Origin of the sequence: Peptoniphilus faecalis, assembly GCF_012976305.1 — a bacterium.
Lineage (GTDB): Bacteria > Bacillota > Clostridia > Tissierellales > Peptoniphilaceae > Peptoniphilus_A > Peptoniphilus_A faecalis.
In genome coordinates this window covers 1-57,671 of record NZ_JABDSR010000012.1, presented here as the reverse complement: position 1 = coordinate 57,671, position 57,671 = coordinate 1, and the positions used below count along the sequence as shown (strand labels likewise).

Annotated in this window: 48 protein-coding genes, 1 pseudogene and 1 riboswitch (1 of these 50 running past the window's edge); of the genes and pseudogenes, 35 read left to right on the top strand and 14 right to left on the bottom strand. The window is 30.6% G+C overall.

Translation table 11 applies throughout. The features are described from left to right. The 4 genes in view from HKO22_RS08685 to HKO22_RS08670 are tightly spaced (at most 8 nt apart) and all read right to left on the bottom strand, a layout consistent with a single transcriptional unit that may run on beyond the window. On the bottom strand, positions 1–1,091 hold the 5' portion of the coding sequence (locus tag HKO22_RS08685; RefSeq protein ID WP_062810432.1) for an AlbA family DNA-binding domain-containing protein. The gene continues 106 nt to the left of window position 1, outside the view; 1,091 of the gene's 1,197 nt are visible here — the first part of the coding sequence; it begins with the start codon at positions 1,089–1,091; its stop codon lies beyond the left edge, outside the window. Next, complete coding sequence (locus HKO22_RS08680; RefSeq protein WP_062810433.1) at positions 1,084–1,566, bottom strand: ligand-gated ion channel; 483 nt, start codon at positions 1,564–1,566, stop codon at positions 1,084–1,086. Before HKO22_RS08680 ends, HKO22_RS08685 begins: the two co-directional genes overlap by 8 nt. An 8-nt stretch (positions 1,567–1,574) precedes the next feature. Then, positions 1,575–2,123, bottom strand: a complete 549-nt coding sequence (locus HKO22_RS08675; protein ID WP_062810434.1) for an ImmA/IrrE family metallo-endopeptidase — start codon at positions 2,121–2,123, stop codon at positions 1,575–1,577. Positions 2,124–2,131: 8 nt separating this feature from the next. After that, positions 2,132–2,533, bottom strand: a complete 402-nt coding sequence (locus tag HKO22_RS08670) for a helix-turn-helix domain-containing protein (protein WP_000852883.1) — start codon at positions 2,531–2,533, stop codon at positions 2,132–2,134. A 188-nt stretch (positions 2,534–2,721) separates the two neighbouring features. Here HKO22_RS08670 and HKO22_RS08665 point away from each other — a divergent pair, with 188 nt between their 5' ends. The 17 genes and pseudogenes from HKO22_RS08665 (at position 2,722) to HKO22_RS08585 (ending at position 22,207) form a co-directional block, all read left to right on the top strand. Then, positions 2,722–3,243 carry a hypothetical protein gene (locus HKO22_RS08665; RefSeq protein WP_223246810.1) on the top strand — a complete coding sequence of 174 codons (522 nt, stop codon included), beginning with the start codon at positions 2,722–2,724 and terminating at the stop codon, positions 3,241–3,243. Between the two features lie 269 nt (positions 3,244–3,512). After that, complete coding sequence (locus HKO22_RS08660; protein WP_062810435.1) at positions 3,513–3,923, top strand: sigma-70 family RNA polymerase sigma factor; 411 nt, start codon at positions 3,513–3,515, stop codon at positions 3,921–3,923. A gap of 475 nt (positions 3,924–4,398) precedes the next feature. Beyond that, the gene (locus tag HKO22_RS08655; protein WP_062810436.1) at positions 4,399–4,620 is read left to right on the top strand and encodes a hypothetical protein; all 222 of its coding nucleotides are present in this window, start codon (positions 4,399–4,401) and stop codon (positions 4,618–4,620) included. A gap of 100 nt (positions 4,621–4,720) precedes the next feature. Beyond that, positions 4,721–6,391, top strand: coding sequence for a recombinase family protein (locus tag HKO22_RS08650; RefSeq protein ID WP_169970097.1), 1,671 nt, complete (start codon positions 4,721–4,723; stop codon positions 6,389–6,391). Then, positions 6,391–8,061 (top strand): recombinase family protein, encoded by a 1,671-nt coding sequence (locus tag HKO22_RS08645; protein ID WP_169970089.1) that lies wholly within the window; start codon positions 6,391–6,393, stop codon positions 8,059–8,061. Before HKO22_RS08650 ends, HKO22_RS08645 begins: the two co-directional genes overlap by 1 nt. Beyond that, positions 8,054–9,547, top strand: coding sequence for a recombinase family protein (locus HKO22_RS08640; protein ID WP_169970087.1), 1,494 nt, complete (start codon positions 8,054–8,056; stop codon positions 9,545–9,547). Before HKO22_RS08645 ends, HKO22_RS08640 begins: the two co-directional genes overlap by 8 nt. 76 nt (positions 9,548–9,623) lie before the next feature. Beyond that, positions 9,624–10,490: pseudogene (locus HKO22_RS08635) on the top strand (type I restriction-modification system subunit M); the annotation flags it as partial. Beyond that, a complete protein-coding gene (locus HKO22_RS08630) occupies positions 10,483–11,658 on the top strand; it encodes a restriction endonuclease subunit S (RefSeq protein ID WP_169970085.1) in 1,176 nt (391 codons plus the stop codon). The pseudogene HKO22_RS08635 and the gene HKO22_RS08630, both read left to right, overlap by 8 nt. After that, the gene (locus HKO22_RS08625) at positions 11,640–12,284 is read left to right on the top strand and encodes a restriction endonuclease subunit S (RefSeq protein ID WP_075660132.1); all 645 of its coding nucleotides are present in this window, start codon (positions 11,640–11,642) and stop codon (positions 12,282–12,284) included. The genes HKO22_RS08630 and HKO22_RS08625 overlap by 19 nt, the downstream gene beginning before the upstream one ends. A 33-nt stretch (positions 12,285–12,317) precedes the next feature. Beyond that, on the top strand, positions 12,318–13,355 hold the full coding sequence (locus tag HKO22_RS08620) for a type I restriction endonuclease (protein ID WP_235860816.1): 1,038 nt from the start codon (positions 12,318–12,320) through the stop codon (positions 13,353–13,355). Between the two features lie 433 nt (positions 13,356–13,788). Further along, complete coding sequence (gene tet(T) / locus HKO22_RS08615) at positions 13,789–15,744, top strand: tetracycline resistance ribosomal protection protein Tet(T) (RefSeq protein ID WP_075660133.1); 1,956 nt, start codon at positions 13,789–13,791, stop codon at positions 15,742–15,744. 222 nt (positions 15,745–15,966) lie between these two features. After that, on the top strand, positions 15,967–16,143 hold the full coding sequence (locus HKO22_RS11160; protein WP_196793341.1) for a DUF1697 domain-containing protein: 177 nt from the start codon (positions 15,967–15,969) through the stop codon (positions 16,141–16,143). Positions 16,144–16,561: 418 nt separating this feature from the next. Continuing rightward, entirely contained in the window at positions 16,562–17,497 is a 936-nt protein-coding gene (locus HKO22_RS08605; RefSeq protein WP_013669676.1) for a S66 peptidase family protein, read from the top strand. A gap of 644 nt (positions 17,498–18,141) precedes the next feature. Then, positions 18,142–18,453 (top strand): hypothetical protein, encoded by a 312-nt coding sequence (locus HKO22_RS08600; protein WP_202968690.1) that lies wholly within the window; start codon positions 18,142–18,144, stop codon positions 18,451–18,453. A gap of 11 nt (positions 18,454–18,464) precedes the next feature. Next, on the top strand, positions 18,465–19,025 hold the full coding sequence (gene fic, locus HKO22_RS08595) for a protein adenylyltransferase Fic (RefSeq protein ID WP_235932843.1): 561 nt from the start codon (positions 18,465–18,467) through the stop codon (positions 19,023–19,025). A gap of 95 nt (positions 19,026–19,120) precedes the next feature. After that, complete coding sequence (locus HKO22_RS08590; RefSeq protein WP_235860817.1) at positions 19,121–21,229, top strand: type I restriction endonuclease subunit R, EcoR124 family; 2,109 nt, start codon at positions 19,121–19,123, stop codon at positions 21,227–21,229. 54 nt (positions 21,230–21,283) lie between these two features. Continuing rightward, positions 21,284–22,207: a DUF4268 domain-containing protein gene (locus HKO22_RS08585; RefSeq protein WP_202968692.1), complete on the top strand. Its 924-nt coding sequence runs from the start codon at positions 21,284–21,286 to the stop codon at positions 22,205–22,207. 550 nt (positions 22,208–22,757) lie between these two features. Here the strand turns inward: HKO22_RS08585 and HKO22_RS11080 are convergent. Beyond that, positions 22,758–23,327 carry a helix-turn-helix domain-containing protein gene (locus HKO22_RS11080; RefSeq protein ID WP_083635563.1) on the bottom strand — a complete coding sequence of 190 codons (570 nt, stop codon included), beginning with the start codon at positions 23,325–23,327 and terminating at the stop codon, positions 22,758–22,760. 142 nt (positions 23,328–23,469) lie between these two features. Here HKO22_RS11080 and dsdA point away from each other — a divergent pair, with 142 nt between their 5' ends. Genes dsdA through HKO22_RS08565 form a run of 3 tightly spaced genes read left to right on the top strand, consistent with a single transcriptional unit; the run spans position 23,470 to position 27,273 of the window. Further along, positions 23,470–24,789 carry a D-serine ammonia-lyase gene (dsdA, locus tag HKO22_RS08575; protein ID WP_169970083.1) on the top strand — a complete coding sequence of 440 codons (1,320 nt, stop codon included), beginning with the start codon at positions 23,470–23,472 and terminating at the stop codon, positions 24,787–24,789. A gap of 12 nt (positions 24,790–24,801) precedes the next feature. Then, complete coding sequence (locus HKO22_RS08570) at positions 24,802–26,151, top strand: GntP family permease (RefSeq protein ID WP_169970081.1); 1,350 nt, start codon at positions 24,802–24,804, stop codon at positions 26,149–26,151. A 12-nt stretch (positions 26,152–26,163) separates the two neighbouring features. Beyond that, the gene (locus HKO22_RS08565; protein ID WP_075660138.1) at positions 26,164–27,273 is read left to right on the top strand and encodes an alanine racemase; all 1,110 of its coding nucleotides are present in this window, start codon (positions 26,164–26,166) and stop codon (positions 27,271–27,273) included. 439 nt (positions 27,274–27,712) lie between these two features. Here HKO22_RS08565 and HKO22_RS08560 read toward each other — a convergent pair whose 3' ends face one another. From HKO22_RS08560 to HKO22_RS08545, 4 genes are read right to left on the bottom strand one after another with little or no spacing between them, the layout of a single operon-like run. Next, on the bottom strand, positions 27,713–30,001 hold the full coding sequence (locus HKO22_RS08560) for an ATP-dependent DNA helicase (RefSeq protein WP_169970079.1): 2,289 nt from the start codon (positions 29,999–30,001) through the stop codon (positions 27,713–27,715). A gap of 34 nt (positions 30,002–30,035) precedes the next feature. Further along, positions 30,036–30,500, bottom strand: coding sequence for a tRNA (cytidine(34)-2'-O)-methyltransferase (locus tag HKO22_RS08555; RefSeq protein ID WP_075660140.1), 465 nt, complete (start codon positions 30,498–30,500; stop codon positions 30,036–30,038). Beyond that, on the bottom strand, positions 30,494–32,050 hold the full coding sequence (locus HKO22_RS08550; RefSeq protein WP_169970095.1) for an NAD(P)/FAD-dependent oxidoreductase: 1,557 nt from the start codon (positions 32,048–32,050) through the stop codon (positions 30,494–30,496). The genes HKO22_RS08555 and HKO22_RS08550 overlap by 7 nt, the downstream gene beginning before the upstream one ends. Then, positions 32,047–32,523, bottom strand: a complete 477-nt coding sequence (locus HKO22_RS08545; protein WP_169970077.1) for a dihydrofolate reductase — start codon at positions 32,521–32,523, stop codon at positions 32,047–32,049. Before HKO22_RS08545 ends, HKO22_RS08550 begins: the two co-directional genes overlap by 4 nt. Before the next feature lie 379 nt (positions 32,524–32,902). Between HKO22_RS08545 and HKO22_RS08540 the strand changes: the two genes are divergently transcribed. From HKO22_RS08540 to HKO22_RS08480, 13 genes are all read left to right on the top strand, one after another. Continuing rightward, positions 32,903–33,115, top strand: a complete 213-nt coding sequence (locus tag HKO22_RS08540) for a hypothetical protein (protein ID WP_169970075.1) — start codon at positions 32,903–32,905, stop codon at positions 33,113–33,115. 933 nt (positions 33,116–34,048) lie between these two features. Then, a complete protein-coding gene (locus HKO22_RS08535; protein WP_075660144.1) occupies positions 34,049–34,603 on the top strand; it encodes a DUF1836 domain-containing protein in 555 nt (184 codons plus the stop codon). Further along, positions 34,590–35,225, top strand: a complete 636-nt coding sequence (gene trhA, locus HKO22_RS08530; RefSeq protein WP_075660145.1) for a PAQR family membrane homeostasis protein TrhA — start codon at positions 34,590–34,592, stop codon at positions 35,223–35,225. The genes HKO22_RS08535 and trhA overlap by 14 nt, the downstream gene beginning before the upstream one ends. Positions 35,226–35,482: 257 nt before the next feature. Next, positions 35,483–35,624, top strand: a riboswitch (Lysine riboswitch). Between the two features lie 66 nt (positions 35,625–35,690). Next, on the top strand, positions 35,691–36,977 hold the full coding sequence (lysA, locus tag HKO22_RS08525; RefSeq protein ID WP_169970073.1) for a diaminopimelate decarboxylase: 1,287 nt from the start codon (positions 35,691–35,693) through the stop codon (positions 36,975–36,977). Positions 36,978–36,987: 10 nt separating this feature from the next. Then, positions 36,988–38,151: an aspartate kinase gene (locus HKO22_RS08520; RefSeq protein ID WP_075660147.1), complete on the top strand. Its 1,164-nt coding sequence runs from the start codon at positions 36,988–36,990 to the stop codon at positions 38,149–38,151. An 11-nt stretch (positions 38,152–38,162) separates the two neighbouring features. Continuing rightward, complete coding sequence (gene dapA / locus HKO22_RS08515; RefSeq protein ID WP_169970072.1) at positions 38,163–39,035, top strand: 4-hydroxy-tetrahydrodipicolinate synthase; 873 nt, start codon at positions 38,163–38,165, stop codon at positions 39,033–39,035. Then, positions 39,032–39,757, top strand: coding sequence for a 4-hydroxy-tetrahydrodipicolinate reductase (gene dapB, locus HKO22_RS08510; RefSeq protein WP_169970069.1), 726 nt, complete (start codon positions 39,032–39,034; stop codon positions 39,755–39,757). Before dapA ends, dapB begins: the two co-directional genes overlap by 4 nt. Positions 39,758–39,802: 45 nt before the next feature. Beyond that, entirely contained in the window at positions 39,803–40,759 is a 957-nt protein-coding gene (locus tag HKO22_RS08505; RefSeq protein WP_169970067.1) for a diaminopimelate dehydrogenase, read from the top strand. 484 nt (positions 40,760–41,243) lie between these two features. Then, positions 41,244–42,566, top strand: coding sequence for an aspartate kinase (locus HKO22_RS08500; protein WP_169970065.1), 1,323 nt, complete (start codon positions 41,244–41,246; stop codon positions 42,564–42,566). After that, positions 42,556–43,533, top strand: a complete 978-nt coding sequence (locus HKO22_RS08495; protein ID WP_169970063.1) for an aspartate-semialdehyde dehydrogenase — start codon at positions 42,556–42,558, stop codon at positions 43,531–43,533. Before HKO22_RS08500 ends, HKO22_RS08495 begins: the two co-directional genes overlap by 11 nt. 1 nt (position 43,534) lies before the next feature. Beyond that, on the top strand, positions 43,535–44,716 hold the full coding sequence (locus HKO22_RS08490; protein ID WP_169970054.1) for a homoserine dehydrogenase: 1,182 nt from the start codon (positions 43,535–43,537) through the stop codon (positions 44,714–44,716). Beyond that, entirely contained in the window at positions 44,713–47,007 is a 2,295-nt protein-coding gene (gene thrB, locus HKO22_RS08485) for a homoserine kinase (RefSeq protein ID WP_169970052.1), read from the top strand. Before HKO22_RS08490 ends, thrB begins: the two co-directional genes overlap by 4 nt. A 197-nt stretch (positions 47,008–47,204) precedes the next feature. Further along, positions 47,205–47,708, top strand: a complete 504-nt coding sequence (locus HKO22_RS08480) for an ECF transporter S component (RefSeq protein ID WP_169970050.1) — start codon at positions 47,205–47,207, stop codon at positions 47,706–47,708. A 227-nt stretch (positions 47,709–47,935) separates the two neighbouring features. Here HKO22_RS08480 and ggt read toward each other — a convergent pair whose 3' ends face one another. Both ggt and HKO22_RS08470 read right to left on the bottom strand, forming a co-directional pair. Next, entirely contained in the window at positions 47,936–49,651 is a 1,716-nt protein-coding gene (ggt, locus tag HKO22_RS08475) for a gamma-glutamyltransferase (RefSeq protein ID WP_169970048.1), read from the bottom strand. Next, positions 49,644–51,029, bottom strand: a complete 1,386-nt coding sequence (locus tag HKO22_RS08470; protein ID WP_169970046.1) for a sodium:solute symporter family protein — start codon at positions 51,027–51,029, stop codon at positions 49,644–49,646. Before HKO22_RS08470 ends, ggt begins: the two co-directional genes overlap by 8 nt. A gap of 259 nt (positions 51,030–51,288) precedes the next feature. Here HKO22_RS08470 and tnpA point away from each other — a divergent pair, with 259 nt between their 5' ends. After that, a complete protein-coding gene (gene tnpA / locus HKO22_RS08465) occupies positions 51,289–51,762 on the top strand; it encodes an IS200/IS605 family transposase (protein ID WP_169970044.1) in 474 nt (157 codons plus the stop codon). A gap of 124 nt (positions 51,763–51,886) precedes the next feature. Here the strand turns inward: tnpA and HKO22_RS08460 are convergent, their stop codons facing one another. Both HKO22_RS08460 and secA read right to left on the bottom strand, forming a co-directional pair. After that, positions 51,887–52,573, bottom strand: a complete 687-nt coding sequence (locus tag HKO22_RS08460) for a GntR family transcriptional regulator (protein ID WP_169970042.1) — start codon at positions 52,571–52,573, stop codon at positions 51,887–51,889. Positions 52,574–52,683: 110 nt separating this feature from the next. Next, positions 52,684–55,422: a preprotein translocase subunit SecA gene (secA, locus tag HKO22_RS08455; protein ID WP_169970040.1), complete on the bottom strand. Its 2,739-nt coding sequence runs from the start codon at positions 55,420–55,422 to the stop codon at positions 52,684–52,686. Between the two features lie 217 nt (positions 55,423–55,639). On the opposite strand from secA, the gene guaA reads away from it, so the two are divergent. Continuing rightward, positions 55,640–57,160 carry a glutamine-hydrolyzing GMP synthase gene (gene guaA, locus HKO22_RS08450; RefSeq protein WP_169970032.1) on the top strand — a complete coding sequence of 507 codons (1,521 nt, stop codon included), beginning with the start codon at positions 55,640–55,642 and terminating at the stop codon, positions 57,158–57,160. Between the two features lie 179 nt (positions 57,161–57,339). On the opposite strand, the gene HKO22_RS08445 is transcribed toward guaA, so the two are convergent. Next, positions 57,340–57,671 (bottom strand): helix-turn-helix domain-containing protein (locus tag HKO22_RS08445; RefSeq protein ID WP_211660231.1); only part of this gene is annotated, 332 nt, incomplete at its 5' end.

Sequence of the window (57,671 nt, the reverse complement as noted above, 5' to 3'; positions counted from 1 at the left end):
TACATAGATGATTGATAAGATGTATTTATATCCCACTTAACAAATTGAGACTTAATGATATTTTGCTTAATTGGTTCACTGATTTCTCCAAAACCTGAAGTTCTAGAGTAATAATTTTTAACATTTAATAAAGTAAAAGAAATATAGAATCCAGTTCCTAATTTCTGTTTGGATAGTTCTTTACAGTAATTATATATTTTTTTTGCAATAATTTTTTCAAAATTATCCCAACAGTAAATCATTTTAGGGTCCTCATCAGCATAATATTTCATTAAATAAATCTCTCCAATTTCTAAATTGCCATTAGAGAAAACTTGTATATATGTTGATAAGAAATCTTTATGATTTCTTCGAGTTTTGATTAAACCATTTGCATTATAATTTACTGAACCATGGTAGCCATCGGGATTGAAAATATCTAAATTATCATTATATTCACAAGCTTTTAGATTAATATATGTTCTTTCATCAAATGAAACTTCAGGTAGAATGTGGATTAATAATATAGGTGATGTTATTAACGTATCATCTATTTCACTATTTAAAATACTAGAAATTCTTTCGTTTCTGAAGCTTTCTAATTTTTGTTGTCTATTGCTCAGTGCATCAAAACTATTTTTCAAATCATTGTATCTCATTTGAATGGAAGTATTTCCATTTCTTATATAAAATTCATGGTTACTACCAGTGTTATATGCGTGTGGTTTTAATACACTTCTAGGTACATCTATGATAATACAATTGGTATCATCACTAACTTCAACAAGTTCAGTTTTTATACCATAGAGAGAGGGGATAATATTTACAGAAATTTTATTTCTTAAAGCTTGTTCCCACATTTCGAATGTATCTTTGTTCACACCTACATCAGATAGTTCTGAAGGGTTATGGTTATTATCTTCCTTTAATCCTAATATTATTTTGCCACCATTATAGTTAGCTAAGGCACATATTTCTTTAAATAATTTAGCAAGTTCTTTTTGATCTAGGCTTGTTAATTTACCATTTGCAAAATAGTAATCTTTATATTCTAATGTATCACTTTCGGATATTTTCTCAGATATAATTTCTTCCAAAAATTCTCTACTCATAATTTCCTCCAAGTATAAATTTCATTCTACCTTTAAACACTGGAATACTAATCAAGAATATAATTACATAATGTATAAAGGAATTTATCATCATACTTTTTGTTATTGGTAATTGATGATAAGTTTGACCTATTATTTTAAAAGCACTTAGTGTGCTTGTTATAAAATCAAGTGCCAACCATAAGGCAACTGCTGATCCTATGAAAGCAATTATATAGTTTAAAAGTTTACTGATTTTTGGTAGCTTTTGATTTATTAAAATTAGAAATATTCCATAAATTATTACTACTGTAATTGAAAGGGGAATAGCTAATTTGTTATCTAGTTTATCTTTTATGGATATATAAAATCCTAAACCTACAACTATAAAATCAATCAAAAATGCTGAGATTTTTACAGAGTAGGTAGAGATGAGATAGTAGAAAACTACTCCAGAAAGAATTAATAAAATATATCCTGCAATAAAAATTCCCATAGAGTCTCCTAATAATAATCATCATGTTCAGGGCGATAGTTTTTGAGAAAATCTCCCTGAGGTGTATTAACATTAATTGGTTTATTAAACTTGCCCATTTTTGCTAACTCAGAAATTTTTAGATTTAGTAAATTTATATCTACGCCTAATTTTCCAGCGATTTCATAATCACATACTTGATCATTGATATTATTTAGGACATCTTCATCACTAATTAATAAATGAGCTGCAAAAATATTTGCTTCAGTTTCAAATTTATTTGTAGGGTTTAGCACTGTTTGGTCATGAAAAGCTCCTCCACTCATACAATAATCTCTGTGAAGTTGATCGTGACCTAATTCGTGTGCTAATATCGTCTTTCTATTAAAATTTGTGTTACTACTGATAAAAATAAATCTGTTCCTTTGAATATAATGGTACATTCCTAAAAGTATTTTTGTTTCAGGTAGATATACCAGGTTAATATTCAAAGCTTCTATTAATTCGATAGGATCTCGTGTCTTATACTTTTTTATAAGTCGATTAACCTTATCATATATATAGCGATTCATGCTCATATAATCACCTAATCTTTTTTCTTACGACCATATTTCTTATTTTCTCTTTTCGCCTCCCAATAAGCACGAGTAATAGCTTCAAAAGCAGCGTCTTTATCTTCATCAGATATTTCTCCACCTGCAAATAAAGAACTTAGACCTTCTGTTAATGCTCTAGCTTTTTCTAATTCTTTTTTGCCACCCATGTTATAAACTCGATTTAAAAACTCATCACTTTCTTCTAAAAGATAATTGTAATCACAGTCCATAACCTCAGCAATTTTTTTGTAAACCTCGACATCTCTTGGGTATCTTTCTCCATCTTCATAATGTACAAGAGTTCTTGTACTTATTCCTATCATTTTTGCAAAATCTGCTTGACTTAACTTTTCTTTTTCACGAAATTCCTTTAATCTATCCGCAAAAGCCATAACTTTAACCTCCTGAACTAATGTGCATTTATAACTTTTAATACGAACAATAGTGCTTGAATTATTTTTCAATTTAAGATATAATACAAACTGAACTTATATTCATATTATAGCACAAACATTCAAGTTTGTAAATAAGTTGTATTGGGGTGATTAGATTGAGAATAAGTAAAACTTTAAAGAATATAATGAACATGTATGCAGATAGCAACTTGAAATTTGAAGAGATCAGTTCAGCTGCAAAACTTATTTTAAGTTTATATAGACAAGTTACCTGGGCAGTAGATAGCAGGGCAAATTTTATGATGTTTGAGAGTAAAGAAAACTATGGGTCAACTTCAGAATCTGCTTACTTGTATCTTTCTACATTTGCTCCAGATAGAGTTGAAGAAAAGTTCAATAATAGAGTTTCCAATGTAATGGATAGTAAGCTTATGCTTTTAATAATTTATGATGCCTGTGTTAGGTTAAAAGTTTATCCAGAGTATGGGGAAATCTATCATAAGATTATTTATAACTACTACATTTCTGAAAAAAAGATTACTGATGAAGCTTGTATGAGAAGTGTATCTTTAGAGAGAACTGTTTATTATCAAAGAAAAAAGGAAGCAATTGCATTGGTTGGTGTAATAATTTGGGGATATACTTTACCGACTGCTATTAGCCAACTTGAAGACGGTCGTAGCATTGAAGAAATAATGAACATCTAAGAAATTAATTTATGACGAACTTATTGCGTACTATTTCCGAATGAAAAAAGTACCATATACGAATTTTATGTGTACTTAAGTGCATATATAATATCCATGATGGGTGATTTGCACCTAAATTTAATATTGGCATTTATTGGCTGAAAGAATTTATTTTCTTTCGGTCTTTTTTTATGCCCAGGAGAATATATGCATAGAATTAGAAACCCTCCTTGTGTGAATTTTATTTTCAAACAAAAGAAATTCATGTCAACAAGGAGGAAAAATTAATGGACAAAGAATATTATTTATTTGTAGAAGGAAAGAAAATAGTTGTTAGCAAGGAAGTATATCTTGCCTATCATAGTGAATTGAATAAAGAGAAATATCAAATAAGAAGAGACAGGTTAAATAACTGTTTCTTTTTTTGTTCCTATGATCATGATGGAAACTTCGAAGAAAATTTAGAAGATCTGGAATTTGATGTTGAAAAAATTATCGAAACAAAGGAAATGATTGAAGAAGTAAGAAGAGCTATTTCTAAACTCAATCCTGCTGAAAGAGACCTAATAGAAAGCCTCTTTTATAAAGAAGAAACAATTAGAGAAGTAGCTGCCAAACTCAATATATCTCATCCAGCCGTTATTAAAAGGCGTAATAAAGTCTTAGAGAAACTAAAGGAAATGTTAGAAGACTTTTAGATGACAGTTACCAAGAAGGTCTAATTTTCACTGTTACTTATGCAGTGGGAATTGGACCTTTTCATTTAACCAAATTTATTTTTGAAAATTGGTTACCAAGAAAGACTTCTTTTCACTGTTAAGTATAAGAGGGTAATTTTAAACAATTTTGTTTCATCAAGATAAGTATTTTCTGATGGTCAATTTTAAAAAGATTAATAGCTCTCGATAAATTTTGAACCTTAACAATTGAATAGACCAAGACAAGACATTAATTATTTTTGGAGCGTAATAACCTATCCGCCAAGATCTTTCTGCTGAATAATTCGGCAAAACAAGCACTGCTAAGCTAAAAGCAAGGGAAGAAGAAAGGGAGCGATAAGTAAGAGTTTGAATATAGGGAGGGATACCCTATTCGCTATGAAGAAAATGAGGATAATGATACTTCTAAGGTTGAAGCCGGCTCATCCTGAATAGAGGCGGAGGTGAGATTCCTATGTTGCTAATCCAAAGCACTTGTCAATGTCAAAAAACTTTAATTTTATATTGTGAGGTAAAACCTATGAATACAAAAGAAAAGAAGAAATATAAACCTAAAGAGCAAATATCAAAAGAAGACTATTCTAAAAAAATTACTTACACTCAAAGTGATAAAGAGTCCCTCGACTTACTAGATATTGTTGAGCTTTATTTATGTAGAGCTTGTATAAGACTATAAGCTGGGGTGCTGACTTAAAAACTTGGGTGCGGTAAAATATAAGTGGTAGAAGAACTCCTTAATGACTATTTGCCCAAATACAAATTAAGGAGGTTTTGTGATGGAAAAATTTGCTTGTATGTATCTTCGTTTATCAAGAGAGGATGGAGATAGCACAGAAAGTAATTCTATTTCAAATCAAAGACAGATTATCAAATCATATGCAAGGGACAATGATTTTAAAGTTGTTGCTGAATATGTAGATGATGGCTTTTCAGGATCTAATTTTGACAGACCAAAATTTAAGAAGATGATTCAAGATCTTGAAGAGAAGAAGTTCAAAACAATTATTGTGAAGGACTTATCCCGTTTCGGGAGAGATTATATCGAATCAGGAAAATATCTTCAAAAGATATTTCCAGAAAAAGGTATAAGATTTATATCCGTAAACGATAACTATGACAGTGAAAATGCAGATGTAAGTGATACACACCTAATTCTTCCTATAAGAAACTTTATTAATGATTCTTATTGTAGGGATATTTCTATGAAGGTTAAATCTTCAAAAGAGATTAAAAGAAAGAATGGTGAATTTATTGGTGCATTTGCTCCTTTTGGTTATAAGAAGGATAGCAAAAACAAACATAAGTTAGTCGTCGATACAGAAGTTTCACACATAATTGAAAGAATCTTCAATATGAAGATAGACGGTTATTCGTCTAAGGCTATTGCAGATTTTTTAAATAGCATAGGTTATGTAACACCATCTAAGCATAAAGAAAATTCTGGCAATAATCATACTACTGGTTTTATTGTTAAAGACTCTAAATGGGACGCAAAAATGGTCAATAGGATTATTACAAACAAGGTCTATATAGGAGTGCTTGAACAAGGGAAAACTAGAAAATTAAATTACAAGTCTAAGAGAGAAGTAGAAGTAAATGAAGAAGATTGGATTGTAATAAACGACTCTCATAAGCCTATCATTTCAAAAAGCATTTATGCTTTGGCTAATAAGATGATGCTTCGAGATGTAAAACAATCGGCAGATATACCACATATTTTATCAGGAATGCTTTATTGCAAAGATTGTGGATCTTCAATGGTTAGAAGAAAGGTTAAGTCCAAGAATGGATATAATATTTTTTATATTTGTTCTCACTATAATAACAAAGGAGATTGCACAAGACATAGTATAAAAGAAGACTATCTACTTGATATGACTCTTTTTGCACTTAAAGATTATTTAAAAAAATATAACGAACTACTAAGTCAAGTTAATAAGTTAGATGTATCAAAAGTTACATTTAATATTGATTTTGAAAGCTTAAACTCAGAAAAGAGAAAGTATGAAAGACTTAGACAATCTTTATATATGGACTTAGAAGACCAACTTATAACTTCTGAAGAGTTTGAAAGGTTCAGAAAAAATTATCTTATTAAAATCAGGGAAATAGAGAAACAAATTGCTACAAAGAAAAATATACTTGCTAACTTGCAAGAAAAGATGAAAAACAAGGACAGTTTGGTTTCTGAAATTGTTCCCACTGATTTAAGCAGTCTAAATAGGCTAACAATTGTATCTTTTATAGATAGAATTGAGATCGGAGAAAATAATGAGATTAATTTTGTCTTTAATAATTTGGAAACAGTTAACTTACTGAAGACCCTTATAAAAGAAGAAAGTGAAAGTAAGTCTGAAGTAAAGAAAAATTTGATTTCAATAAATAAAATATTTGGAAATGCTCTTGAAAACAAGACTCCAATGCAATTAGTTGGAGGTGTTTTATAATGGCAAGAACTTCCAAAAGATATATTGAAAAGAAAAGCGAAAAGATCGAAAGAAAAGTCTTTAAGGCTGGAATTTATACAAGACTATCTAACGAAAGAACAGAAGAGTGGAGAGAAAAATCATATTCCATAGAAACTCAAATCCTATCTTGTAAAGAATATGCATTAAAAGAAAATATAGATGTTTTAGAAGTTTACACTGACTATGAATATAGTGGGACAAACTTTGAAAGACCATCATTTCAGAATATGATGCAAGATATTAGGGATAGAAGAATCAATTGTATTATTATCAGAGATTTATCAAGACTTGGAAGAGAATATCTCGAAATGGGAAGATTGATTGATAAAGTGTTTCCATTTCTAGGTGTTAGATTTATTTCAGTTAATGATAAATTAGACACAGTTAAAGAAACAGACTCAAAGAAATCTTTTGAGGTTACTCTTAAAAATATTATCAATGATATGTATGCTAAGGATATTTCAGTTAAGATAAAAACCTCAAAACACAACAGAGCAAGAAACGGATACTTTATTGGTTCTGTTCCACCTTACGGATACAAGATTAAAAAATCTAAAGAAGGTCAAAAACTTGTAATCGATGAAAATGTTAGATTTATCGTAGAAGAGATGTTTGATTTAACTCTTCAAGGCAAAAGCCAATATGAAGTCGCAAAGCATTTTAATGAAAAAGGGTATGCTCCTGGAATGATTTATTATAAAACTGGGAGAGTTTATAGAGAAGATGATGATCCTGAATGGAATAAAGGGACAATTTCTAAAATGCTTACAAATCCAGCTTATACGGGGACTTTAGTACAAGGAGTTAAGCAACAAAATCTTGCAAAAGGCATTAAACAACATTTTGTAGATGAAAGTCAGTATATAATTTGTGAAAATGCTCATGAAGCAATCATTTCTAGGGAAGTTCACGAAAGAATATTACAAGAAAGACGAGAAAGAAAGAAAAATCATGTTTTCAGTTCGCCAATGCACAATTTTGAAAATAGGGACTATGATAACAGATTTAAAGGTCTTGTAATCAATAATAATACTGGCAAAGAACTTAATAGAAGAACTCGTATCTATGGTAAAAATAAAGATAGACTTTACTATTCATTTCAGAATGAGAGATTTAGTGGAAGTATAAAACCCGAAAAATCAGTATTCATTATGGAAAGAGATTTAGATCAGGCTATTAGTGATAAGATTTCTGAGTTTATTATGAAGACAACTAGCAAGACAAAATTTGTTAACCGAATTAAATCTAGATTTAATAAAGCAATAGATACTTTTAAGAAAGACATAGAAAATCTTAAAAGAAAAAATCTAAATGAAGAAAATATCATTCAAAGAGCCTATGAAGAATACAGTCTAGGTAAGATTGATAGAGATGAGTATCTATTAAGAAGAGAGATTGCTCAAAGTCATATGTCTACATTTGATAATGAGATTTCAGCAATCGAAGTTAATATATCAAAACTTAAAAAAGAAAGATTAAAATCAACAAAATGGATAAATGATTTATATGCTTCAAAGAATTTAGAAAAGCTACCTGGTGATTTAATCCATAGCTTAATTGAAAAAATAATAGTTTATGATAAACACGAATTTGAAATAGTCTTTAAATTCAATATAGATAATTTGGTAGGAGGAACAGACGATGAGTAAGGTTGCTATTTATATTAGATTATCCGTTGAAGATATGATAAAGACTGATGAAAGTGAAAGTATCATAAATCAAAGAGCATATCTAAATGATTATCTCGATAAGAATGAAGAATTTAAGAACTTTACAAGAGAAGAATATGTCGATGATGGATATTCTGGAACAAATGAAAATAGACCAGCTTTTCAAAGAATGCTCGAAGATGTAAAGAAAAATAATATCCAGACGATAATTGTAAAAGACTTGTCCAGATTTATGAGAGATTATATAACCCTTGGAGATTATCTTGAAAATATATTTCCATTCCTTGGAGTAAGATTCATTGCCATAAATGATGGCTATGATAGCAACAAAGAAAAGGGAAATGGAACAGATTTAGATATTCAATTCAAGGGACTATTATATGATTTCTACACAAAAGATATTTCTGAAAAGGTAAAATCATCTATGACTACACTTAAAAAACAAGGAAAGTTTTTAGCTTGGAGTCCACCATTGGGATATATGAAAGATCCTAATGATAGACATAAAATCATAGTCGATGAAGAAACAGCTTGGATAGTAAAGAAGATTTTCAAACTTGCACTTGATGGTATATCTTCAAGAAATATAGCTAAGATATTAAATGAGGAAAAAATTCCAACACCATCAAAAAGAAAGAGCGAAATAACAAACCTTGATTTCGAATATTCAATAATTAGAACAGCTAAAAAGCCTAGACCAACTTGGACTAATGGCAATGTAATAGATGTATTAGCGAATGAAAATTACACTGGAACTTATACTTTCAATATGCAAGATAATTCAGTATTGAATCCATCTTCGTTTAAATTCAAACCAAAAGAAGAGTGGGAAAGAGTTGAGAATAATCATGAAGCTATTATATCTAGAGAAGACTTTGAAAAAGTTCAAAAGATTAAAGAGAAGAATCTGTTTATGAAAGGTAAAAATACCGATTATGAATGGAGAAAGAAATCTCCACTACAAGGTTTTGCAAAATGTCCAACTTGCAATCACATTTTAGGATGTATTCAATCAAAAAGAAAACGACAAGATGGAAGCATAAGAGTTCACACATATTTTACTTGTAGGATATGTAAGTGTAATAATGTAAAACATAAGAACTCAAGAGCAGGAAGCCTTGAAGAGCAAGTATTTGAAGCAATAAAGGAAAAATATGGTTTAGAAGATCCAATCAAGGATGAAAAAGTAAAAGTTAAACCAATGGAAAAATCTATCGAAGATCTTGAAGCTAAAAAAATGCATAATTTTGAGAAGTATAAATTAGGCAAGATGAATAGACAAAAATTCATTGACTCTAAAAATTTGATAGATGAAGAAATACAAGCAATAAAAGAAAAAATACAAAAAGCAAAAGAAGAAAAAGAAGTAATAGACAACACTAAACTTACCAGAGAATTGATGGAGAAATATATAGACTCAGTAATCTGCGAAGGAAACGAAGTGTTGAACATAATATGGAAGTAGCAAAGGGAGTGAGCAATCACTCTCTTTTATATTACATAACTATAATCCCTTTTTTGTCATAAGCTTGACATGAGAGGGAAGTGGAAGTTTGCTGTTGCAGATGAAAAAGCAATTTGATGAACATATTATTGATGAAGGATTTTTTGGACAGGAAATAAATATGACCAACTTTAACTTGGCACGTATGAATATGTTCATTCACAATGTGAATTACAATAACTTTTCAATTAAAAGGGGAGACACTCTAATTAACCCCTTACATAAAGATGAAAAGCCCTTTGATGCCATAGTATCAAATCCTCCTTATTCAATTAAATGGGTGGGAGATGCTGATCCTACTCTGATAAATGATGAAAGATTTGCTCCAGCGGGCAAATTGGCACCAAAGTCTTATGCCGATTATGCCTTTATTATGCACTCATTATTCTATCTTTCAAGCAAGGGCAGAGCAGCCATCGTATGTTTTCCAGGAATTTTTTACAGAAAAGGCGCTGAAAAAACAATTAGAAAATATCTTGTAGATAATAATTTTATTGACTGTGTTATTCAGCTTCCGGAAAATCTCTTCTTTGGAACTTCAATAGCCACTTGTGTTTTAGTCATGGCAAAAAACAAGACAGAAAATAAGGTACTGTTTATTGATGCCAGCAAAGAATTTAAGAAAGAAACAAATAATAATATTTTAGAAGAAAAAAATATTGAAAAAATTCTTGATGAGTTTAGAAGTAGAAAAGAAGTAGAATACTTTTCAAGATATGTAGATAAGGCGGAAATTGAAGAAAATGATTATAATCTTTCAGTTTCAACTTATGTAGAAAAGGAAGATACAAGAGAAAAGATTGATATAAAAGTTTTAAATAGGGAAATTGAAGAAACTGTCAAGAAAATAGATGAACTTAGAGCTTCTATAAATGAAATAATAAAGGAGCTTGAAGATGAGTAAGATAGACGAACTATTGAAAAATGAAAAGGTTGAGTGGAAGAAACTAGGAGAAGTTTGCGAAATTGTACGAGGAATTAGAGTAACAAAAAAAGATCTTGTAGAAAACGGAAAATATCCAGTTGTATCTGGTGGAATAGGATATATGGGCTATATCGATAAACAAAATAGAGATGAAAATACTATAACAATTGCACAGTATGGGACGGCTGGATATGTGAGTTGGCAGAAAGAGAAATTTTGGGCAAATGATGTTTGTTTTTCTGTATACCCTGATGAAAAAGTATTAAAAAAATATTTGTATCATTTTTTATTGGAGAAGCAAGAGTATTTATATTCAATATCTAACAAATCGGCAGTGCCATATAGTATCTCTAAAGAAAAAATATTAAAAATTGAAATCCCAATCCCATCCATAGAAACTCAAGAAAAAATAGTAAAAATACTTGATAAATTCACAAATTATGTTACTGAATTACAGTCTGAATTACAATCTGAATTACAATTTAGAACTAAAGGTTATGAGTATTACAGAGATATACTTTTAAGTGAAGATTATTTGAATAAGATTTCAGAAAAAATATTTTTTGAAAACAAATATGAATTGAAAAATGTTACTATAGAAGAAATTGCAAAAATAAGGAATGGAAAAGATTGGAAATCTTTGGGACAAGGTGATATTCCCGTATATGGTAGTGGCGGCAAAATGAATATCTATGTAAATAAGTATTCATATAATAAACCTACCGTTTTAATACCTAGGAAAGGTTCAATAAAAAATGTTTTTTATTTAGACGAACCGTTTTGGAATGTAGATACTATTTTCTATACAGAGATAGATGATAAAAAAATAATCCCTAAGTACTTTTATTATTTTATCGAAAATTTCGATATTGCCAAGTTGAGCACAGATTTTACAAGACCAAGCCTTACACAATCAATTTTAAATAAAATAAAAATAGCTTTGCCACCTATTCCAGTTCAAAATAAAGTGGTTGAAATTTTAGATAAGTTTCAATCTTTGCTTTCTGACACAAAGGGATTATTGCCTCAAGAAATTGAACAAAGACAAAAACAATATGAATATTATCGTGAAAAACTCTTGACATTTGACGAAAATATGGTAGAGAGAGAGAGAGAGAGAGAGGTTACATCTCTAAGAGGTATTTAACTTTATTAAAAGAAGCTGCGGATATTGTTGGAGTAAAACTATTTGGCTTTGAGTGGAAAAAATTAAAAGACATTACCCAATATTCTTCTAAAAGAGTATCAGCGGGGTTATTAAACGCAGAAAACTATGTTGGTGTTGAAAATTTATTGAAAGATAAATTAGGAAAGGTAGATTCCAGTTATGTTCCTAATACAGGAAATTTAATTGCTTTTAAAAAAGACGATGTCTTGATAGGGAATATAAGACCATATTTAAGAAAGATTTGGATAGCAAATGTTGATGGTGGGACTAATGGCGATGTATTGGTATTTTGTATAAAAGATGATTTTAAAAATATGATTATACCTAGATTTTTGTATAAAACATTGTCCAGTGAATCTTTCTTTGAATATGATATCAAATTTTCTAAAGGGGCAAAAATGCCAAGAGGAGATAAAAATAAAATCATGGAATACGAGGTTCCATTACCATCTCTCCCAGTCCAAGAATATATTGTTTCTATTCTCGATAAGTTTGATGCTCTTATCAATGATATCTCTCAAGGTTTACCTAAAGAAATAGAGTTAAGGCAAAAACAGTATGAATATTATAGGGAAAGATTAATGGATTTTCCAAGGAAAAACTAGTAATTAATAATACAAATGGAAGGAGTAATTTAGATGTCAGAGAATAAAGTAAATTATAATGCATCTACAATTGCTGAAATGACTGGCGGAATTATTTTAGCTAATTTTAAAAAGGACCTTGAAGTTAGAGAAACTTCCTACCAAAGTGAAGCTGAACTTGAAAGTCAATTAATTGAAAATTTGGTTTCGCAAGGGTATGAGAGACTTATTGTAAAATCAAAGGATGAATTATATGTAAATTTAAAAATTCAAATTGAAAAGTTAAATGAAGTTTCTTTTACAAAAAAAGAATGGGACAGATTTTTACTTGAATACTTGGATGCTCCAAGTGATGGTATGATTGAAAAAACTCGAAAAGTTCAGGAAAATCATGTCCATGATTTCATATTTGACGATGGACATTTGCAAAATATTAAGATTATTGATAAGAAAAATATTCACAACAATTTTTTGCAAGTTACTAATCAGGTATGTGGCGAAGGAAAAAATCGAAATCGTTATGATGTTACTATTTTAGTAAATGGCTTGCCCCTTGTCCATATAGAGCTTAAAAAAAGAGGCGTGAATTTACATGAGGCCTTTAACCAAATTCACAGGTATAGCAAAGAAAGTTTTAACAGCGATAATTCCCTATACAAGTATGTTCAGATATTTGTCATTTCTAATGGAACTTATACAAGATATTTTGCCAATACAACGGCGCAAAATAAAAATAATTATGAGTTTACTTGTGAATGGGCGGATGCTAAAAACAAAGTGATTTGCGATTTAGAGGATTTTACTAAAACTTTTTTTGAAAAACGTGTCATTCTTGAAGTGCTTACAAAGTATTGTGTATTTGATGTCAATAATACTCTTCTTATTATGAGACCCTATCAAATAGCGGCAACCGAACGAATTTTGTGGAAGATAAAATCAAGTTATGAGGGGAAAAAAGCGGGCAGACCAGAAGCGGGAGGTTTTATTTGGCACACAACGGGGGAACGTGTCATAATAGTGACAGGGTGCATTAACGTTTTGGAATCAAGGGTTTCAGGAACTTCTATTAATAATAATTCATGCATTTATTAGAGCCTTAGGTATAATTTTAGAATGTTATTAAGCTTATTTTTCTAAAAAATATTGACACTATCAAAGATTCTGGCTTACTTGACAAATAAAATAAAAACAAGTATTATAAAGTGCAGTATTAATCAAAGGAGTTTTATCATATGAGGCATAATATTTTTAAATAACTATTAATAAAATAGAACAAGTACTTTTCCATGCAAAAGGATATTTGTATGGCTTATTAATTGTACTTTTATTTAGAAATATTCTCATAACAATAAATTTATATTTTTATGTATTATATAGCATTGATTAGACTGTAGATGTAGCACCCTGATGTTATATCTAATTGAGTGTGTTATATTTACTTTAAGCAGTTATATAAAAAATAAGTTCCCCTGTGAAGAGAGTATTTTATCACAGGGGATTTTTTATATAATTATGGAGGTATAAAATGAAAATTATTAATATAGGAATATTAGCACATGTTGATGCAGGAAAAACAACTGTTACAGAAGGTTTATTATACAAAGGTGGGGCAATTAATAAGATTGGAAGAGTCGATAATGGTACAACGATAACGGACTCGATGGAACTTGAAAGAGATAGGGGGATAACTATACGAGCATCTACAGTTTCATTTAATTACAATGATACAAAGCTAAATATCATAGATACCCCTGGGCATATGGATTTTATAGCTGAAGTTGAACGAACACTGAGAGTATTAGATGGAGCTGTTTTAGTAATTTCAGCAAAAGAGGGAATACAAGTTCAAACGAAAGTGATTTTTAATACCTTAGTGAAATTAAATATTCCAACCCTTATATTTGTGAATAAAATAGATCGAAAGGGAGTATATTTGGATGAAATATACACTCAAATACAGGAGAAATTAACTTCTAATCTTGCAATAATGCAATCAGTTAAAATAAAAGATAAAGGTGATTTTGAATTGACAAATGTAAGGGATGATAAAGTAATTCAAAGTCAAATAATAGAGAAGTTACTGGATATAAATGATTATCTAGCAGAAAAATATATAAATGGCGATGTCATTACAGAAAAAGAATATAATGATGTATTTTTGGATGAGATTAATAACTGCAATCTTTATCCTGTATTTCATGGTTCGGCTTTAAAAAATATTGGAATTGACGAGCTATTATTTGCCATTACTAAATATCTTCCTACCAAGAGCTATAATACTGAAGACCTTTTATCAGCGTATGTTTATAAGATTGATAGGGATGAAAAATCTAGAAAGATGACTTTCTTAAGAATATTTAAAGGTAGTATAAAAATACGTCAAGAAATTTTTAAAAATGGTGGAGAAGAAGTTTTCAAGGTAAGAAACTTAGAAACAATTATAAATGGTGAAATTGTTAAGGTAGATCAGGTTAATAGTGGGGATATTGCTATTATTTCTAATGCTAATTCTCTGAAGATAGGTGATTATATTGGACAGAAATATGACGGGATTTTAGATATAAAGATAGCCCAACCGGCATTGAGAGCATCAATTAAACCTTGTGATTTAAGCAAAAGAAGCAAACTGATAGAAGCACTATTTGAATTAACTGAAGAAGACCCATTTCTCGATTGTGAAATTAACGGAGATACTGGAGAAATCATATTGAAGCTATTTGGAAATATTCAGATGGAAGTAATCAAATCACTACTTAAAAACAGATATAAAATAGATACTGAATTTGGTGAATTGAAAACAATATATAAAGAACGACCTAAGAGAAACTCTAAAGCAGTAATCCATATAGAGGTTCCACCAAATCCTTATTGGGCATCTATTGGACTGTCAATAGAACCACTACCAATAGGGTCAGGATTATTATATAAGACAGAGGTGTCCTATGGATATTTAAATAATTCATTTCAAAATGCAGTAAAAGAAGCTGTAGAAAAGGCTTGCAAAGAAGGACTTTATGGCTGGGAGATTACAGACTTAAAGGTAACTTTTGACTACGGATTATACTATAGCCCGGTAAGTACCCCCTCTGACTTTAGGAATTTAACACCATATGTATTTTGGGAAGCTCTTCGAAAAGCAGGAACTGAAATATTAGAACCTTATTTAAAATATACAGTTCAAGTTCCAAATGATTTCTGCGGAAGGGTTATGAGTGATCTTAGAAAGATGAGGGCTTCTATTGAAGATATAATAGCCAAGGGAGAGGAGACAACTTTAAGTGGAAAGATACCTGTTGATACATCGAAGTCCTATCAGTCAGAATTACTTTCTTATTCAAATGGAAAGGGTATATTTATTACTGAGCCTTATGGGTATGATATATATAATGATAAGCCTATAATTAATGATATTGGGAACGACAATAATGATAGCAACAAGGAAGGGTTAAGATATTTATTTCAAAAACAGGATGAAAATTGAGGCCTAAATATAAAATTTAAAATAGAATCGAGAAATCATAGTTTTAAAATAGTTGATGAGGGAGCATACCTGTATCAATTAGAAAACTTGAATGGTAGTACATTACTAAAAAAATGAAATTGGTGTTTTTTTACTTCTGAATGATAGGAAAAATATAATTTAGATGACAGATTTAAAACGAGTATTTGGATCAAATTGAATTTTATGAAGTAAAAGACATATATTCAAAGTGGAAATATTCTATTCAAATCAAATGAAGTGGGGGAATCCCTACGTAATAAAATTGAACATAAGATCAAGGCAGTTTTCGGGACTTTCATAAAGATTATTTTGAGGATTTCTATAGTGTTAGAACAGATTATTTTGGATTGCCCATTCTCTAAGGATGAAGTAACATAAGCAGAGACATTATCAGAAGTAGTAAGTCTATATGCTGTATTATTGACACATAATCTTGTAAAAGATAAGATTGAATACATAGATATTTATCGAAGTGAAAGTGATAAATATCATATTGTAGAGAGGGATGTATATCTTTTATTCTATATTAAACTAATATTGGCTTGAAAACTTATTTATAATAAAATAATAAATTTCAAAGGGGCAGATCAAATAATCTGGACATTTTTTTCTTGCCACCGAGGAACGTGTCATAATAGTGACAGGGTGCATAAATGTTTTAACATAAGGGTTTCAGGGATTTTTATTGAAAGCATTCATGCATTGGTTAGAGCAATTGGGTATAATTGTTGTAAGTAGTGCATGAGAAGTTATGAATTGGAATATTTAATATAACATATTCAGGAGGAGTGTTTAAATGATTGCTAATAAATTAAAAATTGGAGATGAGATAAGGGTTATAGCTCCTTCTCGAAGTTTGAGTGTAGTAAGGCAAGATACTTTTGATAAGGCTTTAACATTGTTAACGGAAAAAGGTTTTAAAATAACTTTTTCACGAAACAGTCGTGAAATTGATGAAGTGAACTCTTCAAGTATCGAGTCTCGTGTTGAAGATTTACACGAAGCCTTTTTAGATAAAAATGTTAAGGCTATACTTACCTGCATAGGCGGATTTAATGTTAATCAAATATTGGAGTATATAGATTATTCTTTAATAGAGGCTAATCCCAAAATTATATGTGGATTTTCTGATATTACTGCTTTGCTTAATGCCATTTATTCTAAGACAGGTTTAGTTACTTATCATGGACCCCATTTCTCAAGTTTTGGCTTTGAAAAAGAAACTGACTATACATATTCATATTTTGAAAGATGTCTTATGAATTCTGATAAGTATAATATAAGACCATCTAAAGATGCAAAAGAATACTATCTTATACAGGAAGGAAGTTGTGAGGGAGAACTTATAGGAGGAAACCTTTGCACACTGAATCTTTTGCAAGGAACAAAATTTATGCCTAACTTAAAGAACAAGATATTATTTTTGGAAGATGATAATATTATGGGGAATTATTTCGCTGCCGAGTTCGAAAGAAATTTGCAATCTTTAATTCAAATCTTAAAATTTAATGGAGTAAAAGGAATATTATTTGGGCGATTTGATGATAGTTGTAAAATAGATATAAATGTAATTCAAAGAATAGTATCAACTAAAAAACAACTTAAAAATATACCTATTGTATTTAATGTTGATTTTGGACACGTATTCCCCTTTGCAACATTTCCAATAGGTGGACTAGTAAGGGTGAATGCAACAGAAACTTCCATTTTATTGGAGGTAGTGAAGCATTAGTTAATAATCTCTAAAGGCATATAGAACACTTCTATCAACCATTAAAAGAGAAAAGTTAACCAAAGAGGGAGATGTTATAAATGAAAATGGAAGTTAGAAGGGTTTTAACAAAAGATGCTGATGATATAGATGGTATTATGTAAATGATGGAGAAAAACTTCCTTAGATTCCTACAAAAAACTTAAAAAATTACAACATAAAGTCTAGATTTATTGGTGAAAAAATAGAAGAAATTCTTAATAGCGATAAAATTATACATATTATCAATGCAGAGAATGTATTTTGAATAGAGGATGATGTTAATAATTTAATAAAGTAATCAAATATTAGTCTTCCAGATATAATTGTTTGATTTTCTATCCACAGGGGCTCGTATCATAATAGTGACAGGGTGTATAAATACTATAGTATCAAGGATTTCATAGATTTTTATGTAAAAAAATTCATGCATTTTTTAGAGTATCAGGTATAATTGTCATAAGGCAGTGCATGAGAGAACAGAATTTGATTATTTAGTAATTCTCAATTATTTGATATATTTATATTAGTGGAATTAGCTAGTTACACATAAGTAGAAAGGTATGTAGCTACAGTATTTAAATTTATGAAGGAAGATGATTATGGCCTACCATGAGTTTGGTATTATGGAAGATACTCCAAAAAAATATCAGAGGTTTGATGAATATGAGCCTGAAAAATTTGAACTTATCAAAATAAATGATGATTTTATTGAACCATTATTGCATAGTTTCGATGATATTTACTGTTATTGGCATACGCTAGAATGCCCAGGAATGAATCTTGCGTATTGTGGGATAACACTTATACCACCTGAGTCAATTGATTCTTTTATATTTATTTTTAGCAAATATGATAAAGAACCATATAATAAAATTATTGAATTGTTTAAAGAGGCTAAAATAAGAGATAAGTATATTATCCATTATGGAATTTAGTAGGAGAGTAAATGGAGGAATGTTTTATGCAAGAAAATATAGAATTAACAAAAAAGAGAGCTTATGAACTTTTTGATAACAAAATAATAGATACATTTGAAGTAGGAACATTTAAGGGGCTACAACAAATCCATCAATATATATTTCAAGATGTATTTGATTTTGCAGGAAAAATAAGGACTGTGAATTTATCAAAGGGCAATTTTCGCTTTGCTCCTGTTAGGTTTTTAGAATCTAACTTGGAAATTATTGAAAAGATGCCTGAGTCAGATTTTGATAGTATTATAGAAAAATATGTAGAAATGAATGTAGCTCATCCTTTTAGAGAAGGGAATGGGAGAGCTACTAGAATATGGTTGGATTTAATTTTTAAATCAAATATGGGTATGTGCATAGATTGGAGTAAGATAGATAAAGAAGAATATTTATCAGCTATGGAAAGATCACCGATAAATTCTCTAGAAATTAAAGTTTTGTTAAAAGGTGCTTTAACAGAGAGAATTAATGATAGACAAGTTTATATGAGAGGAATCCAGCGTTCATATGAATATGAGGGATATTATACAAAATAATCTAAGAAATAATTTATATAGTGATTATTATCCAAATAAAAATAAATATACTATCAGAAAAAAGCAATAGCTAACCTAGATATGAGATAATGCAAGTGGGAGAAGTTATTGCTCTTGTATCCACAGGTTCCGGCAAGACGCTTACTTCTTTTAAGGCGGCAAGGCTTGCGACGACACTGGATTTCATTGATAAGGTATTTTTTGTTGTAGATAGAAAAGATTTAGACTACCAAACAATGAAAGAATATCAAAGGTTTCAGCCGGACAGTGTAAATGGAAGTAAAGATACAAAGGAACTTAAAAGGTGTATTGAAAAATATGACAATAAGATTGTAGTTACTACAATACAAAAACTAAATGAATTTGTTAAGAAAAATCCTGACCATGAAATTTATGATAAACATTGTGTCCTAATATTTGATGAATGCCATCGCTCTCAGTTTGGAGAGGCACAGAAAAATATAAGGAAGTCATTTAAGAAATATTATCAATTTGGTTTTACGGGAACGCCAATTTTTCCAGAAAATTCTCTTGGTGGAGATACAACGGCAAGTATTTTTGGAGCACAACTGCACAGCTATGTTATTACGGATGCTATTCGTGATGGCAAAGTTTTAAAATTCAAAGTGGATTATAATAATATTACACCTAAATTTAAAAAAGCGGAGAAAGAGGAAGATGAGAAAAAATTAGCTAAATTGGAAAATAAAATGCTACTACATCCCGAGCGAATAAGTGAAATTACAAAACATATTCTAAAGGTATTTAATACAAAAACACATCGCAATGAGTTTTATGATATAAAGCATAGAAGGCTCAATGGCTTTAATGCAATGTTTGCTGTGCAAAGTATTGAAGCGGCAAAGTTATATTATGAAGAGTTTGAAAGACAACAGAGCAGTTTACCTGAAGAAAAAAGATTGAGAATAGCTACAATTTTTAGTTTTGCACCTAATGAGGAACAAAGAGCAATTGGAGAAATAGCAGAAGAGGATTTTGATGTTTCAGCAATGGAGATGACGGCAAAGGAATTTTTGGATAAGGCAATTGACGATTACAATACTTACTTCAAAACTAATTTTTCTACTAATGGAAATAAATTTCAAAACTATTATAAGGATTTGTCTCTTAAAGTAAAAGAGAAGAAAGTCGATTTGCTAATAGTAGTGGGAATGTTTTTGACTGGATTTGATGCTCCTACATTAAATACATTATTTGTAGATAAAAATTTGAGATATCATGGTCTTATTCAGGCTTTTTCAAGAACTAATCGCATACTCAACAAGGTAAAAACTTTTGGCAACATTGTTTGTTTTAGGGATTTAGAAAAAGCTACTCAGGATGCAATCAAGATTTTTGGCGATGAAAACAGTGTAAACATTATTTTGGAAAAGAGCTATGAAGAGTACATTTATGGTTTTAAAGATGAAGAAACTGGAAATGTAGTCAAGGGTTATATAGATATTTGTAATGAGATTGTGTCTAAATTCCCTGAACCTACAGAAATTATATTGGAAGCTGATAAAAAAGAATTTGTAAAACTTTTTGGCGAGTTATTGAAATCCGAGAATATCCTCAAAAATTTTGATGAGTTTGAAAACTTTGAAAAAATCATTTCAGATAGACAGATGCAGGATATGAAAAGTGTTTATGTTGATATTAGGGAAGGCATTTTAAATTCAGGGAGCAATGAAAATCCAGAAGGTGATAAAATAGATTTTTCCGATATTGAATTTCAAATTGATTTACTTAAAACAGACGAGATAAATCTTGATTATATTTTGGCTCTAATATTGGAAAAGTCAAAAGAAAATGATGATGTTGAAAGTTTAAAAGCAGAAGTTCGCAGGGTAATCAGGTCAAGCCTTGGCACAAGGGCAAAAGAAGAATTGATTATGGACTTTATAAACAACACAAGATTGTCTGAACTAAAAAATAATGACGATATTCTTGAGTCATTCTATAAATTTGCAAAGAAAGAGAAAGAGAATAAAATTATATCTTTAGTTGAGGACGAAAATTTGAAAGAAGATTCAAAACGTTTTATAGAAAGATCTATTAATAAAGGCTACGTAGAATATGCAGGAGATGAGCTAGATCGCATCATTCCGCCGACTTCACGTAGGCATGGCGCTAGAGAAAAGAAAAAGGAATCTGTATTAGAAAAAATAAGAAAAATTGTAGAAATTTTTGTTGGGATATAATTCCAATTTATTATTTTTTATATAAGAATTGATTTTGATATGATGGTGAATAAATTGAGATTAGGAAAATTAGAAGAAGTTGATATTAGACAACTTTGGAAACATGAGCAATATGATTTTTCAGAATGGTTATCAAAAGAAGAAAATATTGAAATGCTAGGTGATGAAATAGGATTAACATTGACAGAGATAAATAAAGAAGTTTTTGTTGGCTCTTATCGTTGTGATTTAGTTGCAAAAGATGAAACTACGGGGATTAAAGTAATTATTGAAAACCAATTGGAAGCGACAAACCATGACCATTTAGGTAAAATAATAACATATGCATCTGGTCTAGATGCAAATGTTGTTGTTTGGATAGTTAAAGAGGCAAGAGAAGAACACAGAAGTGCAATAGAGTGGTTAAACAATAAGACAACTAAGGATGTTTCATTTTTCTTGATGGAAATTCGGGCATATAGGATTGGAGATTCTTTGCCAGCACCTAAGTTTGTGATTATAGAAAAGCCTAATGATTTCGTAAAAACAACAAATGCAAATGTCGACAGTGGAGAGTTAAGTAAATCACAGGCTGAAAGATTGAATTTTTGGAATAGATTTAATGAAGTTTTAATTTCAAGAAATAAGCCCTTTAATGTAAGAAAAGCTACAACAGATCATTGGTATGATGTTGCTCTTGGAACAAGTGAAGCACATATATCAATTACATTGGTAAATAAAACAAATAGTATAGGTATCGAAGTTTACATCAATTATAATAAGGAACTTTTTGATAGATTATATTCAGTATCTGAAGAAATAGAAAATGAATTAGGGTTTAATATGGATTGGCAAAGATTAGATAATAAAAAGGCTTCTAGAATTATCTACTATATTAGCGGATTAGATTTTGATAATCACGAAAACTATGGCGAGCTTATAGATGAAGTAATAGATAAGGTTATTGTCATTAGGAGAACTTTTAGAAATTATATATAATGGAATTTGGCTGAATTAGTAAATTAAAAAACGAGCTTAAGTTAGATAAAACTTCCAGTATGTGATAAATAAAAAGCTTCCTAAGACTATAGAATTTAATTCATTTTTGTCAAGGCATGCTTGTGCTATAAGCCCTTGACAATCCTTCGTTAAATCTTAATAAGCAGATAAAGCTTTTGAAGAATTGTATCAAAGTACAAAAAGTGTAACATAGTCTTATCATATTACAATACCAACAAAACTAAAGATTCTTAAAAGTGTCTTATCTTGTGATGAAAATTTAATATGTAAATTTTAGACGATAGAAAGCAATAATTCTGTCGTTTTTTTATTTTAAAGAAAGAAGGTAATGAAAATTCAAAGGGTTTATATAAGAGAATATTATCCAAAGAAAACGGCTTTGACTAAAATTGAAATGGAAGATTAATTAAAAATATAATAGATCTCAATAATAGACCTAGAAAAATGTCTTAATATCAAACTCCATTTAAAATATTTATGCACGAATTTAGTTTGCTACAAGTGTCGCAACATTATTGCAATTCATCATTTAGAAAATTGGTGGGCTTATGGCGAATATTATTGCACAATCTTCTTTTCCTGGGTTTTTCCATCTGTGTTTTGTTCCGCTTGGAATTCTTACTGAATCACCGTTTTGAAGTAGGTAAGTGCCTGTTTCTAACATTAATTCTATTTTTCCAAGCGAGCAAACTGCAACTTCTTCTCCTTTATGTATATTAAAATCATCTGAATTATATTGAAAACCTGAAAGTTTCATTTCACAAAGTTGTATATCGCCTTTCATATCTGGACTTAAAAGATCATAGCTTAATTGGTATTTGTCTGAATTTGTCCTGCCGCTTGTAATTCTTATTCTATTTTCTTTTTTTACAATCATAGCGGATTCTTTGTTTTCTTCTTCAAATAAAGTAAACATTGGAACATCTAAGTTTTTTGAAATTAATTTTAATGTATTTAAAGAAGGATTTGCCTTCCCGCTTTCTATTTGGCTAAGCATAGATGGAGATACGTCAATCTCTTTTGCTAGTTCTTTGAGTGATAATTTTTTTATATTTCTAAATTTTTTAATATTTAATCCTAACTTATCTATTATGATCACCCTTTCTATTTTTTGTTTGCTTTATTATTATACCATATATTTTACTTAATTTTATTTTTATAAAAGCTTGACAATGTTTTCTTATGTGATAGAATTAAATTAAATTAAATGAAGTTTAATATAATTTAACTAGGAGGTAAAAATGGACATCACGAAATTTCTTGAAAGAGAACCAGTATTAAAAGAAGTAGCTGAAAAAAAGGAAACAGTTTGGATTAATAAGAAGAAAAAAACTGGCGAAGAGGTTTGGAAAAATTTTCCTTTTGATGAAAACGATATAAAAGATGCTGAGGACAGATTAAAAAGATTTGCTCCTTTATTGATGGAATATTTTGATGACACGAAAGCTACAAATGGAATTATTGAATCTCCTCTTAAAAAAATTCCTAATATGGAAAAAATTTTGAAGGAAAAAACTTCTTTAGAAGGAAATTTATATTTAAAAATGGATTCTCACTTGGCTGTTGCTGGATCAATTAAGGCAAGAGGTGGAATTTATGAAGTTTTGTACCATGCGGAAAAACTTGCTATGGATTCTGGAATGCTAAAGGAAGATGATGATTATAGAATTTTAGCTAGTGATAAATTTAGGAAATTTTTCTCAAGATACACAATTCAAGTTGGCTCTACTGGAAATCTTGGTTTGTCTATTGGGATTAGTTCAGCGACTTTAGGTTTTAAAGTTATTGTTCACATGTCAAATGATGCTAAACAGTGGAAAAAAGATTTGTTAAGATCAAAGGGTGCTGAAGTTGTAGAATATGATGGAGATTTTACAAAAGCAGTTGAGCTTGGTAGAAAAAAATCTGATGAAGATCCGAATTCTTATTTTGTTGATGATGAAAATTCTTCTACCTTATTTTTGGGATATGCAGTTGCTGCAAATAGAATAAAAAAACAAATAGAAGATCAAGGGATAAAAGTTGACAAAGATAACCCAGCATTTTTCTATCTTCCTTGTGGAGTTGGTGGATCACCAGGTGGAGTTTCTTTTGGGCTTAAAAAAGTTTTTGGAGATAATTGCCATATTTTCTATATTGAACCGACTCATGCGCCATGTATGCTAATTGGTATGGCAACAGGATTAAATGGAGATATTTGTGTACAAGATTTTGGGATTGATGGAAAAACTGAAGCCGATGGACTTGCTGTTGGAAGACCATCAGGTTTTGTTGGAAAAGTAATGGAACCAATAATTTCTGGAATTTTCACAATGAACGACAACAAATTGTTTGATTATATGAGAGATCTAAATAATAGTGAAGATATAAAAATTGAACCATCAGCATGTTCTGCCTTTGAAGGTCCTATTAAATTATTTGAATACGAGGAAAGTAAAAAATATTTGGAAGAAAATGATTTATTAGATGTTAAAGAAAATATAAATCACTTTGCTTGGGCAACAGGTGGAAAGCTAGTTCCAGATGAAATAATGGAAAAATATTTGGAAACATATTTATAATTGGAGGATAAAATGAATACATCAACATTAACAGTCGTAGCTTTATTTTTATCATTATTTATATTGATATTTGCTACAGTAAAATTAAAATTGCATCCATTTTTTGCTCTATTGGCAGCAGGATTTTCTTTTGGAATAATTTCTGGAATGCCACTTTCTGATATGCTAACAGCTTTCCAAGAAAGCATGGGTTCTACTATAGCAGGAATTGGAATTGTTATTGCCATTGGAACAGTTACAGGATATTTGCTTGAAAAAAGTGGAGCTGTAGAAACTATGGCTCAAACGATTTTAAAAATAACAGGAGAAAAACATGCGGCCTTGGGACTTGCTATAACAGGATATTTTGTATCAATTCCAGTATTTTGCGATGCAGCAGTTGTTCTTCTTGCACCAATTGCAAAAAGAATTAGTAAAGATACAAAAATTTCTATGGCATCAATAGCAGTTTCATTAACAATGGGACTCCATGCAACTCACATGTTTGTTCCGCCAACACCAGGTCCTCTTGCAGTTGCAGGAATTGTTGGAGCAGATTTGGGATATGTAATAGCTTTTGGTGCATTAGTATCAATACCGGTAATGTTAGTTGCACATTTTTACGGAGAATTTATAGGAAAAAAATATTATGTTCAACCAAAACATGAAATGGAAATTGAAAAAGACCAACAATTACCATCAGTATTTATGTCATTTGCACCAATAGTTTTACCAATTGTTTTAATGCTGGTAAAAACTTTTGCTGACATGATGACAAAAGATGCACAAAGTGCAAATACTTTATTAAATATAATAAGCTTTATTGGAGAACCTATGATTGCTTTGTTAATAGGAATGATCATAGCACTAATTTCTTATAAAAATTTAAATAAAGATGACAAAGAAATTCACACATTTGACGGCGGATTTGGAGAAGCATTAAAAACAGCAGGACAAATAGTTTTGATAGTAGGAGCAGGTGGAGCTTTTGGAGGAATATTAAGAGCATCACAGCTTCAAGATATTTTAATAAACTTTTTCTCAGGAATAGATATAGGAATACTCGCACCATTTATAATTGGAGCGATATTTAGAACGGCAATTGGTTCAGGAACAGTTGCGATGGTTACAGCAGCAAGTATGCTTGCTCCACTTTTAGGGGTTTTAGGAATTTCAAGTCCGATGGGACTTGTTATAGCAATGCTTGCATGTGCATCAGGCGGATCAATGATTTTCCATGCAAATGATGATTTCTTCTGGGTAGCAACATCAACATTAGAAATTGATACAGGTCTTGGATATAAATCATTCTCAGTAGCATCAGTTCTTCAAGCCATAACAGGTTTGGCAGTAGTTTTTGTTTTAAAATCAATACTTATTTAACAAGGAGAAAAAATGAAATTAAATGAATTAAAAACACCATCAATAATTTTGAATTTAGATGCTTTAGAAAATAATATAAAAAGATTTCACAATTTGGCAATAGAAAATAATAAAGAAATTTGGCCAATGATTAAAACACACAAATCAAGTGAAATTTTAAAAATTCAAAAAGAAAACAAGGCAACAGGAGTTTTGTGTGGAACCTTAGATGAATGCGAAAAATCTTTGGAAGCAGGATTTGAAAATATAATGTATGCCTATCCAGTTTCAGATGAAATTGCAATAGAAAGAATAATAAATTTATCCAAAAAAACCAATTTTATAGTAAGAATTGATAATCTAGAAACAGGAAAACTAATAAACGAAAAAGCTCGTCAAAAAAATATTAAAATCAACTATACTATAATTATAAATTGTGGTCTAAACAGATTTGGAATAGAAAAAGAAAATATATTAGAATTTGCTGAAAAAATGAAAGGATTTGAAAACTTGAATTTTGTAGGAATTTCATCCCATCCAGGTCATGTTTATTCAGCATCTCTTCCAGAAGAAGTGGATAAATTTGTAAAAGATGAAATCGAAACTTTGTCTTATGCAAAAAAAGTTTTAAAAGGTGCAGGATATGAAATAAAATATGTGACATCAGGTTCAACTCCAACATATTTAAAAGCTGTAAAAGATGATACGATAAATATATTTCATCCAGGAAATTATGTATTTTTGGATGCTATCCAAATGTCTTTGGGCATTGCAAAAGAAGAAGATTGTGCTTTAAGAGTTTTGGCATCTCTTACATCAAACCCAAGAGAAAATACCTTTATGATAGATGCAGGAGCAAAATGCTTGGGACTTGATAAGGGAGCACACGGAAATGATTCAATAAAAGGTCATGGAGTTATAGTTGGACATGAAAATTGTTTGATAGAATCCCTATCAGAAGAAGTAGGAAAAGTTAATGATGATAAAAAGAAATTAAAAATTGGACAAAGAATCCAAATAATTCCCAACCATTCATGTTCAACAGCAAACCTAACAAATTATTTTTACGCCTACAGAAATGATGAGCTTGAAAAAATAATAGAAGTTGACATAAGAGGAAACTCTCAAAGGCAAGAAATATAAAATAAAAAGATTGGACTTGAACTGACCCCCTAAAGTTGGACTTAAAAAACCAACTTAAGGAGGTCGGTTTTTTAATGTCAAAATTGTATAGGACTTAAAAAGTAGGCAAATAAAGAAAAGTAGTAAACGACCAATCACTCAGTATAATTTTTTATCAAAGGAATCCTCCTTTTCATAAGGCGATAGCATCCCATTAAAATAGGCTCTATAATATCTGTTGGAGAGTAAAATTTCTAACAGACATTTTTATGTAAAAAAATATTGCACTTATACTAACTAAGCCCTAAACTTTAAATAACAAAAAAACAGTCTGGAGGTGCATATAAGTGCAAAGAAATAATAATATAAATCTCTTTGATTTTAAAGATGTAATTGTAAATAAGATAGGAGAGAATTCTTAACTGTCAAGACATATGTTACACTTTTTGTACTTTTCTTCCTAATTAAAATTTTTTAAAATATCCTTTATTTCTGTTGGGTCATTAAAATCATAAATTTTCCATTGACTAGGTAGAAGTAAACTATAAGGTTCTATAGAAAATCTCTTGTCCATTAAAAGAATTTTGCCCTTGTCATCTTCTGTTCTTATAACTCTTCCAGCCGCTTGCACAACTTTTATCATACCTGGATAAATATAGGCATACTCGTAACCTCTGTTGTACTTTTTTTGAAAGTGACTTTTTAAAATATTTCTCTCGTAGGATAGTCCTGGTAGACCTACAGTTATTATGGCAACGCCTCGGAGCCTATTGCCAATTAGATCTATTCCTTCGGAGAAAACTCCTCCCATTACTGCAAAGGCTATTGTGCTAGAAGAAAATGTAAAATTATTCAAAAATTCTTCACGTTCAAATTCTGTCATTTCTCTATCTTGCTTTACAATATTTTCATTTTCGGCTATTTCAATGTAACTTTCATAGACCTTCTCCATAAAGGAATAAGATGGAAAAAAGAAGATATAGTTTCCTTTGTCCTCAGAAAAATTTTTAAGGTTTTCAATTATTTCCTCAATAGAGTTTTCTCTATCTCTATATACCGTGGAAATTTTATTATTTCTAAGTACAACTAAGTTATTTGGATCAAAGGGCGATTTTATTTTGTAATAATTTGTTTTTTCATCTGCACCAAGGAGCTTGCCATAATACTTTATTGGATTTAAAGTTGCAGAGAAAAATACAGATGATCTTGGCGTTTTCAAAATATTTGCAAAAATCGGTGCAATGTCAAGGGATTTAATCTTTATAGAGTCCTCGCTTTTTATTGAAACGAAATCCCTATTATAGTATTCCAAAATTTTGGTGTACTTAAAAATTGAAAAGTAAATATCCAGCGCCTTTTCATAGTCTTTTGCTTCCTTGTCCTTGGTCAAAAAATCGTTCATGGAAAAAACTGTCTTTTCCACTTCTACATTAAAATAAATAAAAGAATCGTAGCTGTAAAAAGTTCGATTATCTAATTTTTTAAATTCATCAAGGGCATTTCTAATATGTTTTCTTGCAGCTTTTCTCTTCTTTGGCAAGATTTCAAATAATTTCTCCAAGTCAGCAATAAAAACTTCTGCCGAATACATTTCTCTTCCCCTATCGAGAAGATTGTGGCTCTCGTCAATGAGAAGTGTGAATCTTATCATTGAATTTTCAAAAAATCTTTTGAGATAAACTGTTGGATCAAATATATAATTGTAATCACAAACTATAAAGTCAGAAAAATCCAAAAGGTCAAGTTGATACTCAAAGGGACAAACAATATGAAGTTTTGCAAATTTTTCAATATTTTCTCTCGTGAAATTGTCGCAGGAGTCAAATATATCAATTATCGCATCATTAACTCTGTCAAAATGTCCCTTTGCGTATATGCAATCCTTTGGATTGCAAGAAACTTTATCATTTAAGCAAATCTTATCCTTTGCAGTTACCACAGTAATTTTTAATTTTAAATTTCTATTTAAAAGTCTTTCCAGTGCATCCTTTGCGGCTTGTTTTCCCGTAGATCTTGCCACGAGATAAAAGGCCTTGTCTATTTTATCTTCTCCCATTGCCTTAATAGTTGGAAAAATAGTAGAAATTGACTTTCCAATACCTGTTGGAGCCTCTACAAATAATTTGTTTTCACTGTCAATTGTGTTATAAACTGCAACAGAAAGTTCTCTCTGTCCCTTTCTAAAGGTTTTAAAAGGAAATTTTAGTTTTTTTATGGAGCTGTTGCGAATATCCTTCCATTCCACAATTCTTCTTGAAAACTCAAGATACTCCATTAAAGTTTCCATGAAAAAGTCACGAAGTTCATAAAAGGTAAAAGTCTTTTTTATATTTAGGATTTCTTCTGTCTCAAGTTGATAATAGGTGAGCATTACATTTATGTTGTTGAGGTCATTATCCTTGGCATAAATATAGGCGTAACACTTTGCCTGTGCCCAATGCATTAGGTTTTCTTCCTTTTTTAATTCTTCTAAATTTCTAGTAGTAGATTTTATTTCGTCCACTGTAACTTCATTTGCTACTTCAATGCCATCAGCACGACCTTCTACTGTAAAAATTATGTCTTCAATTTCCTCCTGAGTTCTCAGAAAAACTTCTGTCAAAAAATCCTTGGAGTATTCCCTTTGCACCCTTTGATGTGCCCTTATGCCCTCGACAGCTCTTTTATTGGAAAAAAACCTCCTGTCGATATCACCACTTCTCTTGACAAACTCTATTAAATTTCTCACGGAGATTTTTACTTCTTTCAAAACAAATCCCTTCTATAACAAAATCCATTAAAAATTATTCTAAATCTAAAAAGTCAAGTTGTCTTAAAGCTTCAAATAAAATTATATTTGCAGAGTTAGAAAGATTTAAGCTTCTGCCATAATCCTTTAACATTGGAATTCTTATTGCCCTATCGTAATTAGAAAAAATTAGATCTTCAGGAAGGCCACGAGTTTCTGGGCCAAAGACAATAAAATCTTCATCTTTAAACTTAACATCGGAATATCTTTTCTTTGCCTTAGTGCTTGCAAGATAAAAATTGTTCTCAGGATATTTTGCCACAAGTTCATCGTAGGAATCGTAATAATTTATATCGACTAAATGCCAATAATCAAGTCCTGCCCTCTTTAAATGTTTGTCGTCAACGGAAAATCCAAGGGGCTTAATGAGATGAAGCCTTGTTTTAGTAAGTCCACAAGTTCTAGCAATAGCACCTGTGTTAAAGGGAATTTCCGGTTCATAAAAAACTATATTTAACATTCTTTCTCTCCTTCTAAAATTTCCATGGCACATTTAAGGCCGTCTAATGCCGAAGAAATTATTCCGCCAGAATAACCTGCACCTTCTCCAATTGGAAATAAATTTTTTAGCTTTTCTGATCTATAATTTTCTCTCACAATTCTAATTGGCGACGAAGTCCTCGTCTCCACTCCAGTGAGAATCGCATCATCGCTACAAAACCCATGGACTCGTCTATTCATTAGTTTTAGCGCATTTTTTATTGCGTGATTAATGCTTTCTGGATAAATTTCATTTAAGTCGGCAAAAACATAGCCCGGTTTAAAAGTTGGCAAAACTTCGCCAAGTTTTTCTGTTGCTCTATTTTCCATAAAGTCCTTTACTCTTTGCACTGGTGCCAAACCGCCGCCCATTTTATAAGCCTTTTTTTCGATTTCATTTTGAAAATTCATGCCGGCTAAATTTCCCTCTCCATATATTTTTTTATCAATTGTAGCAACTACAGCTGAATTTGAATTCTCGCCCTTTCTGTCGTGATAGCTCATGCCATTGACACATAATTGCGACTTAATTGAAGAGGAATTTACAACGTATCCACCAGGGCACATACAAAAAGTGTAAACTGAATGTGCCTCTTCTTTATCTGTAATATTTAACTGATAAGTAGCAGAAGGAAGCTTTTCTGAAATCATTCCATACTGAGCCTTATCAATATTTTTTCTCAAATGCTCGATTCTAAACCCAACTGCAAAGGGCTTTTGCTCAATTAAATCATATTTATCAAGCATAACAAAAGTATCACGAGCAGAATTTCCAATCGCCAAAATATAGCAATCGGCACTGTATTCTCCCTTGTCAGTTATTATTTTATTAATCTTTCCATTGCAAATTTCAAAATCAATTAGTTTTTCACTAAATTTATAAATTGCGCCTTTTCTCTCAATATCTTGTCGAATATTTTTTATTACATTTCGCAAAATGTCTGTACCAATATGTGGCTTCTGCTCGTAAAGGATATCTTCAGGTGCACCATTTTTAACAAAAATTTCAAAAACGTGAGAAACTCTCTTGTCCTTGGAACGTGAAGTTAATTTTCCATCAGAAAAAGTCCCTGCACCGCCTTCTCCAAATTGGACATTTGAATTTTCGTCTAACTTTCCAGTCTCGTGAAGAGTGTCGATGTCCCTTAGCCTATCCTCAACTTTTTTGCCCCTCTCGATTAAAGTTACCTTAACACCCTTTTTCGCAAGTAAATAGGCAGCAAAAAGTCCCGCAGGACCCGTTCCAATTATCACTGCGGATTTAATTTTATTAATATTCTCGACTTCAAGCTTATCCTCATGAAACTCTTCAATATTATTTTTTAGTCTTTTTATAATCTTTTTATCAATATCCGCTAAATCTAAATCGACAATCACTTGGTACACGAAATTTATTTCATGCCTTGCATCCAAGGATTTTTTATAAATTTTATAATTAAAATCCCTCTTATTTAATTTTTTTGCAATTTCCCCGCTCAAAAATTTTTCATCTTTGTCATAGGGAACTTTTATATTTCTTAAAATTATCATTTTTCTCTTTTCCATATCTCGTGATAAACTTTGTAATTTGGGTCTTCAATTTCACATTTTTTCACTAATTTAAAGCCCTTAAAATCAGGAATAAACGTGTCTGCTCCTTTAACAACAGTATCAACTCTTGTAACAATTAGTTCATCAAGTCTATCCCACAAAAGCCTAATAATTGCAGCACCGCCAATTACAAAAACTTCTTTATCACTATATTTTTTAATTATATCATCAAGTTTTTCAATTGAATCAACATAAAACAAATTATCTTTATCTTCATTTTTTGAATGCGTAAAAACTACAGAAATTCTATTTGGAAGCTGTCTTCCAATAGCATGAAAAGTTTTTCTGCCCATGATTATAATATTATTTGTAGTATATTTTTTAAACATATGCAAATCATTGTCCACGAATAAAATTTGTTCGCCATCCTTTGCAATAGCATTTTTATTATCAACAAGTATAAGTAACTTCACATTGTCCCCCATTAAAAATAATCTTACATTAATAATAGCATTATTCAAAGACTTTTTTAACACTCTATAAAGCTTTAGATATATTTCTTATAAAAATTTTCAAAATCCTGTCAAAGTAAAAGTGTAACATATGTCCATACAGTTAATGAAAATATATAAATAAAAATTATAAAAAGTATTTACAGTGATATCGATAATTGATATTTCTAATGTAGAAAAATTGTAATTCTATTAAAACTAACCGACCAATTGAATAGTAGATTTTTGAAAATTTGCCTAAATTTAAAAGGGGATGTAGATTTAAACATTAATTATTTAAAAAATAAATGAATGAATAAAATAATAAAGGAGGAAATTATGAAAAATTAAAAAAAAAACGATGAGTTTAGCGTTAGTAATAGTTATTATGATGAACTTTGTAGCACCGATTTATGCTAACTCAAAATTGGATACTAACTTTATAAATATTAATGAAGATTTTAATAAAGATGAGATTATAATTGATTACAAAGAACATAGAGAAGATGGAGAATATTACATAGTAGAAAAAATTAATGGCAATAAAATTAATAGTAAGATTTATAAAATCTAAGATGGAGAGAATATTTTAAAAAATTCGATTATTAGTGAAATTAAGAATGGAAAAGTTTTTTGTCTCGAAACTCAATCAGATGGTATAGTTGAAAAATACGAGGTTTCAGCAAAAATAATTGATAATATTGAAAATCACAAACAAGATAAAAATGAAATATCACTCTTAGGAAACAATACTTATTTGCGAACTGATAGGTATGGGATTTCTTAGTAGGTAAAAAAGTTACTATTGCAATTGCTACAGCAGCAATCGTCGCTGCAGTAGCATATATAAATATGACAGTTGCAACAAAAATCATTATTTCAGCTATAGCTGCAGGTGGTGGAGCCGGAGTTGTATCATTACCAGACTATTTATATTTTACTTAATGTTTATAGAACTCATAGTACAGGTAAAATCTATACTAGATATGAGAATGATTACTATTTAGATTCTAAAAGGACGCAATATATTGGTTCTTGGTCTTTTAGTGAAAGAGGGTTTCATTAAACTATGAAGTTAATTAAGAGAGAACTAATCAGAATATTTTTTATACTTGGTATACAAATTTTATGCGGTTATATTTTCTCTCATTTTTTTAAAAAAAGTTTTAATTTAAGAGAATTTTTTACAAACTATGCAATGATTATATTTTGGATAGTTTATTTCGTTGTTGTAATTATCATTAATATTTTAAAAATGAAAAATAGAATAGAATAAAATAAAATAAAAAGTTCTAGAAGATTGAAATAATTTCTAGAGCTTTTTATTTTTCTAATAATAATTTACAAACTTATTCATTTTTCCATCGTCAATTGAAATACTAATTTTTTAATTTATAGTCAAAGGCATTTGTCTTTAAGTTTAAGTCATATTTATTATTTTCCCTTTTCCTTGCAATAAAATTAAAAATGGTATATACTAGTTTTATAAACTAGATGTGGTGATAATATGAACGATAAAATAGATAACTTTTTTTTGGAAGATAATAAAAATAATTTAAAGCTAGTTGAAAGTCTTGACAAAGAAATTATTGGAAAAGTGAGAAACTGGAAACTTCTGAGATGGGATGAACTTCCCGATTTTGAAATTTACAACGATCAATTGCTAAGCATTGTGCTTTCCCAAGTATCTCCATTTTTATCTGAAAAGGATATTTCTCCTTCAATGATAAATAATTACGTGAAACAAAATCTCATGCCAAAGCCCGTAAAAAAGAGGTATTCAAAGGAGCATATAGCTCTACTGACTGCAATTAGTTTTGTAAAGCAAGTTTTTACCATGGAGGAAGTTGGAAGGGGAATTAAACTCTATTTAGAGGGAAAAGAATTTAAAGATGCTTACGATTCCTTTTGTGATATTATGGAAGATCAAATAAGGCTAGTGTTTTTGGGAGAAGAAATTCCCAATAAGGGAGAATCCCTCTATTTAACAGAAGCTATTCGCTCAATTTCGGGAAGTCTTTATGTAAAGGGTTATTTAAGGAGAATGTATGAAGAAGAATAGAGAGTTTTTCGTAGAATTTTTAAACAGTATAAGCCATTTTATTGGAGTTGGAATAGGGATAGTCTTTTTAGTGATGATGATTAGATCTTGCATTAAAAAGGGAAATGCCTATACTCCCGCTTTTATAATTTATGGTGCATTTTTTATATTTTTATTTTTGGCAAGTACACTCTACCATGGAATTTGGAATAAAAGGGCAAAAAATATTCTTAGAATTTTTGACCACTCCGCTATATTTTTATTTATTGCGGCATCCTTTACTCCTGTTATTTTAACAGTTCTATCAGGTAAAAAAATGATATTTTTTCTTGTACTTATTTGGGTCATTGCTCTTGCAGGTACAATTTACAAGATTTTAAGTTATGGAAAGTATGATAAACAAAAAACCATTTCCGTTATTTTATATATTGCCATGGGTTGGACTTCCATATTTTTATTAAAACCCATATTTTTAAAAATGCCGAGAGAATTTTTGTTTTTCTTAGTTGCGGGAGGTATTCTCTATACAGTAGGAACAATTTTTTACAAGATGAAAAAACAATACAGCCATGTTATTTGGCACTTTTTCGTGTTGGGAGCGGCAATAACTCATTTTATAGGATATTACCAATATCTCATTTAAGTAGATAATATTCTATAGAGAATTTTTTACTTAAATTAATTATAATCTTTATATTTAAAACTTTTTAACTGTTGTAAAAGTATAATGTGATAAGAAATGTGTTGTAGAAATAAAATATGTCTTTAAAATTAAGATGTTTTTCTTTTATTTGATCTCACATCAATTGTAACGCTACATTTTAATAAACAAATAAATTTTTAAAACACTTGCAAAGTTATTAGCTCTGTGCTATAGTAAGTGATAATTAAATAATAGTCGATGTTTAGAGAGGTTGCGGTTTTTAAGAGTAGGTTAACGAAAGGGAAAATCGCCGAAGGAGAAATCCTGGGGATGCAGAGAATATCTGTATAACTGTCACATTAGAAATGCCCATTTCTTTTGTAGTGTGCTCTATTCATTGAGGGCAAAAGAGAATTTAAACTATGAGTCTTTTGCTCATAGTTTTTTTGTTTTAAGGAGAGTTTTATGAAATTATTTGGAAATTTAAAAGTGATAGATAATGAGATACATTTGGGAAAGTATTCCATGAGTTATTTGAAAGAAAAATATGGAACACCTCTTTATATTGCAGATGAAGATTTTTTTAGGGAAAATATTAGAAAGTTTAAAAATAGTTTTAAATCTAAAAAATTCAATACAAATATTTTATATGCCTCCAAGGCTCTTTTAAATAAATATATTGCCAATGTTGTTTGTGAAGAGGACATTTTAATTGATGCTGTAAGTGGTGGTGAAATCTATACGATTTTAAATTCAAGAATGAGTGCAGATAAAATATATTTTCACGGCAATAATAAATTAAAAAAAGAGCTTGAATTTGCAGTTGATTCTGGTGTTGGGAAAATTGTAATAGATAATACAAGTGAGATAAATAAACTTGAAGCTATTTTAAAAGAGAAGAAAAAGAAACAAAAGGTATTAATTAGACTTAATCCTGGAATTGATGCTCATACTCATGAGTATATTACAACTTCAAAAAATGATTCTAAATTTGGCCTTTCAATTTTTTCGGATGATATATTTGATATTATTGAAAGAGTGGCTAATTCAAAATATTTTGAACTTCTCGGCTTCCATGCACATATTGGTTCACAAGTTTTTAGAGAGGAATCCTTCTTTTCTGAGGCAGAAGAGATGATAAATTTTATAAAAAAAGTTAGTGATAAGGGAATTAGAATTGAAGAACTTAATTTAGGCGGTGGCTTTGGCGTTTATTATACATCTGAAGATTCTCCCTTTGAACTTGAAGGATTTTTAAAGAGGTATATTAAAAAAATTGAAGAGCTTTTAGAAGAGAATAATTTAAAGCTAAAGACTCTTACAATAGAACCGGGCAGAAGTTTAATATCAAATGCAGGGCACACACTCTATACTGCGGAAATTATTAAAAAAACCTATGGTGGTAAGAATTTTATATTTATAGATGGTTCAATGAACGACAATATAAGACCGGCACTTTATGGAGCAAAGTATGAAGCTTCTATTGCAAATAAATTTAATGATAATTTAGAAGAAGTATATACTATTGCAGGTAAATGTTGTGAAAGTGGAGATATTATTATAAGGGATATAATGCTTCCAAAGGTGGAAGAGGAAGACCTTATTTTAGTTTCATCTACTGGAGCATATAATTATTCAATGTCTAGCAATTACAATAGGATTGAAAGGCCAGCTATGATTTTTGTATCAGACGAGATAAAGGTTGCGGTTAAAAGAGAAACATATGAAGATTTAATGAGAAATGATTTGTAATAGGTGAATTATGAAAAATGTTGTTATGAAATTTGGAGGAAGTTCCGTTGCAAGTATAGAAAAGATTATGAGTGTTGCAAGGATCTTAGTTAAGAGAAAAAGAGATTTAAATAATGTGGTCTGTGTAGTTTCTGCAATGGGAGATACTACGGATATTTTAATAAAAAAAGCTCAAGAGATAAATAAAAAGCCTCAAAAAAGGGAACTAGACGTTTTGATGTCCACAGGAGAGCTTGTATCATCATCACTTCTTGCTATGGCAGTTGAATCTTTGGGAGAGAAGGCAATATCTTTAAGTGGAGCACAAGCGGGATTTAAAACTTATGGTAGGTATGGTTTTAGCAAGATTTTAGATGTAGATACAAAATATATTGAAGAAAAGCTTATAGATAATTACATTGTAATTGTGGCGGGCTTTCAAGGAGTTAATGGGATAGGAGATACTACAACGCTTGGTCGTGGTGGATCTGATACATCTGCTGTCGCTCTCGCAGCTAAGCTTGGATGTGATTGTGAAATTTACACAGATGTTGAAGGGATTTATACAGTAGATCCTCGATTTTATAAAAAGGCAAAAAAACTTTCTAGCATAAGTTATGAAGAAACTATGGAGATGGCACATCTTGGTGCAAAGGTAATAGACCCAAGAGCTGTGGAACTAGCACAAAAATATGAAGTAAAACTTTATATTGCACTAAATACTTGTAATGTCTTGGGAACTGTAATTGATAAGGAGGAAAATGTGGAAAAAAGTATTATAAGAGGAGTTTCATCAATTGATAATATTTTGCTTGTAAATAAAAAATTAGAAAATCAAAGCATTGCAGATTTATTTTCTGAACTTGCAAAAAATGGAGTTAACATTGATGTTATAAATCAAAATATTATTGAAGATGAAGTTTATGTTTCCTTTACATCAGTAATAGAGGAGAAGGATACAATTAATTCAATTGGAGATGGATTTAATTTTATAGAAAATGTATCAAAGGTTTCAGTGATTGGAAATGCAATGAGAACTGAACCGGGAGTTGCTGCAAGGATATTCGATGTACTTAATGCAAATAATATTAAATTTTATCAAGTTTCCACATCGGAAATTTCCGTATCGATAATTGTAGATACAGTTATTAAAGAAAAAGTTATGAAATTGTTTATTAGAGAATTTGATTTATAAGGAGAGATATTATGACTTTATTTACTGGTAGCGGTGTTGCCATAGTAACACCATTTAAAGAAAATTTTGACGTAGATTATGCTAAGTTGCAACAACTATTGGATTTTCATTTGCAAAAGGGAACAGATGCAATAATAATAGTGGGAACAACTGGAGAAGCTTCTACTATGACAAATGAAGAACAAGCAGAAACTGTAAAATTTACAGCAGATTATATTAATGGTAGACTCCCAGTTATTGCAGGTGCAGGTTCAAATGATACAAGACATGGTGTAGAGCTTTCAAAAATGTGTGAAGATGCTGGCGCAGATGGACTTTTGCAAGTAACTCCATATTATAATAAGACTTCACAGAGAGGCTTGATTGAACATTTTAAAAGAATTGCAGAAAGTGTAAATGTCCCAATGCTTTTATACAATGTGCCGGGAAGAACGGGAATGGGCATTGATCCAAAGACTCTTCTTGAGCTTTCAAAGATAGATAATATAATTGGAATGAAAGATGCAACAGGTGATTTATCTTATGCGGCAAAGGTAAGAAATCTTGTAGGCTATGATTTTGACATCTATTCAGGAAATGACGATGTTACAATTCCACTTATGAGCCTTGGGGCAAAGGGAGTAATTTCTGTTATAGCAAATATATTTCCTCAAAAAATTCACAATATGACTAAATTGTTTTTAGATGGAGAGATAGAAAAAGCAGCTAAACTTCAAACGGATTTAAAAGAATTAAATGATGCACTTTTTGTAGAACCAAACCCAATTCCTGTAAAGGCAGCTATGAATTTATTGGGCTATGAAGTAGGAGGACTTAGACTTCCACTTTTTGAGGCAAGTGAAGATACAAAAGATAATTTAAAGAAAGTATTAGGTGTAAAATGAAAATATTTATAGTCGGGATAACAGGTGCAATGGGCAGGACTTTCTTTAATTTAGATGGAGATTTTGAAATAGTAGGTGGATTTGCAGAGAAAGAAGATAGAGAGAAAAATATTTATAATAACTTTAAAGATGTAGATGTAGATTTTGATGTAATAATAGATTTTTCAAATAAAAGTATAGTAGATGATACAATAAGATTTGCGTTAGAAAAGAAAAAGCCACTTGTAGAGGCAACTACTGGTCTTAGCGAAAGGACTATGGATAATTTAAAAAAAGCTTCGGAAGAAGTACCTGTAATTTATTCGAGAAATTATTCTCTAGGCATAAATGTAATGGAGAAAATTGTAAGGGAGCTTACAAAAATGCTAGATGGTTTTGACATAGAAATAATAGAAGCTCATCATAACAAAAAGAAAGATGCACCAAGTGGCACGGCATTAATGCTCTTGGATGCAGTTAAAAAAGAAAGATGTGTATCTGAAATTTATGATAGGACAAAGCTTCACAAAATGCGCGATAAAAATGAAGTTGGCATTTCAAGTGTAAGGGCAGGTACAATAAATGGAGATCATACAGTTATATTTGCAGGAGATAGTGAGATACTTCAGATCAAACACAGTGCCGGGTCAAAAAATATTTTTGCCAATGGTGCAATAAAAGCAGCCAAATTTTTACTTGGAAAGGAAAAAGGTCTTTATAATTTTAAAGACATATTGGAGTAAATACTCTATAAGAATTTAATTAATAAAACAAGAAAGAGGAAAAAGATGAAAATTGGAATAGTAGGATATGGAAATTTAGGAAGGTCGCTTAGAGGTCTTATAGAAAGAGACGAAAATCTAAATTTAGTGAAGATATTCACAAGAAGGGACAACAATTCCTTTAATGATGATAAAATGGAAAGCATAAAAAATTTACTGGAGTACAAAGATAAAATAGATGTGCTATTTTTAAGTCTAGGTTCAGCAACAGACATACCAGAGATGGCACCAGAAATTATAAAAAATTTCAACACAGTAGATGCTTATGATAACCATGCACATATTCCGCAATATTTTGAAAAAATGGATGATATTGCAAGGAAAAATGATAAGGTAGCCTTTGTATCAACTGGTTGGGATCCAGGTTTATTTTCTTTGAATCGCCTAATAGCAGAGTCAATTTTGACAAAGGGTCATACAAATACTTTTTGGGGAAGAGGAGTAAGCCAAGGGCATAGCGATGCAGTTAGAAGGATTAAAGGTGTTAAGAGAGCAGTTCAATATACAATTCCAAAAGAAGAAATAATAGAAAACATTAAAGAAAACTCAAAGGACTACAAAAGTTTTGAAACACACAATAGACTTTGCTATGTAGTATGCGAAAAAAAGGATGAAGATAGAATAAGAAACGAAATAGTAAATATGGAAGATTACTTCAAGCCTTATGAAACAGAAGTAAAATTTATTTCAGAAGAAGAGTTTGAAAGAGAGCACACAAATATGCCCCATGGAGGCCATGTAATAAGAGTTGGAGAAACGCTAGAAAACAATCGTGAAATGTATAAATTTACATTAGAACTGGATTCCAACCCAGACTTTACAGCATCAGTAATGATAGCAGCATCAAGAGCAGTTTTAAAATATGTAGAAAATAAAAACTATGGAGCTCACACAGTGCTAGACACTCCGCCAGCATATTACAATGTGCTATCTCACGAAGAATTAATTAAAAATTATCTATAATAAATAGGCATAATGTATTTTTTGCAGGTGATTATCTAAAAATGGTGTGAAAGAAAAAGAGACTGTGAAATAGTTTGTGTATGAAAAGTCCTCCTGATAAGATGATAATTAGGAGGACTTTAATATGCCAAGAAAAGAGAACTTTATGTCAAATTTTGGGGTTCTTTTTATTAGGAATCAATAAGTACACAAATAATTCTAAATTATAAATAAAAATTATATGTTTTTTGGACATAGCAGGCTCTAGTTTTCAAAAAAATTTAGCTATCATTTTCAGAATTTACTTTAACAAGTTTTCAATTTTCTCTATTTATAGGTATTATTCATAAATCACAGACCTAATTAATGCTATATTAATTGACAACTTTACTAAATAATTGTATAATCGAAAAAAATTACTTTTAATTTTTCCTGTTTTTTGTACTAAACAAGAAATTTAATTTAATTTTACCTAATTATTATACTAATTAAAAAGGAGAAAAAGATGAAAGTTGTAAAATTCGGTGGAAGCTCACTAGCTGATGCTATTCAACTGAGAAAAGTTAAGGCGATAATAGAAGATGACCTTGAGAGAAATTATGTTGTTGTGTCTGCACCAGGTAAGGGTGTAAAAAATAATCACAAAGTTACTGACCTACTCGCAATGTGTCACGAGTTAAGTGTACATGATTTGAATTTTAACGAAGTTTACAAGATCATTGAAAATGTTTTTAAAAATATTGTCGATGATCTTGTTTTAGATATTGATATTGATAAAATTTTAGATGATGTTAAAAGGGAAATTGCAAGGGGTGCTAGTTACGATTTTGTAATTAGTCGTGGAGAGTTTATTAGCGCCCAAGTCCTTGCTAATTACATTGGCTATGATTTTGTGGATGCGAAGGATTTAATTGTATTTAACGAAGGTGTTCTAGACCTTGTCAAATCTTGTGAAAACATAAAAAACATTTTGACAAAACACGATAGAGCTGTTGTGCCAGGTTTTTATGGTTTAGATGAATTTGGCAAGGTTCATACTTTTTCTAGAGGTGGATCTGATGTTACTGGTTCAGTTATTGCTTCTGCCTTAGATGCTGAAATGTATGAAAACTTTACTGATGTAAGTGGATTTTTAGTTGCAGACCCCAAAATAGTAAAGGACTCTTGTCCTATTGGAACTATTACCTATAAAGAACTTCGTGAACTTTCCTACATGGGTGCAAAAGTTCTACACGAAGAGGCAATCTTTCCCCTTAGAGACAAAAACATCCCTATAAATATTAAAAATACTAATGCTCCTCACGAAAAGGGAACACTTATCGTTTCTAAATGCGATTATAAAAACAAGAATATTGTAACGGGTATTTCTGGGAAAAAGGGTTTTACTGTTATAAACCTTGAAAAAGTTAATATGAATACTGAAAAAGATTTCTTTAGAAAGCTCACTACTGTTTTTGAAAGCAACGACATATCCATTGAACATATGCCTTCAAGCATTGATTCTGTTTCTGTCATTGTCTCAGATTCTTACATTACTCCAAAAATAAATAAGGTACTTGAAGAGCTAAAAATTTACTTAAATGTAGATAATATTAGTTGGGAAAGAGATATTTCACTTATTGCGGTAGTTGGTCGTGGCATGATAAATGAAAAAGGCGTGTCATCAAGGATTTTTACAGCTCTTGCTAATAAGGGCGTCAATATAAAAATGATAAGCCAAGGTTCTAGCGAAATTAATATTATTATTGGCGTTGAAACTGAAGATTTTGAAAAAGCCATTGAAGGAATTTACACAGAATTTTATAAGGAGGAAAAAAATGAAGGTTAATGTAGCAGTTGTTGGGGCAACTGGTTTAGTTGGAAGCATGATGTTAAAGGTTTTGAGCGAGGAAAATTTTCCAATTGACAATTTGTATTTGTTTAGCTCAAAAAAATCTGCAGGAAAAATCATAAATTATTGTGGAAAGGATTATACTGTTGAAGAATTAAGAGAAGATTCCTTCGAGGGAAGAGAGATAAAAATCGCACTATTTTCTGCTGGAGGATCTGTAAGCGAAAAGTTTGCTCCAATAGCTGCAAAGGCTGGCGCAGTAGTTGTTGACAATAGCTCTGCTTTTAGAATGGATATTGATGTTCCACTAGTTGTTCCAGAAATCAACCCTGAGGATATTAAAAAGAACAAGGGAATTATTGCAAATCCAAATTGTTCTACAATTCAGTCAGTCTTACCTCTAAAACCAATTCACGACAAATATAAAATTAAAAGAGTTATTTATTCGACTTATCAATCTGTTTCTGGATCTGGAATCAAAGGAATTTCAGATCTTGAAAAGGGAACTAATCTTGCATACAAATATCCAATTAAAAATAATTGTATTCCACAAATTGATGTATTTTTAGACAATGGATACACAAAGGAAGAGATGAAGATGATAAATGAAACTAAAAAGATCCTTCACGATGATTCCCTCCTTGTTACAGCTACAACTGTGCGTGTGCCTGTTAGAAACTCCCATAGCATTTCTATAAATGTTGAAGTGGAAAAATCCTTTGAAATTGAAGATGTTAAAAAAATTATAGCAGAATATCCGGGTATAATTTTAGAGGATGATCCTGAAAAGGAGGTTTATCCAATGCCACTTATGTCTGCCGACAAAAATGAAGTCTTTGTTGGGAGAATTAGACGTGACTTCACAGTGGAAAATGGAATAAATTTATGGTCCTGTGCAGACAATATTAGAAAGGGTGCGGCGACAAATGCCGTGCAAATAGCAAAGAAACTCTTGGAGGTTTAATTTGAAAATTGCAATAATGGGCTTTGGCACTGTTGGAACAGGTGTCGAGGAAATTTTGTACAAAAAAAGAAATTCCCTTTTAAAAAGAGGTTTTGACATAAATATAGATAAAATTTTAATAAAAAATATAAATAAAAAAAGAAATCCACTAAATAAAAAGCTAACCTTCACAGATGATTTTGACGAAATTTTAAATTCTGATGTGGATACAGTTATAGATGTAACTTCAAGTCTTGAAGAAACTTACGAAAGAATTGTAAAGTTAATGAGTGCTGGAAAAAATATTGTAACTGCAAATAAAGCTGTGGTTTCAAAATATTTTGAAGAATTAAATGAACTTTCAATCAAAAAAAATGTCTTTTTCTCCTACGAGGCATCTGTTGCTGGTGCAATTCCAACAATTCATCCAATTATGGAAGAAGTTTTTATTAACGACATCTTTGAAATTTCAGGAATTTTAAATGGAACTTCAAATTATATTTTATCAAAAATGGAAATTGAGGGTTTAACTTATGATGAGGTTTTGAAAGAAGCACAGGAGCTTGGATATGCAGAAGCCGATCCTACAGCAGATGTCTATGGTTTTGACACAATGCGAAAAATTAGAATACTTTCATCAATAGTTTATAATTCAAAAATTAATGAAGATGATATTTTTACTTTTGGAATCGCAAATATAAAAATATCTGATTTTGATTTTGCAAAGGCACTTGGCTATTCAATAAGACTTCTTGGAAAATCAAAATTAAAGGAGGGCAAGATAAATATTTCTGTAATTCCTACATTTGTAAAAGATGACTTTTTTGCAAAAAGCTTTGAATCTACAAATGCAATAGAAATTCTAGGTGAAAATTTTAAAAAGTATGAATTAAAGGGTCCTGGAGCAGGAAAACTTGAAACTGCAGATGCGATAATACGTGATCTTTTGAGGATTCTTGCAAAAAGAGAAATTAAAACTTTCTATGATTCTGCAAATAATTATGTAGTGGAAAATAATTTAGAAAAAAATTATTATGTGAGATGTGAAAAACTCTCTAAGGAACTTAAAAGTCTAATTTCGTCAGAAAAAATAATTGGAGAAGAACATCACATAATTGCTAAGAAAGTAAACCTCAATAAATTAATAGATGTAATTGATGATTTTGACAAAATCTTTATTGCAGAAATAGAGGAGGAAATATGAAGTTTTTATCAACTAGAAATTCTAAATTAAGAATCTCAGCAAGAGAAGCAATTGTAAAGGGTATTTCAGATGACGGCGGACTTTTTGTGCCTGAATCTTTCCCAAAATTTAACATAATGGAAAATTTAAATCTTAAATATACTGATCTTGCACACAAAATCTTATCTTTATACTTAACAGATTTTGACAGTAATAAACTTCTTGAAATTATAGAAAGATCCTACGCAAGTTTTGAAGGTGAAATTGCAAAAGTATCCTATAAAAAAGATTTTTATTTAGAACTTTATCACGGAAAAACTTCCGCCTTCAAGGACTTTGCTCTATGTCTTTTGCCAAATCTCTTGACCTACGCAAAAGAATCCCTTGGCATAAAGGAAAAAACTCTAATTCTTACTGCAACTTCAGGAGACACTGGAAAGGCGGCCCTTGAGGGATTTTACAACACTAAAAATATAGACATACTAGTATTATATCCAACGGAGGGAGTCTCTGCCATTCAAAAAAAACAAATGGATTCAACAGATTCGCTGAACTCAAAGGTAATTTCCATTGATGGAAATTTTGACGACGCACAATCTGCCGTTAAAAAAATTTTTAACGACAATAAAATAAAAAATAAATTGTCAGAAAAAAACATATATCTTTCCTCTGCCAACTCAATAAATATTGGAAGACTTCTGCCACAAATTGTATATTATTTTTACGCCTATGCAGATCTCGTAAATTCAAAAAAAATATCTGGTGGCGACAAAATTTCTTTTTGCGTTCCCACAGGTAATTTTGGCGACATTTTGGCGGGATATTATGCAAGGGAAATGGGACTTCCCATAGAAAAACTAATAATTGCATCAAATTCCAACAATGTTCTTACAGAATTTTTTATGTCTGGACTTTATGATGCAAGTAAAAAATTGAAAAAAACTATCTCACCATCAATGGATATATTAGTTTCAAGTAACCTAGAAAGATTACTATATCACAAATCATCAGATTCAGTTGTAAGGGAAAAAATGAAAGAATTAGCCGCATCTCGCATTTTCACATTCGAAAATGAATTTCCAGAATTTTTATGTGGCTATGCAGATGAAGAAGAAACAAAAAATGCTATTGCAAAAACTTTTTACGAGGAAAATTATTTAATCGATCCTCACACAGCTGTGGCAAAACATATAGTTGATGAGCTTGGGCTAAAAAACACAGTAATACTTTCCACTGCAAGTCCTTACAAATTTTCAACAGCAGTCTTATCTTCCCTTGGCGAAAAAGTTTCACAAGATGAATTTGAAAACATTGACTATCTTTATAAAATTTCAGGTGTAAAAATTCCAAGAGAAATAAAAAAATTAAAGTCAAAAAAAATAATTCACAACAATAAAATAAATAAAGATGAAATAGAAGATGAAGTATTAAAATTTGCAAATCGCGGCATGAGAATTGCTGTTCCAGCAACATCTGCGAATATAGGACCAGGTTTTGATTCTCTCGGGCTTGCATTAAAACTATACAATACTTCTGAATTTAAAAAGAGTAAGGATTTAAAAAGCTTTAATGAAAATGTAAAAGATAATTTGACATATAAAGCTTATGCACATACTTTTGAAATCTACGGAGAGAAAATTGTTCCCATTGATTTCAAACTAAATTCAGATATACCAATGTCACGTGGGCTTGGCTCCTCTGCAACTTGCGTAGTTATTGGGATTATGGCAGCATTTTCTGTCATGAATAAAAAATTCGACAAAAAAGAAATCTTAAAAATTGCAACAAAAATAGAGGAACATCCCGACAATGTTTCCCCTGCAATTTTTGGCGGAATAACTGCATCAATATTAGAAGATGAAGAAGTATATGTTGAAAAATTTAAAGTTTCAGATAAAATAAAATTTTTGGCATTAATTCCAGATTTTAAACTTAGCACAGAAAGGGCACGAGAAGTACTACCAAAAAGCTACAACAAAAAAGATGTAGTATTTAACATCTCTCATCTATCATTATTAATTTTGTCATTGATTTCTGGAGATGAAAATAACTTGAAAGCTGCCCTTCAAGATAAAATTCACGAGCCTTATAGATTTAAATTCATTCCCGAAATAAATGAAATTGAAAAAATAATTGGCGAAAGTTCAGCAATTGCTCACTACCTAAGTGGTTCTGGTTCAACAATTATGATTTTATTAAAGGAGAATGACAAAGAATCTGAAGAATTTATTAGAGAAAAGTTAAAAAAATTAAGTGGCGAATATAAATTAATTCCACTTGAAATTGACGACAAAGGGGTCTTTATTATTTGATGAAAATCTTGCAAGGGAACACAAATCAAAATTTAAAATTTTAAAAAAGATCTCATTTTAAACTGAACCATAAAGTTGGGCCAAATACCAGAGAGAATTTATATTTTCTCTGGTATTTTTTGTTAGGCTGCATTTTTTCTTTATATAAGACAAAAATCGTGCTATCATAAAATTAACATTAACAAAAAGGAGCAATCATGAAAAATTTTAAGGTAAAAGATTTAGTTATTACATCACTTTTTATTGCACTTGTCTATGTATTTACATGGATAGTAAAAATTCAGTTGCCCTTTGCACAAAATGGAGGACTTATTCACCTCGGCAATGTTCCCTTCTTTTTAGCTGCAATATTTTTTGACAAAAGAATTGGAATGACAGCAGGTGCACTTGGAATGGGACTTTTTGACTTGACAAGCGGCTGGGTAATGTGGTCTCCAATGACAGTTATATCAGCATTAATCATGGGTTACATACTAAATGAATTTAATTACAAAGACTTAAAATTAAAAAATTTATTAATTTCCTTTGTGTTTGCTACTATAGTAAAAGTTTTAGTTTACTATGTAGGAGAAATATTTATTCTTTCATCTTTTGTGACTCCACTTGCATCAATACCTGGAAACATTATTCAAATTGCAGTTTCATCAGTGATTGTGCTTGTACTTTTAAAGCCAATGGAAAGAGTTTTTAAAAATATTTAAAGATTAAAGGAACTGCTATAAATACTAAAATAAAAAGGTGATGTTGCAAAATAGATAATTTTATTTTAAAACATCACCACTTAATTTAGATTTTATAGAACTCTATAAAATCTATTGAGAAGTAAAAAAATCAGCTCACATCCTATCAGGAGGAGCTGACGCACAAAGCTTAACCATAAAGAGGGGATAAACCAAATGTATTATTATTAAAACTTTATTCTCAAATATTAAGTTTGATTATGGCTTATTCCTTCGTAAATAATGGATCCATTTTCACATAAACATCCGCCACTACCGTCAACTCTTTTTGTTGATGCACTGTAAAAAATATTGTCTTTGTACATAACGCTATTTAACATAGAGCTCATCATATTTTTCACAGCAATAGGCTTAATAACATGACCTCTTTCTTTTAATCTTTCAATTGTATCTTTAGATATACCATATTCTAATTCTAGCCCTTGCTCTTTAGTTAAACAAGCTATAAAGGGAAAGCTAACAAGTTGTTCAGGATTCATATCATATTCGATAGCATTAACAATTCCTTGAAGTATTCCTGTAATGATTCTTGGACCTCCTGCAGCGCCAATAATTAAGTAAGGTTTTTTATCTTTAAATACTATTACTGGCGACATACTTGAAATCGGCGTTTTAAATGGTTCTATAGCATTAGCCTCTCCATATTCAAGCCCTTGACTTGTCTTTTCACCAATATCTGCAGAGAAATCACTCATGTTATTATTTAATGTGAATCCATAGTCCTTTACAACTATTCCACTTCCATACCAATCTCTTATTGTTTGTGTTTGTGAAACACAATTCCCATACTGATCTATTACAGAAAAATGTGATGTATTGCCTGGATAATCTTCAATGTAATTATTACCTAAGTTTTTTGAAAAATCTTGTGAATAATCTGTAATTATTTTTGCTAATTTTTTTGCATATTCTGGATTTATTAATTTTTGAACATCAGTCTTAAAAAAATCTGGATCTGCCATAAGCGTTGATCTATCTGCAAAACCTAATTTCATAGTTTCAGAAATAATGTGAATACTTTCACTTGAGTTATGACCCATAGATTTTAAGTCAAAATTATTTAAAATATTTAGCATTTCAACTATAGTACTTCCACTTGAAGGTAATCCAAAAGTTTTTATAGAATATCCTTTATAATCAGTCTCAACAACATCTCTTAATTTTATATTATAATTAGATAAGTCTTCTTTTGTAAAACATCCTTCTCTAGCGTTTATTGATTCTACAATTTTTTCAGCAACATCTCCTTTGTAGAATTCATCAAATCCCTTCTCAGAAAGTATTTTTAGAAGCTTAGCAATTCTCTTATTCTGTTGGACTTCTCCAAATTCATAGCCATTGTTATAGCCTTTTAAAAATAAACTCCTAAATTCCTTAGATAACTCAATTTTTCTTTTGACCGATTCATCTTTAACTGTAATTGATTGCGTAAAGCTAGTCTTAAAACCAAATTCAGCATACTCATAAGCAGGCTTAATCAATTCTTTTATATCTAAAGTGGCAAAATTATTATAAATGTAACTAAGTAGCTTTATTAAACTTGGTACAGTAACTGATTTTCCACTATTATCTTTCCATTCGTTATATACTGCATTATTTTTTATAAACATATCTTTTGTTGCTTTTTGTGGAGCTATTCCTCTAGCATCTATAGCATATAATTTATCTTCGTTCTTTGAATATATAAGACTAAATCCACCTCCTCCAATTCCTGAATGATGTGGTTCAACAACTGATAATACTAAACTAATTGCTATTGCTGCATCAAATGCATTTCCACCTTTTTTTAATATCTCAAGTCCTGTTTTTGTAGCGTAATAATTATTTGAACTAATTGCTCCTTTATTACCTTTAGAGAAAGGTCTATCCCAATTTTTAGGCCATTCATAACTTTTTTTATTCATCTAATAATTCTCCCTTTTCTTTATATGTCATCTTAGAAACAATAAACCCAACTAGATATGTTGTTAAGAAAACAGGATATATTGCCTCTAGTTTATCTGTAAGTCCAAGTAACATCCAAGATATACCAATGATTATTCCCATCAACATACTCCAAAATGCACCTTGTTTCGTTGCTTTATTCCATATTAATCCGACTATTATTGAAAAACTTACAGGTGCGGCCGCAACATGCTGTAAAGTCAAAAATAAATTTGTCAAAGATTCACTTGGAATTAAAGATGCTGGAATTAAAGTTAAATATGCAAAGATAAAAGTTACTAGTTTTGAAGTTTTTAAAATCTTTTCATCTGTAGCATTCGGGTTTATATCAGTCTTATAAATATTTGTAATAATTGTTCCTGTGGCAAGCATCATTGTTGCCATTGTAGCAGAAATTATTAATGTAGTAAAAGCAAAAATTATTCCTGCAAATAATGGCGAACTAAATAAATCAATAGAATACGCAAATGCAGTAGAACCATCTCCAAGGTTTGTGCCAGATGCTTTTGCCATCATTCCACATAACGCTGTGAAGAAACATATAGGTGCTGCAATTAAGTATCCTAATATAGAACCTTTTTGAGCTGATTCGGGATCTTTTGCTGCTAATAATGGTTGCAATACAGATTGCATTACAGCAGTAGAGATGCATCCGCCAAAAATCCAAGCTATTATCCTTTGTATAGGCATATTGGTCATACTACTGTATTCATTTGGTAATTTAGCTAATAAACCACTGTAACCATCAAACTTTTTTAAATTTAGAAATACAAAAATTATTAATAATATGTAAATTCCAATACAAACTATTCTACCAACAGTTTCTGCACCCTTCATACCAGAAAAGCTAGTGTATAGTACAGCCAAAGTTAACCCTATTAACATTGCCACTGTTAAACTTACATTAGGTAATACTATAGATATTATACTTGATACAGTTTTTAACTGAATTGGAATATAGAAAAAGCCATATACAATCCAAGCAATTGAATATAGTTTAGCTGTTTTTTTGTCGAACCTATTTTGCAAATAAGATGGAACAGATTCTCCTGGCATCTTGGTTCTTATAGTTTTTGCCAGAAAAGCTAATGCAATAAAATAAAAAGAACCTGCAACTGAATACCAAGCTCCTGATATTCCAAGGTTATATCCATTTTGTGCGGCTCCAACTATTGCCATTCCACCGATTTGCCAAGCAGCAAAAATACAACCAATAGAAATAGCTCCCATTGATTTATCTGCCCCTGTCCACTGATTAGATGATTTTATTGATTTACCTGAATAAATGCCTAATCCAACAACAATAAAAAATGTTATTAACCATGTTAAAATTACCATAAAATACCTCCTATAATTAGTAATATATTGCGCAATATATTACTAATTATAGGAGGTATTTTTATTCTTGTCAACAATTTGTCGCAAAAAATTCCCTATTTTAAAAATAGAGAATTTTTAAATTGTACGCTTAAACATGAAAAAATCACCAGCTATGCTGGTGGTAGGAATAATAGCTTTAGCTTCAAGCAAAAAACCTCCCATGATATAATGATTAATTTACAGGCAGTAGCATAATCAAAATCAGGGAGGTATCCAAATGGATAAAAATAGTTTATCACATACAACTTGGAATTGTAAGTATCATATAGTATTTGCACCGAAGTATAGAAGACAAATAATATATGGAAGATTAAAACAAGACATAGGAAAAATATTAAGAGATTTATGCGAGAGAAAAGGAATAAATATAATAGAAGCAGAATGTTGTCCAGACCACATTCATATGCTTTTGGAAATCCCACCAAAATACAGTATTTCACAAATAATGGGCTATTTAAAAGGAAAAAGCAGTTTAATAATATTTGATAGACATGCGAATTTAAAATATAAGTATGGAAATAGACATTTTTGGTGTAGAGGATATTATGTAGACACAGCGGGAAAAAATGCAAAGAAAATACAAGAATATATAAAGAATCAATTGAAAGAAGATTATATGTCAAATCAAATAAGTATGAAAGAATTTATAGACCCGTTTACGGGTGAGCAAGTGAACAAAAGCAGAAACTAAAGTGCTTTAGCACTAGCTGTGAAAAAGGTGCACGAGAAAGAAAATTCAAAGCATGAAATGCTGCCGGTAACAGCCCCTTATAGGGGCATAACAAACCACCGGCTTAGCCGGTGGTTATGATTTATTAAATTTTCAAATTATACAATATACTTTTCTCCCAAATATCTTTCAATGTTCTATTATAGGATTTTATTAAATGAGACTTCATACTTTTATTTGCGTTTTTACAATCTCTATTAAATATAGCTTCTGCTATTGTTTTGTGTTCTTCAAAAACTTTTTTTCCATCAATTAGATTATTATATACATTTTTATTCTCAAATCGTAAATAATTATCTAGAATCAAACAAGTTTGTTTGTAAAAAATTTCATTTTTTGTTCCCTTTGCAATTGATTTATGAAAAGCATGATCGATAACATATAAAGAAATACTGTCTTTTAGATGCAAAGAACTTTCAAGATCATCTAGACATTTTTTTATCTCAATCATACCCGATTTATCCAAAACAGTTGCAGCAAAATATGCGTTATTCGTTTCTAATAACAACCTAGTCTCCAAGATATCTTTAGCTTTACCATCGTTTACTGGTACTATTTGTACTCCTTTTCCTCTAAGTATCTTTACAAATCCTTCATTCTGCAGTTGTAATAAGGCTTCTCTTACAGGAGTTTTACTAATTTCAATTTCGTTACATATATCATCTTGAGAATATATTCCTTCAACTCTAAACTTATTAAACATAATAGCATCTTTTATTAATAAATAAGCTTTTTCTTTATATGTTTGCTTATCTATATTTTCAGAATCCATTAAATATTTATTAATAGTACCACCTCATATTAAAAGTCATTAAAATTAAATATTAAAAATTATGTTTATATTTAAAATGACCCAAGCATACTTAGGTCACTTAATTTATATTATTCAAATTTTCCGTGACAGTTCTTATACTTTTTTCCGCTTCCACATGGACATGGATCATTTCTTCCAATCTTTTTTTCTTTTCTTACATAAGGTTTTTGTTTTCCGTCATCTGGATTTACAGTTTCAACTTCTTTTGCAACTCTAACTCTTTGTACTCTTTCAGGATTTATTACATGATAAAGCATTTTAACTGTGTCTTCTTTGATTGATTCGTTCATTTCTTCAAACATGTCAAAGCCTTCTTCTGCGTAAGCTCTAACTGGGTCAGTTTGTCCAACTGCACGAAGTCCAATTCCCTTTCTTAATTGATCCATTGCGTCGATGTGATCCATCCACTTTTGGTCAACATTTTGAAGTAGGGCAACTCTTTCGATTTCTCTAAACTTTTCGTCACCAAAGTCTTCTTCTTTTTCTTTGTATTTTACATCGGCAAGTTCTTCAATGTATTCTTTTAAAGATTCTGCTGTTGGATTTTCAAGTCCCTTTAAGAAATTTTCATCAAAACCAAAAATATTTATTCCAAAATTTCTAATTGATTCGAAGTCTAAGTATCTCTTGTTATTGTCATCAATCTTGTTGTAAAAGTCGATAGTCTTGTCGATTACATCATTTCTCATTGCGATGATGTCATCTTTTAAGTTTTCACCTTCAAGTACTCTTCTTCTTTCGCTGTAGATTACTTCCCTTTGTTTATTCATAACGTCGTCGTATTTTAAGACATTTTTACGGATACTAAAGTTATTTCCTTCTACTTTTCTTTGTGCTGATTCAATAAGCCTTGTTAAAATTTTTGCTTCAACGGGTTCATCTTCTGGTGAATCGATTTTAAGCATTGTTTCTTTAAATCTATCTCCGGCAAATAGTCTAATTAAATCATCATCTGCTGATATATAAAATCTTGAAGAACCAGGGTCTCCTTGACGACCTGAACGGCCACGAAGTTGGTTATCGATACGTCTTGACTCATGTCTTTCTGTACCAATTATTCTAAGTCCGCCAACTTTTTTAACTTTTTCTGCTTCTTTATCAGTTTCTTCTTTGAATTTTTTAACAAGAGCTTGATAATCTTCTCTTGCTTTTATAATTTCTGGATCATCTGTCTTGAAATATGAATCTGCATATTCAAGCATTTCTTCTTCCATGCCTTGTTTTTTAAGTTCTTTCTTTGCAAGATATTCTGGATTACCACCAAGTACAATGTCGGTACCACGACCAGCCATGTTAGTGGCAATGGTTACTTGTCCAAAACGACCAGCTTGCGCAACAATTTCAGATTCTTGTTCATGTTTTTTGGCATTCAATACATTATGCTTAATGCCTGCACGTTTCAAGTATTTTGAAAGCACTTCCGATTTGTCGATGGAAATTGTACCCACTAGCACTGGTTGTCCCTTTTCATGTGCTTCTGCTATTTCTCTAGTAACAGCTTTGAACTTTGCATCTTCATTGATGTAGATGTGATCATTTTCGTCATTTCTTATAACAGGTTTGTTTGTAGGAATTTCAACGACGTCGATATTATAGATGTCTCTAAATTCGCTTTCTTCTGTCATTGCTGTACCAGTCATACCAGAAAGCTTGTCGTACATTCTAAAATAGTTTTGGAATGTAATTGTAGCAAGAGTTTTTGATTCAGCTCGTACTTCAAGTCCTTCTTTTGCTTCGATGGCTTGGTGAAGACCTTCAGAGTATCTTCTACCATACATTAAACGACCAGTAAATTCATCAACTATAATAATTTCGCCATCTTTAATAACATAGTCAATATCTTTATGCATTGTACCTGCAGCTTTTAAAGCTTGGTTAATGTGGTGAGATAATTCCATATTAGATGCGTCTGATAAGTTTTCGATGCCAAAATATTTTTCAGCCTTTTCAATACCCTTATCAGTTAATGTTGCAGTTTTGTCTTTTTCATTTATAACATAGTCAACAGTTTCTTCTTCAAATTCTCTATTAAATCTTTCAAGATCTATTTCATCTTGGCTCTTAATCCTATGAGATAAAGTATTCACAAAATCTCTAGCTCTAACATACAAATCAACAGATTCGTCGCCTTGACCAGAAATAATAAGAGGTGTTCTAGCTTCATCAATTAAAATTGAGTCAACTTCGTCGACTATACAAAAGTGAAGTCCTCTTTGTACCATTTCTTCTTTATAGATAACCATATTATCTCTAAGATAGTCGAAACCAAATTCATTATTTGTACCATAAGTTATGTCTGAATTATAAGCAGCTTTTCTCTCATCTTGATCCATATCGTGGATAATACATCCAACAGTAAGACCTAAGAATTCATAAACTTTACCCATCCAGTCTCTATCACGGCTTGCCAAATAATCATTTACAGTTACAATATGTGTGCCTTTGCCTTCAAGAGCATTTAAGTAAGCTGGAAGTGTAGCAACAAGTGTCTTACCTTCACCTGTTTTCATTTCAGCAATTCTACCTTGGTGAAGAATAATACCACCTATTACTTGTACTCTAAAGTGTTTCATGCCAAGCACCCTCCAAGCAGCTTCTCTTACAACAGCAAAAGCTTCTGGAAGTATATCATCGGTAGTTTCACCATTTTTAATTCTATTTTTAAATTCTTCAGTTTTTTCTTTTAGCTCAGTATCTGAAAGTTTTTCCATCTCGCCTTCGAGACTCATAACTTTATTTACAAGGGGCTCGATTTTTTTTAGTTCCCTATCGCTGTAGGTACCAAAAATCTTTTCCATTAAACCCATTTTACCACTCCTTTTACCTGACGTATTATTTTATCATTAAATGGCATGATTTACAACAAAAAACAATTTTTACTTATCTCTATAAATTATATTGTTACAAATATTTAATGTCAATATAAATAGCTTAAATACTTAATTTTAATTGAATTTAGCTGTTCATTAACTATACAAATTTTAAATTTTATATTAAAATGTATTTAATAAAGAGGAGGTTAATATGATACTAGTAGTTGACTTTGGAGGCCAATACAATCAGTTAATAGCAAGAAGAATAAGAGACTTAAATATTTACTGTGAAGTTGTACCCTACAACAAGGCCCTAAAAGAATTAGAAAATAGAAAAAATGTAGAAGGGATAATATTTACTGGTGGACCTAACTCAGTATATGAAGAAAATGCACCAAAAATTGAAAAAGAAATCTTTGACAAAAATATTCCAGTACTTGGACTTTGCTATGGAATGCAAGTCATGGCATACACATTAGGTGGCAAAGTAGTAAGTGCACCAAAGGAAAGAGAATTTGGAAAAACAGAAATCACAACAGAAACATCTGAAATATTTAAAAATTTAGATAAAAAAGAAACGGTTTGGATGAGCCATGTAGATAGAGTAGAAAAATTGCCAGAAGGATTTGAAATAATTGCACATAGTAAAAACTGCCCAGTAGCAGCAATGGCAAATGTAGATAAAAATCTTTACGCATTACAATTTCACCCAGAAGTAAATCACACCATCCACGGCAAAGAAATGTTAGAAAACTTTGTAGTAAATATTTGTGGTGCAAAAAAAGACTGGACAATGGAAAACTACGCAAAAAAAGCAATAAAAGAAATAAAAGAAAAAGTTGGAGATGGAAAAGTACTACTTGCATTATCAGGTGGTGTCGACTCATCAGTAACAGCAGCACTAATATCAAAAGCAGTAGGTGAAAAATTAACTTGCATCTTCGTAGATCACGGACTAATGAGAAAAAACGAAGGTGACGAAGTAGAAGAAGCTTTTAAAGACTCAGGCATGCACTTCATAAGAATAGATGCAGAAAAAAGATTCCTAGAAAAACTTTCAGGGGTAACAGATCCAGAAAGAAAGAGAAAAATAATCGGCGAAGAATTTATAAGAGTCTTTGAAGAAGAAGGACAAAAAATAAAATCAGTAGATTACTTAGCACAGGGAACAATCTACCCCGATGTAATAGAATCAGGGTTAGGCGACTCAGCAGTAATAAAATCTCACCACAATGTAGGGGGACTACCTGATTTTGTTGATTTCAAAGAAATAATAGAACCACTTAGAATGTTATTTAAAGACGAAGTGCGCAACCTTGGACGAGAACTAGGACTACCTGATTATTTAGTAAACAGACAGCCCTTTCCTGGACCTGGACTAGCGATAAGAATAATGGGAGAGATAACAAAAGAGAAATTAGACATTTTGCGTGACGCAGACAAAATTTTTAGAGACGAATTAGAAGCTGCAAAACTAGAAGACATCAACCAATATTTCGCAGTATTAACAAGTATCAGAACAGTTGGCGTAATGGGCGACTTTAGAACTTACGACTACACGCTTGCCCTTCGTGCAGTATCGACAACGGACTTCATGACAGCAGATTTCACAAAAATCCCGTGGGAAATCCTAGAAAAAGTATCAAATAGAATAGTAAACGAAGTAGATCACATAAATAGAATAGTTTACGATATAACATCAAAACCACCAGCAACTATTGAGTGGGAATAGTAGCAAAATTTTCTAAATTGGCTTAATTACAAGCTATAAAGAGAATAAAAAGTGGCTACTGGTACTCAAATGGTACTGGAAGCTAAAAAGAATAAACTAAATAATAGTTCCAAGTGGTTTACATTTGGACAAAAAATAAGACCGTAGTTAAAAGCTGCGGTCTTTTTGCGTACACATATTTATTTTAAAAATCTTGATTTTTTAGGATATGATAACTTCCAATCTTCAAATTTCTCGTCTGTTATCTCATCGTTGTAATGCTTTTTTCTCATCTCATTCCATTCTATAAGAAAATTATTGAAGTCTACATCATTTGATAAAAGTCCAGTAATTTCTCCATCACCTGCCAACGGTCTAAACTTCATGTCTTTTTCATAATCAAAGATTATATGCATTATTTCAAAAATAGAATTAGGTTCATGATTAATTAATGCTGATATATCACAATCAAGAGCTTCAGATATTTTTTGTAATTGTTCTCTACTTGGAGATCTATTTCCAAGCTCGTAAT

Bases quoted from the DNA above. Each gene is read 5' to 3' on its own strand.
- HKO22_RS08570 (WP_169970081.1), top strand. From the start codon at position 24,802: ATGAATACATCAACATTAACAGTCGTAGCTTTATTTTTATCATTATTT.
- HKO22_RS08550 (WP_169970095.1), bottom strand. From the start codon at position 32,050: ATGATAATTTTAAGAAATATAAAAGTTCCCTATGACAAAGATGAAAAA.
- HKO22_RS08535 (WP_075660144.1), top strand. From the start codon at position 34,049: ATGAACGATAAAATAGATAACTTTTTTTTGGAAGATAATAAAAATAAT.
- HKO22_RS08670 (WP_000852883.1), bottom strand. From the start codon at position 2,533: ATGGCTTTTGCGGATAGATTAAAGGAATTTCGTGAAAAAGAAAAGTTA.
- HKO22_RS08620 (WP_235860816.1), top strand. From the start codon at position 12,318: ATGTCAGAGAATAAAGTAAATTATAATGCATCTACAATTGCTGAAATG.
- HKO22_RS08655 (WP_062810436.1), top strand. From the start codon at position 4,399: ATGTTGCTAATCCAAAGCACTTGTCAATGTCAAAAAACTTTAATTTTA.
- HKO22_RS08605 (WP_013669676.1), top strand. From the start codon at position 16,562: ATGATTGCTAATAAATTAAAAATTGGAGATGAGATAAGGGTTATAGCT.
- dapB (WP_169970069.1), top strand. From the start codon at position 39,032: ATGAAAATATTTATAGTCGGGATAACAGGTGCAATGGGCAGGACTTTC.
- HKO22_RS08600 (WP_202968690.1), top strand. From the start codon at position 18,142: ATGGAAGATACTCCAAAAAAATATCAGAGGTTTGATGAATATGAGCCT.
- lysA (WP_169970073.1), top strand. From the start codon at position 35,691: ATGAAATTATTTGGAAATTTAAAAGTGATAGATAATGAGATACATTTG.
- HKO22_RS08565 (WP_075660138.1), top strand. From the start codon at position 26,164: ATGAAATTAAATGAATTAAAAACACCATCAATAATTTTGAATTTAGAT.
- HKO22_RS08675 (WP_062810434.1), bottom strand. From the start codon at position 2,123: ATGAGCATGAATCGCTATATATATGATAAGGTTAATCGACTTATAAAA.
- tnpA (WP_169970044.1), top strand. From the start codon at position 51,289: ATGGATAAAAATAGTTTATCACATACAACTTGGAATTGTAAGTATCAT.
- dsdA (WP_169970083.1), top strand. From the start codon at position 23,470: ATGGACATCACGAAATTTCTTGAAAGAGAACCAGTATTAAAAGAAGTA.
- HKO22_RS08480 (WP_169970050.1), top strand. From the start codon at position 47,205: ATGAAAAATTTTAAGGTAAAAGATTTAGTTATTACATCACTTTTTATT.
- HKO22_RS08505 (WP_169970067.1), top strand. From the start codon at position 39,803: ATGAAAATTGGAATAGTAGGATATGGAAATTTAGGAAGGTCGCTTAGA.
- guaA (WP_169970032.1), top strand. From the start codon at position 55,640: ATGATACTAGTAGTTGACTTTGGAGGCCAATACAATCAGTTAATAGCA.
- trhA (WP_075660145.1), top strand. From the start codon at position 34,590: ATGAAGAAGAATAGAGAGTTTTTCGTAGAATTTTTAAACAGTATAAGC.
- HKO22_RS08540 (WP_169970075.1), top strand. From the start codon at position 32,903: ATGAGTTTAGCGTTAGTAATAGTTATTATGATGAACTTTGTAGCACCG.
- HKO22_RS08630 (WP_169970085.1), top strand. From the start codon at position 10,483: ATGAGTAAGATAGACGAACTATTGAAAAATGAAAAGGTTGAGTGGAAG.
- HKO22_RS08495 (WP_169970063.1), top strand. From the start codon at position 42,556: ATGAAGGTTAATGTAGCAGTTGTTGGGGCAACTGGTTTAGTTGGAAGC.
- HKO22_RS08665 (WP_223246810.1), top strand. From the start codon at position 2,722: ATGAACATGTATGCAGATAGCAACTTGAAATTTGAAGAGATCAGTTCA.
- HKO22_RS08650 (WP_169970097.1), top strand. From the start codon at position 4,721: ATGGAAAAATTTGCTTGTATGTATCTTCGTTTATCAAGAGAGGATGGA.
- ggt (WP_169970048.1), bottom strand. From the start codon at position 49,651: ATGAATAAAAAAAGTTATGAATGGCCTAAAAATTGGGATAGACCTTTC.
- dapA (WP_169970072.1), top strand. From the start codon at position 38,163: ATGACTTTATTTACTGGTAGCGGTGTTGCCATAGTAACACCATTTAAA.
- fic (WP_235932843.1), top strand. From the start codon at position 18,465: ATGGAGGAATGTTTTATGCAAGAAAATATAGAATTAACAAAAAAGAGA.
- thrB (WP_169970052.1), top strand. From the start codon at position 44,713: ATGAAGTTTTTATCAACTAGAAATTCTAAATTAAGAATCTCAGCAAGA.
- HKO22_RS08640 (WP_169970087.1), top strand. From the start codon at position 8,054: ATGAGTAAGGTTGCTATTTATATTAGATTATCCGTTGAAGATATGATA.
- HKO22_RS08645 (WP_169970089.1), top strand. From the start codon at position 6,391: ATGGCAAGAACTTCCAAAAGATATATTGAAAAGAAAAGCGAAAAGATC.
- HKO22_RS08520 (WP_075660147.1), top strand. From the start codon at position 36,988: ATGAAAAATGTTGTTATGAAATTTGGAGGAAGTTCCGTTGCAAGTATA.
- HKO22_RS08680 (WP_062810433.1), bottom strand. From the start codon at position 1,566: ATGGGAATTTTTATTGCAGGATATATTTTATTAATTCTTTCTGGAGTA.
- HKO22_RS08660 (WP_062810435.1), top strand. From the start codon at position 3,513: ATGGACAAAGAATATTATTTATTTGTAGAAGGAAAGAAAATAGTTGTT.
- HKO22_RS08555 (WP_075660140.1), bottom strand. From the start codon at position 30,500: ATGTTAAATATAGTTTTTTATGAACCGGAAATTCCCTTTAACACAGGT.
- HKO22_RS08470 (WP_169970046.1), bottom strand. From the start codon at position 51,029: ATGGTAATTTTAACATGGTTAATAACATTTTTTATTGTTGTTGGATTA.
- HKO22_RS08460 (WP_169970042.1), bottom strand. From the start codon at position 52,573: ATGGATTCTGAAAATATAGATAAGCAAACATATAAAGAAAAAGCTTAT.
- secA (WP_169970040.1), bottom strand. From the start codon at position 55,422: ATGGGTTTAATGGAAAAGATTTTTGGTACCTACAGCGATAGGGAACTA.
- HKO22_RS08500 (WP_169970065.1), top strand. From the start codon at position 41,244: ATGAAAGTTGTAAAATTCGGTGGAAGCTCACTAGCTGATGCTATTCAA.